Annotated in this window: 50 protein-coding genes, 1 pseudogene and 1 other annotated feature (1 of these 52 running past the window's edge); of the genes and pseudogenes, 36 read left to right on the top strand and 15 right to left on the bottom strand. The window is 41.5% G+C overall.

Annotation, left to right across the window (positions count from 1 at the left end):
- A protein-coding gene (locus tag ADH27_RS01275) for an ATP-binding cassette domain-containing protein (protein WP_006595336.1) crosses the window boundary here: on the bottom strand, positions 1 to 620 show its start. It extends 1,003 nt beyond the left edge of the window; only the first 620 of its 1,623 coding nucleotides appear in the window; its start codon is at positions 618 to 620; its stop codon lies beyond the left edge, outside the window.
- Between the two features lie 143 nt (positions 621 to 763).
- Positions 764 to 989: a binding site (T-box leader), on the top strand.
- Positions 990 to 1,040: 51 nt separating this feature from the next.
- Between ADH27_RS01275 and trpS the strand changes: the two genes are divergently transcribed.
- Together trpS and guaB are read left to right on the top strand one after the other, a co-directional pair.
- Complete coding sequence (gene trpS / locus ADH27_RS01270) at positions 1,041 to 2,066, top strand: tryptophan--tRNA ligase (RefSeq protein ID WP_048691007.1); 1,026 nt, start codon at positions 1,041 to 1,043, stop codon at positions 2,064 to 2,066.
- Between the two features lie 166 nt (positions 2,067 to 2,232).
- Entirely contained in the window at positions 2,233 to 3,714 is a 1,482-nt protein-coding gene (guaB, locus tag ADH27_RS01265) for an IMP dehydrogenase (RefSeq protein ID WP_048715125.1), read from the top strand.
- An 80-nt stretch (positions 3,715 to 3,794) separates the two neighbouring features.
- Here the strand turns inward: guaB and recF are convergent, their stop codons facing one another.
- Together recF and yaaA are read right to left on the bottom strand one after the other, a co-directional pair.
- Positions 3,795 to 4,883: a DNA replication/repair protein RecF gene (recF, locus tag ADH27_RS01260; RefSeq protein ID WP_048715102.1), complete on the bottom strand. Its 1,089-nt coding sequence runs from the start codon at positions 4,881 to 4,883 to the stop codon at positions 3,795 to 3,797.
- Between the two features lies 1 nt (position 4,884).
- Entirely contained in the window at positions 4,885 to 5,250 is a 366-nt protein-coding gene (gene yaaA, locus ADH27_RS01255) for a S4 domain-containing protein YaaA (RefSeq protein WP_048715100.1), read from the bottom strand.
- Positions 5,251 to 5,402: 152 nt separating this feature from the next.
- Between yaaA and yfmF the strand changes: the two genes are divergently transcribed.
- From yfmF to ADH27_RS01220, 7 genes are all read left to right on the top strand, one after another.
- On the top strand, positions 5,403 to 6,653 hold the full coding sequence (gene yfmF / locus ADH27_RS01250; RefSeq protein WP_048715098.1) for an EF-P 5-aminopentanol modification-associated protein YfmF: 1,251 nt from the start codon (positions 5,403 to 5,405) through the stop codon (positions 6,651 to 6,653).
- On the top strand, positions 6,650 to 7,936 hold the full coding sequence (gene yfmH / locus ADH27_RS01245; RefSeq protein WP_048715095.1) for an EF-P 5-aminopentanol modification-associated protein YfmH: 1,287 nt from the start codon (positions 6,650 to 6,652) through the stop codon (positions 7,934 to 7,936). The genes yfmF and yfmH overlap by 4 nt, the downstream gene beginning before the upstream one ends.
- A gap of 96 nt (positions 7,937 to 8,032) precedes the next feature.
- A complete protein-coding gene (gene pgsA, locus ADH27_RS01240; protein WP_048715093.1) occupies positions 8,033 to 8,572 on the top strand; it encodes a CDP-diacylglycerol--glycerol-3-phosphate 3-phosphatidyltransferase in 540 nt (179 codons plus the stop codon).
- On the top strand, positions 8,573 to 9,400 hold the full coding sequence (locus ADH27_RS01235) for an energy-coupling factor ABC transporter ATP-binding protein (RefSeq protein WP_006595344.1): 828 nt from the start codon (positions 8,573 to 8,575) through the stop codon (positions 9,398 to 9,400).
- Positions 9,385 to 10,227, top strand: a complete 843-nt coding sequence (locus ADH27_RS01230) for an energy-coupling factor ABC transporter ATP-binding protein (RefSeq protein WP_048690995.1) — start codon at positions 9,385 to 9,387, stop codon at positions 10,225 to 10,227. The genes ADH27_RS01235 and ADH27_RS01230 overlap by 16 nt, the downstream gene beginning before the upstream one ends.
- Positions 10,220 to 11,014: an energy-coupling factor transporter transmembrane component T family protein gene (locus ADH27_RS01225; RefSeq protein ID WP_048715092.1), complete on the top strand. Its 795-nt coding sequence runs from the start codon at positions 10,220 to 10,222 to the stop codon at positions 11,012 to 11,014. The genes ADH27_RS01230 and ADH27_RS01225 overlap by 8 nt, the downstream gene beginning before the upstream one ends.
- Positions 11,015 to 11,185: 171 nt before the next feature.
- A complete protein-coding gene (locus tag ADH27_RS01220; RefSeq protein WP_048715090.1) occupies positions 11,186 to 11,830 on the top strand; it encodes a LysM peptidoglycan-binding domain-containing protein in 645 nt (214 codons plus the stop codon).
- A gap of 159 nt (positions 11,831 to 11,989) precedes the next feature.
- Here the strand turns inward: ADH27_RS01220 and ADH27_RS01215 are convergent, their stop codons facing one another.
- Genes ADH27_RS01215 through sdaAB form a run of 3 tightly spaced genes read right to left on the bottom strand, consistent with a single transcriptional unit; the run spans position 11,990 to position 14,176 of the window.
- The gene (locus ADH27_RS01215; RefSeq protein WP_048715088.1) at positions 11,990 to 12,619 is read right to left on the bottom strand and encodes an HAD hydrolase-like protein; all 630 of its coding nucleotides are present in this window, start codon (positions 12,617 to 12,619) and stop codon (positions 11,990 to 11,992) included.
- Positions 12,620 to 12,622: 3 nt separating this feature from the next.
- Positions 12,623 to 13,495 carry an L-serine ammonia-lyase, iron-sulfur-dependent, subunit alpha gene (gene sdaAA / locus ADH27_RS01210; RefSeq protein WP_048715086.1) on the bottom strand — a complete coding sequence of 291 codons (873 nt, stop codon included), beginning with the start codon at positions 13,493 to 13,495 and terminating at the stop codon, positions 12,623 to 12,625.
- Between the two features lie 9 nt (positions 13,496 to 13,504).
- Positions 13,505 to 14,176, bottom strand: coding sequence for an L-serine ammonia-lyase, iron-sulfur-dependent subunit beta (gene sdaAB / locus ADH27_RS01205; protein ID WP_006595350.1), 672 nt, complete (start codon positions 14,174 to 14,176; stop codon positions 13,505 to 13,507).
- 230 nt (positions 14,177 to 14,406) lie between these two features.
- On the opposite strand from sdaAB, the gene ADH27_RS01200 reads away from it, so the two are divergent.
- The 12 genes and pseudogenes from ADH27_RS01200 to ADH27_RS01145 all read left to right on the top strand — a co-directional run bounded on the left by ADH27_RS01200 (position 14,407) and on the right by ADH27_RS01145 (position 28,758).
- Complete coding sequence (locus ADH27_RS01200) at positions 14,407 to 14,949, top strand: LysM peptidoglycan-binding domain-containing protein (protein WP_048715083.1); 543 nt, start codon at positions 14,407 to 14,409, stop codon at positions 14,947 to 14,949.
- A 204-nt stretch (positions 14,950 to 15,153) separates the two neighbouring features.
- Positions 15,154 to 16,275 carry a tRNA 2-thiouridine(34) synthase MnmA gene (gene mnmA, locus ADH27_RS01195; RefSeq protein ID WP_048715081.1) on the top strand — a complete coding sequence of 374 codons (1,122 nt, stop codon included), beginning with the start codon at positions 15,154 to 15,156 and terminating at the stop codon, positions 16,273 to 16,275.
- A gap of 40 nt (positions 16,276 to 16,315) precedes the next feature.
- Positions 16,316 to 16,915 (top strand): annotated as a pseudogene (locus ADH27_RS01190) (MarC family protein); the annotation flags it as partial.
- Positions 16,916 to 17,060: 145 nt separating this feature from the next.
- Entirely contained in the window at positions 17,061 to 17,516 is a 456-nt protein-coding gene (locus ADH27_RS01185; protein WP_048715078.1) for an NUDIX hydrolase, read from the top strand.
- Positions 17,517 to 17,524: 8 nt separating this feature from the next.
- Positions 17,525 to 19,438, top strand: coding sequence for a tRNA uridine-5-carboxymethylaminomethyl(34) synthesis enzyme MnmG (mnmG, locus tag ADH27_RS01180; RefSeq protein ID WP_048690979.1), 1,914 nt, complete (start codon positions 17,525 to 17,527; stop codon positions 19,436 to 19,438).
- Between the two features lie 210 nt (positions 19,439 to 19,648).
- Positions 19,649 to 21,628 carry a DHH family phosphoesterase gene (locus ADH27_RS01175; protein WP_152904092.1) on the top strand — a complete coding sequence of 660 codons (1,980 nt, stop codon included), beginning with the start codon at positions 19,649 to 19,651 and terminating at the stop codon, positions 21,626 to 21,628.
- Entirely contained in the window at positions 21,625 to 22,077 is a 453-nt protein-coding gene (gene rplI, locus ADH27_RS01170; protein WP_048715073.1) for a 50S ribosomal protein L9, read from the top strand. The genes ADH27_RS01175 and rplI overlap by 4 nt, the downstream gene beginning before the upstream one ends.
- A 24-nt stretch (positions 22,078 to 22,101) precedes the next feature.
- Positions 22,102 to 23,457, top strand: a complete 1,356-nt coding sequence (gene dnaB, locus ADH27_RS01165) for a replicative DNA helicase (RefSeq protein ID WP_048715071.1) — start codon at positions 22,102 to 22,104, stop codon at positions 23,455 to 23,457.
- A gap of 3 nt (positions 23,458 to 23,460) precedes the next feature.
- The gene (locus tag ADH27_RS01160; RefSeq protein ID WP_048715069.1) at positions 23,461 to 23,733 is read left to right on the top strand and encodes a Veg family protein; all 273 of its coding nucleotides are present in this window, start codon (positions 23,461 to 23,463) and stop codon (positions 23,731 to 23,733) included.
- Positions 23,734 to 24,321: 588 nt separating this feature from the next.
- Positions 24,322 to 24,933, top strand: coding sequence for a 30S ribosomal protein S4 (rpsD, locus tag ADH27_RS01155; RefSeq protein ID WP_003009175.1), 612 nt, complete (start codon positions 24,322 to 24,324; stop codon positions 24,931 to 24,933).
- A 282-nt stretch (positions 24,934 to 25,215) separates the two neighbouring features.
- Positions 25,216 to 27,369, top strand: coding sequence for a peptide cleavage/export ABC transporter ComA (comA, locus tag ADH27_RS01150; protein WP_048715067.1), 2,154 nt, complete (start codon positions 25,216 to 25,218; stop codon positions 27,367 to 27,369).
- Between the two features lie 27 nt (positions 27,370 to 27,396).
- Complete coding sequence (locus ADH27_RS01145) at positions 27,397 to 28,758, top strand: bacteriocin secretion accessory protein (protein ID WP_048715065.1); 1,362 nt, start codon at positions 27,397 to 27,399, stop codon at positions 28,756 to 28,758.
- Positions 28,759 to 28,794: 36 nt separating this feature from the next.
- Here ADH27_RS01145 and ADH27_RS01140 read toward each other — a convergent pair whose 3' ends face one another.
- On the bottom strand, positions 28,795 to 29,331 hold the full coding sequence (locus ADH27_RS01140; RefSeq protein ID WP_048715062.1) for a TetR/AcrR family transcriptional regulator: 537 nt from the start codon (positions 29,329 to 29,331) through the stop codon (positions 28,795 to 28,797).
- 135 nt (positions 29,332 to 29,466) lie between these two features.
- Between ADH27_RS01140 and ADH27_RS01135 the strand changes: the two genes are divergently transcribed.
- On the top strand, positions 29,467 to 32,262 hold the full coding sequence (locus ADH27_RS01135; RefSeq protein ID WP_048715060.1) for a YhgE/Pip domain-containing protein: 2,796 nt from the start codon (positions 29,467 to 29,469) through the stop codon (positions 32,260 to 32,262).
- Between the two features lie 65 nt (positions 32,263 to 32,327).
- Here the strand turns inward: ADH27_RS01135 and ADH27_RS01130 are convergent, their stop codons facing one another.
- Together ADH27_RS01130 and ADH27_RS01125 are read right to left on the bottom strand one after the other, a co-directional pair.
- The gene (locus ADH27_RS01130; protein ID WP_048715058.1) at positions 32,328 to 32,996 is read right to left on the bottom strand and encodes a DUF4947 domain-containing protein; all 669 of its coding nucleotides are present in this window, start codon (positions 32,994 to 32,996) and stop codon (positions 32,328 to 32,330) included.
- Between the two features lie 368 nt (positions 32,997 to 33,364).
- The gene (locus tag ADH27_RS01125; protein WP_193389709.1) at positions 33,365 to 34,615 is read right to left on the bottom strand and encodes a carbohydrate-binding domain-containing protein; all 1,251 of its coding nucleotides are present in this window, start codon (positions 34,613 to 34,615) and stop codon (positions 33,365 to 33,367) included.
- Between the two features lie 227 nt (positions 34,616 to 34,842).
- Between ADH27_RS01125 and ADH27_RS01120 the strand changes: the two genes are divergently transcribed.
- The 10 genes from ADH27_RS01120 (at position 34,843) to ADH27_RS01075 (ending at position 44,484) form a co-directional block, all read left to right on the top strand.
- Entirely contained in the window at positions 34,843 to 35,622 is a 780-nt protein-coding gene (locus ADH27_RS01120) for a polyphosphate polymerase domain-containing protein (protein ID WP_048715055.1), read from the top strand.
- Positions 35,615 to 36,298: a DUF4956 domain-containing protein gene (locus ADH27_RS01115; RefSeq protein WP_048715054.1), complete on the top strand. Its 684-nt coding sequence runs from the start codon at positions 35,615 to 35,617 to the stop codon at positions 36,296 to 36,298. The genes ADH27_RS01120 and ADH27_RS01115 overlap by 8 nt, the downstream gene beginning before the upstream one ends.
- Positions 36,299 to 36,777: 479 nt before the next feature.
- Positions 36,778 to 36,906, top strand: coding sequence for a teichoic acid D-Ala incorporation-associated protein DltX (locus ADH27_RS01110; RefSeq protein ID WP_006595368.1), 129 nt, complete (start codon positions 36,778 to 36,780; stop codon positions 36,904 to 36,906).
- A 14-nt stretch (positions 36,907 to 36,920) separates the two neighbouring features.
- On the top strand, positions 36,921 to 38,471 hold the full coding sequence (gene dltA / locus ADH27_RS01105) for a D-alanine--poly(phosphoribitol) ligase subunit DltA (RefSeq protein ID WP_048715052.1): 1,551 nt from the start codon (positions 36,921 to 36,923) through the stop codon (positions 38,469 to 38,471).
- Entirely contained in the window at positions 38,468 to 39,718 is a 1,251-nt protein-coding gene (gene dltB, locus ADH27_RS01100) for a D-alanyl-lipoteichoic acid biosynthesis protein DltB (RefSeq protein ID WP_048715050.1), read from the top strand. The genes dltA and dltB overlap by 4 nt, the downstream gene beginning before the upstream one ends.
- Positions 39,719 to 39,736: 18 nt before the next feature.
- Positions 39,737 to 39,976, top strand: coding sequence for a D-alanine--poly(phosphoribitol) ligase subunit DltC (dltC, locus tag ADH27_RS01095; RefSeq protein WP_006595371.1), 240 nt, complete (start codon positions 39,737 to 39,739; stop codon positions 39,974 to 39,976).
- A complete protein-coding gene (gene dltD / locus ADH27_RS01090; RefSeq protein ID WP_048715048.1) occupies positions 39,969 to 41,237 on the top strand; it encodes a D-alanyl-lipoteichoic acid biosynthesis protein DltD in 1,269 nt (422 codons plus the stop codon). Before dltC ends, dltD begins: the two co-directional genes overlap by 8 nt.
- Before the next feature lie 143 nt (positions 41,238 to 41,380).
- On the top strand, positions 41,381 to 41,617 hold the full coding sequence (locus ADH27_RS01085) for a hypothetical protein (RefSeq protein ID WP_193389710.1): 237 nt from the start codon (positions 41,381 to 41,383) through the stop codon (positions 41,615 to 41,617).
- Between the two features lie 100 nt (positions 41,618 to 41,717).
- Positions 41,718 to 43,472, top strand: coding sequence for an aspartate--tRNA ligase (gene aspS, locus ADH27_RS01080; RefSeq protein ID WP_048715044.1), 1,755 nt, complete (start codon positions 41,718 to 41,720; stop codon positions 43,470 to 43,472).
- A gap of 70 nt (positions 43,473 to 43,542) precedes the next feature.
- Positions 43,543 to 44,484, top strand: coding sequence for a YitT family protein (locus ADH27_RS01075; RefSeq protein ID WP_048715042.1), 942 nt, complete (start codon positions 43,543 to 43,545; stop codon positions 44,482 to 44,484).
- A gap of 34 nt (positions 44,485 to 44,518) precedes the next feature.
- Here ADH27_RS01075 and pulA read toward each other — a convergent pair whose 3' ends face one another.
- From pulA to ADH27_RS01045, 6 genes are all read right to left on the bottom strand, one after another.
- Positions 44,519 to 46,570, bottom strand: coding sequence for a type I pullulanase (gene pulA / locus ADH27_RS01070; RefSeq protein WP_048715040.1), 2,052 nt, complete (start codon positions 46,568 to 46,570; stop codon positions 44,519 to 44,521).
- Between the two features lie 8 nt (positions 46,571 to 46,578).
- Positions 46,579 to 47,562, bottom strand: coding sequence for a LacI family DNA-binding transcriptional regulator (locus tag ADH27_RS01065; RefSeq protein WP_048715038.1), 984 nt, complete (start codon positions 47,560 to 47,562; stop codon positions 46,579 to 46,581).
- Between the two features lie 11 nt (positions 47,563 to 47,573).
- On the bottom strand, positions 47,574 to 48,386 hold the full coding sequence (locus tag ADH27_RS01060; protein ID WP_048715036.1) for a maltodextrose utilization protein MalA: 813 nt from the start codon (positions 48,384 to 48,386) through the stop codon (positions 47,574 to 47,576).
- Between the two features lie 228 nt (positions 48,387 to 48,614).
- Positions 48,615 to 49,457: a sugar ABC transporter permease gene (locus ADH27_RS01055; RefSeq protein WP_006596980.1), complete on the bottom strand. Its 843-nt coding sequence runs from the start codon at positions 49,455 to 49,457 to the stop codon at positions 48,615 to 48,617.
- A 1-nt stretch (position 49,458) separates the two neighbouring features.
- On the bottom strand, positions 49,459 to 50,754 hold the full coding sequence (locus tag ADH27_RS01050) for a sugar ABC transporter permease (RefSeq protein WP_048715034.1): 1,296 nt from the start codon (positions 50,752 to 50,754) through the stop codon (positions 49,459 to 49,461).
- Between the two features lie 81 nt (positions 50,755 to 50,835).
- Positions 50,836 to 52,092, bottom strand: coding sequence for an extracellular solute-binding protein (locus tag ADH27_RS01045; RefSeq protein WP_048715031.1), 1,257 nt, complete (start codon positions 52,090 to 52,092; stop codon positions 50,836 to 50,838).
- A 472-nt stretch (positions 52,093 to 52,564) separates the two neighbouring features.
- Here ADH27_RS01045 and malQ point away from each other — a divergent pair, with 472 nt between their 5' ends.
- The 4 genes from malQ to nrdI all read left to right on the top strand — a co-directional run bounded on the left by malQ (position 52,565) and on the right by nrdI (position 57,605).
- Entirely contained in the window at positions 52,565 to 54,094 is a 1,530-nt protein-coding gene (malQ, locus tag ADH27_RS01040) for a 4-alpha-glucanotransferase (RefSeq protein ID WP_048715028.1), read from the top strand.
- 43 nt (positions 54,095 to 54,137) lie between these two features.
- A complete protein-coding gene (gene glgP / locus ADH27_RS01035) occupies positions 54,138 to 56,396 on the top strand; it encodes a glycogen/starch/alpha-glucan family phosphorylase (protein WP_048715026.1) in 2,259 nt (752 codons plus the stop codon).
- Between the two features lie 173 nt (positions 56,397 to 56,569).
- Positions 56,570 to 57,082, top strand: coding sequence for an ABC transporter permease (locus ADH27_RS01030; RefSeq protein WP_006595384.1), 513 nt, complete (start codon positions 56,570 to 56,572; stop codon positions 57,080 to 57,082).
- Positions 57,083 to 57,137: 55 nt separating this feature from the next.
- Positions 57,138 to 57,605, top strand: a complete 468-nt coding sequence (gene nrdI / locus ADH27_RS01025; protein ID WP_123160721.1) for a class Ib ribonucleoside-diphosphate reductase assembly flavoprotein NrdI — start codon at positions 57,138 to 57,140, stop codon at positions 57,603 to 57,605.
- Positions 57,606 to 57,671: the final 66 nt, after the last annotated feature.

Below are 57,671 nucleotides of genomic sequence, written 5' to 3'. Positions count from 1 at the left end.
ACGATAACGGTATTCTCGAAATCAATCAAGAAATCTTCTAACCAGGTAATGGATTGAATATCAAGACCGTTGGTTGGCTCGTCCAAAAGAAGGACGTCTGGCTTACCAAAGAGAGCTTTGGCTAGGAGGACTTTTACTTTATCCCCATTTGCCAGTTCACTCATATTTTGGTAGTGGAGCTCTTCTGGAATATTCAGATTTTGGAGGAGTTGTGAAGCTTCACTTTCTGCTTCCCAACCACCTAGTTCAGCGAATTCTCCTTCAAGTTCTGCTGCGCGGACACCGTCTTCATCTGAAAAATCTTCCTTCATATAGATAGCATCTTTTTCCTTCATGATGCTATAAAGTTTTTCATTTCCCATGATAACGACATCAATGGCACGCTCATCTTCGTAGTCAAAGTGATTTTGACGAAGAACAGAAAGACGTTCGTCTGGTCCAAGAGAAATATGACCAGTTGTCGGTTCAATATCCCCAGCTAAGATTTTTAAAAAGGTTGATTTTCCAGCACCATTGGCCCCAATCAAACCATAGGTATTTCCTTCTGTAAATTTGATGTTGACATCATCAAAAAGTTTACGATCACTAAAACGTAGTGAGACGTCTGTAACTGTTAACACGTATAGTTCTCCTCTTTTTCTGTCTATATAAGCCTATTTTACTAGAAAACGCTTGATTTTTCAATGAATACCCTTATGCATTGGAGGAAGTCATTTAGTCTGTAGAAAAGGGTGAAGAGCTTGACTTTCCTTTGATGTCATTATATAATGAAAAGCAATCAGAAGAGTAATTTGTATTCGTTTTTTAGAGAGCTTATGGTCGCTGAAAATAAGCAACGAAACAGAATGAAATGGACTGATGTTCAAATAGAATCTTAACCAATAGAGATTCGGCTAGCAGGCCTTATGTGCAGCTCATTTGTGATGAGTCAGAGAGAACAGCATATGCTGTTCTAAGTGAGGTGGCACCGTGTCTCAGACGCCCTCGCATAGTTTTTGCTATGCGTGGGCTTTTATTTTGTACTTCAGGGAGGAAGAAAAATGACCAAGCCGATTATTTTAACTGGAGATCGCCCGACTGGGAAGCTCCATATTGGACACTATGTCGGTTCGTTGAAGAATCGAGTTCTTATGCAAAATGAAGACAAGTACCAGATGTTTGTCTTTTTAGCCGATCAGCAAGCCCTAACGGATCATGCTAAAGATCCGCAAACCATTGTTGAGTCTATTGGAAATGTTGCTCTAGATTATTTAGCAGCTGGCTTAGATCCAAAGAAATCAACCATTTTTATTCAAAGTCAAATCCCTGAGCTAGCGGAATTGACCATGTATTACATGAATTTGGTCTCTGTTTCACGTTTGGAACGAAACCCAACCGTTAAGACAGAAATTGCCCAAAAAGGATTCGGAGAGTCTATTCCATCTGGTTTCTTGGTTTATCCTGTTTCCCAAGCTGCAGATATTACCGCTTTTAAAGCCAATCTCGTGCCTGTTGGAACTGACCAAAAGCCCATGATTGAGCAAACTCGTGAAATTGTTCGTTCCTTTAATCATGCGTATCATTGCGATGTCTTGGTTGAACCGGAAGGAATTTTCCCAGAAAATGAGGCCGCGGGTCGTTTGCCTGGCTTGGATGGGAATGCTAAGATGTCTAAATCTCTTGGAAATGGTATTTATTTAGCCGATGATATGGATACTTTGAAGAAAAAGGTCATGAGTATGTATACAGATCCTGAGCATATTCGTGTCGAAGATCCAGGAAAAATCGAAGGAAATATGGTTTTCCATTATTTAGATGTGTTTGGAAAAGAAGAAGACCAGGCGACCATTCAAGAAATGAAAGACCATTACCAACGGGGTGGTTTAGGAGATGTTAAAACCAAACGCTATTTGTTAGAGATTCTTGAAAGAGAGTTGGGACCTATTCGCGAACGACGGATTGAATTTGCTAAAGATATGGGACAAGTTTATGATATGCTTCAAAAAGGTAGTGAAGTAGCGCGTTCGGTTGCAGCAGAAACCCTTGATCAAGTCAAATCTGCTATGGGCTTAAACTATTTCAAGTAAGCTCTTGATATTGAGATGATTCAATAAAAAAATGATTCAAAAGAGGTTCCAACACCTCTTTTTGAAATATTGTACAAATGATTGACAAATTATCTTAGAATGGTATGATATTATCAATCAAAAAAGACGAGCTTGGCTCAAAAAGAAAGAAAAGAGGAAAATGGGAATGTCAAATTGGGACACTAAATTTTTGAAAAAAGGTTATACCTTCGATGATGTATTGCTCATTCCAGCTGAAAGTCATGTATTACCAAACGATGCAGATCTTCGTACAAAATTGTCGGATAACCTTGTGTTGAATATCCCAATCATCACAGCTGCGATGGATACAGTTACTGAAAGCCAGATGGCTATTGCCATTGCCCGTGCTGGAGGACTTGGGGTTATTCATAAAAATATGTCCATTGCCCAACAAGCAGATGAAGTTCGTAAAGTAAAACGCTCTGAAAACGGCGTTATCATTGACCCATTTTTCTTAACACCTGAACATACCATTGCTGAGGCAGACGAACTTATGGGACGTTACCGGATCAGTGGTGTACCTGTGGTTGAAACCTTGGAAAATCGTAAACTAGTAGGGATCTTGACCAACCGTGACCTACGCTTTATTTCTGATTATGATCAACCAATTTCCAACCATATGACCAGCGAGAATCTTGTGACTGCACCAGTTGGTACAGATTTAGAAACAGCTGAACGGATCCTTCAAGAACACCGTATTGAAAAATTACCATTGGTGGATGAAAATGGTCGTTTGTCAGGTTTGATTACCATTAAGGATATTGAAAAAGTTATTGAGTTTCCAAATGCAGCGAAAGACGAATTTGGTCGTCTTTTAGTAGCAGGTGCTGTCGGAGTTACATCTGACACTTTTGAGCGTGCGGAAGCATTGTTTGAAGCTGGTGCGGATGCTATTGTCATCGATACAGCCCATGGTCATTCTGCAGGTGTTCTTCGTAAAATCGCTGAAATTCGCGCTCATTTCCCAGATCGCACCTTGATTGCAGGTAATATTGCTACAGCTGAGGGAGCGCGTGCTCTCTATGATGCAGGTGTTGACGTGGTTAAGGTAGGGATTGGACCTGGTTCAATCTGTACAACTCGTGTGATTGCTGGTGTCGGAGTTCCTCAAGTTACAGCGATTTATGACGCAGCTGCTGTTGCGCGTGAATATGGAAAAACAATCATTGCTGACGGTGGGATCAAGTATTCTGGAGATATTGTAAAAGCTCTTGCTGCTGGTGGTCATGCAGTCATGCTTGGATCTATGTTTGCAGGAACAGATGAAGCACCAGGTGAAACTGAAATCTTCCAAGGACGTAAGTTCAAGACTTATCGTGGTATGGGATCTATTGCAGCAATGAAGAAAGGTTCAAGCGACCGCTACTTCCAAGGTTCTGTTAATGAAGCCAACAAATTGGTTCCAGAAGGAATCGAAGGTCGGGTTGCTTATAAGGGTTCAGCAGCCGATATCGTCTTCCAAATGATTGGTGGTATCCGTTCTGGTATGGGCTATGTTGGAGCTGCCAACCTTCAAGAATTGCATGAAAATGCACAATTTGTTGAAATGTCTGGGGCAGGGTTGAAAGAAAGCCACCCACACGATGTCCAAATTACCAATGAAGCACCAAACTACTCTGTTCAATAAAAAATAAAAGTGTGAAATCATAAGATTTCACACTTTTATTATGTCAAAAAGTTGTCAATAAAAATTGACAACCTTGTTAATTATTCGTCAACGTGACCTGAGTGAATATTAAAGATTTTTAAGTCTTCAGGCAAGTCTTTTAGGTGATCTAAGGTAGTAGTTGTGATAAATGTTTGGATGTCACGAGAGATAACTTCTAGTAAATGTAGTTGACGATTGTTGTCAAGTTCACTCATAACATCGTCTAAGAGTAAAATCGGCTTTTCATTCGTCAGTGATTCAATTAATGAAATCTCTGCTAATTTTAAGGAAAGAACAACACTGCGGTGCTGCCCTTGGCTACCAAAAGTCGCATTCATATCATTGATGTAAAAGCTAATGTCGTCTCGGTGAGGACCAACACTGGTTGTTTTTTTGATGAGATCTTTTGTCCGATTTTCTCGAAGCAAGGTAATAAAGGTTTGGCGAAGTGTCTTCTCATCTTGAAAAGGAATGGAGGAATCATACCGAATAGATAGTTTTTCAGTTTGATTCGAAATTTCAAAATGTTTCTCTTGCCCAAAGTCTTCTAATTTTTTAAGAAAATCTTTCCGATGGATGCAGACCCGGCTACCATAATCTGCTAATTGCTCATCCAAAACATCTAAAAAGGTTGGGTCTACGGTAGTTGCCGTTTTTAAGTAACTGTTTCGCTGCTTTAAAACATGATGATAGGCTGTTAAATCTGATAGATAGACGGGTTTCATCTGGCCTAAATCAATATCAATAAACTTGCGGCGAAGAGCGGGTGAGCCTTTAACAAGTTGTAAATCCTCTGGAGCAAAGAGAACTACATTCATGTTACCGATATAGGTTGATAACTTGCTTTGTTTTAAGTGGTTCACTTTAGTGACTCGTCCTTTTGAGGATAAGGAAATTTCTAAAGGGATTGAGCCGGTTTTTTTTTCTAAGATCCCTGAAACAGTAAATTGTTCCTCTTGAAAATGAATTAAATCTTTATCGGAACGGGTCCGATGGCTGCGGGTCAAGGCTAAAAAGTAGATGGATTCGAGGAGATTGGTTTTTCCTTGAGCATTTTGGCCTAAGAAAATATTCAAACCAGAGTGGAATTGAAGATCTACTTCTTTATAATTTCGAAATTTCTGAATGTGTATGGATTTAAGCCACATATTATGTTCCTGGGAAACGAACAGGCTTCCGCTTATTCTCTTCTTTTTTGGTTTTAGAATGTTTTTTCTGTTCTTGGTTTAATTTCTTCACCAATTGAGTAACACGTTCTTTTTCTATCTTGTCAGCTTGGTAGTCTTCAATTTCTTCTGGACTAGGTTGTGTTATCGTTATGATTTCCTTCTCACCAATCACTTCAATTGTATCTCCGACTCGTAACTTACGTCCTCTTCTGGTTTCCACTTTTCCATTGACCTCTACTTGATTTTCGTGTAAAAAGGCTTTGATGGCTCCACCGCTTTGGATGATTCCCAGTTCTTTAAAAAGGGCTTGTAGTGTGATAAATTCATCAAAAAGTTTATAGTTCATAGTTCACCTCAATGATAGTTATTATACCACAAAAGGATGAAAAACCTAAAATAGGGCGAGTCGGTGTAAACGATTTTTAATCTGTCTGGGAAAGATTTTACAGGGATTTCATGATATAATGAAGAGTAATATTTGTTAGAACGAGGATGACGATGGAATTAGTTACTGGTGTTCGAATCCATTTTATGAAATCAGAAAAATTTAAGACCAATGAGATTAAAGTGCGATTCTCTGCCCCCCTTTCTGAAGAAACAATAGCAGGACGGGTTCTAGCATCACGCATGATCGAAACAGCTAATCAACTTTATCCAACTTCCCAGCAATTTAGAGAGCAGTTGGCGAACTTGTATGGAGCCAATTTTTCTACTTCTGTTTCAAAACGCGGCCAAATGCACTACATTGATATTAATTTATCCTATGTCCGTGATGCTTTTTTGAGTAAGAAAAATGTCTTGACAGATCAGATGTTGGATTTATTAAAGGTATCTCTGAATGCTCCTCTTGCAGAAAATGGATGCTTTCATTCAGAAACTTTTTCAGTAGAGAAAAAAAATCTCGTTACAGAACTAGAAGCAGAAATTGAAAATCATTTTTATTATGCTCACCAACAATTGAATCGTTTGTTTTATGATCAAGCTGATATGAAACTAAGTAAGTATGGAAGTGTCCAGCAGATTCAGAATGAGGATGAAGGGTCAGCTTATCAAGCATTTCAAGAAATGCTTCAAACAAATCTGATTGACTTTTTCTTTATGGGTGATTTCAATGAACTAGCAGTCATTGAAAAGATTAGTGAATTTGGTTTACAACCTCGTAAATCTCATGTCGATCTATTTTATGCCCAATCTTTTTCAAATGTTGTCAGAGAAGGACTCGAGCAAAGAGATACTCATCAATCTATTTTAGAGTTAGGCTATCACTTTCCTGTGCAGTATGGAGCGAAAGAGCATTTTGCTTTAATTGTTTTAAATGGTTTACTGGGTGCTTTCTCTCACTCAAAATTGTTTACAGTCATACGAGAAAAAGAAGGATTGGCTTATACTATCTCTAGCCATTTTGATATTTTTTCTCATTTTATGCGTATCTATGCAGGGATCGATCGGAAAAATAGAACCCGGACGATGACTCTGATGAGTCGTCAAGTGAGTGACTTGAAGAGAGGTAAGTTTACAAGTGAAGAGCTGCGCTTGACAAAAGAAATGATTATAAATGCTGCAAAATTGTCGCAGGATCGACCTGGAACCTTGATTGAAAAAGCTTATTTACAATCCACTTTAGGAAAACAGTTCTTGTCAATTGATGATTGGATTCAAGCCATTCAACTGGTGACAAGAGAAGATATTATGGCTGTTGCCAAATCACTCAAATTACAAGCGGTCTATTTTATGGAAGGAAGAGAATGATAAAGAAAGATTTGGAGAAAATAGATTATCCAGCTGTTGGAGAATGTGTTTATCAGACAAGTCTCCAAAATGGATTGAAGTTATATTTAATTCCAAAAGCGGATTTTAATGAAAGCTATGCAATCATTTCTACTAAATTCGGTTCTGTTGACACAAGATTTACAGTAGATGGAGTAGAGGGAATAAAAGAATTTCCTGCAGGGATTGCACATTTTCTTGAACATAAATTATTTGAAGATCAAGATGGTCAAGATTATTTACAACATTTTGTAAAGCTGGGAGCTGAAAGCAATGCTTTTACTAGCTTTACACAAACCAGTTATCTTTTTTCGACTACTTCGAATGTCAATGAAAATCTGAGATTGTTACTGGAAATGACACAATCTCTTCATCTTTCAAAGGATTCTCTAAAGAAGGAACAATTGATTATTCAACAAGAAATCGAAATGTACCAAGATAGTCCTGACTACCAATTATTCTTTAGGGCGCTGGCAAATCTCTATCCTGGTACACCATTGGCCCAAGATATTGCTGGTACTGTATCTTCTCTCTCTCAAATTGATAAAGAGAGTTTACAGGATAATTTCGATTTGTTCTACCAACCATCCAATATGCATTTAGTGGTTGTTGGAAATTTTAATCTTGACAGTCTTGTTAACCTTGTTTCTGAATTCGAGATGAAGACCTCATCAAATCCTCTTCCTCGTATTTCACCCGTAGACTTGAATCCGGTTGTTCAAAATGAGACAAGTCGGATGGAAGTTGCTTCACCAAAATTAGCAATTGGTATTCGTGGAAGAAATCAGATTTCTCCTCTTTACCAGTATCGCTATAAGATTATCCTCAAATTATTGTTTGCAATGATGTTTGGGTGGACATCCAAGCGATTTCAGTCGCTTTATGAAGTTTGTAAACTTGACAACTCCTTGACACTAGAAATTGAAGTAGAGTCTTCCTTTCACTTTGTGATGTTAACGATGGACACTTCAGAACCTGTTAGTATATCCCATCAGTTCAGAACGGCCATTAAGAATTTTGAGAAAGATCCTGATGTGACCCAAGAGCATTTGGATACAATTAAAAGTGAAATGTTTGGTGATTTTTTACATGGTTTGAATTCTTTGGATTATATTGCTAGTCAATTTAATCCAATTGAGACGGGTGAAAACCTATTTGATCTTCCAAAAATTTTACAAAGTATTTCTTTACAAGATGTTGTAAAGGTTGGACGAGATTTTGTCAACTCTTGTGATATGACGGACTTTATCATTTTTCCTAAATAATCTGAAAAGAATGGAATAACGATTTTGTCGAATTAAATCGATGTCGGTTTTGTCAATTAGATGTAAACTATCATGTAAACTAGTAAGGAGACTAGAATGAAAAAAGAAAATATCCCAAATGCCTTAACACTGATTCGAATTGTGTTTATTCCTATTTTTATTTTGATGCTAATATTTGGCAAAGGTTATGGTTGGCATGTGGCAGCAGCAATCGTATTTGCAGTTGCAAGTATCACTGATTATTTAGACGGTTATCTGGCTCGTAAATGGAAAGTTGTTAGTAACTTTGGGAAATTTGCAGATCCTATGGCTGATAAGCTTCTTGTCATGTCTGCTTTTATCATGATGATTGAATTAAAGATGGTTCCGGCTTGGATAACTGCAGTTATTATTTGCCGTGAATTAGCCGTTACTGGTCTCCGCTTGTTATTGGTTGAAACAGGAGGAGTTGTTTTACCTGCAGCTATGCCTGGTAAAATTAAAACCTTCTCACAGATGTTTGCCATTATTTTCCTTCTCTTCCATTGGGATTTATTAGGTCAAATAACACTTTATATTGCGCTAATCTTTACAGTTTACTCTGGATATGAATACTTTAAAGGCAGTGCCTACCTCTTTAAAGATACCTTTAGATAAATGAATAATATTATAGAAGTTCGTAACCTTACATTTAAATACCAAAAAACAGATGAGAACCACCAGTTAAATGATATTTCGTTTCACGTGAAACATGGTGAATGGTTATCCATTATTGGACATAACGGAAGTGGCAAATCAACAGTAGTCCGTTTGATTGATGGCTTGTTGGAACCCGAATCTGGTCAAATCTATATTTCTGGAGATTTGTTAACTCCTGAAAATGTTTGGGATAAACGTAGTGAAATTGGCATGGTTTTTCAGAATCCGGATAACCAGTTTGTTGGAGCTACAGTAGAAGATGATGTGGCGTTTGGATTGGAGAACCAAGGAATTCCAAGAGATGAAATGGTGCAACGAGTAGACGAAGCTTTGAAGATGGTCCGCATGGATGAGTTCAAAGATCGCGAACCCGCTAGGTTGTCCGGTGGACAAAAGCAACGGGTGGCCATTGCCGGAATTATTGCTTTACGACCTAAAATCATCATTTTAGATGAAGCGACCAGCATGTTGGATCCTGAAGGGCGTCTAGAACTAATTCGTACGGTTCGAGAAGTTAAAGAACGATATGGGTTAACCGTTATTTCTATTACCCATGATTTAGAGGAAGTTTCCCTAAGTGATCGGGTTATTCTCTTTGAAAAAGGAAAAGCGACCTTGGATCTGACTCCAAGAGAACTCTTTTCTCGAGATGATCTAGATGAAATTGGATTAGAAGAACCTTTCGCTAATCGATTGCGTAGCATGTTACATCAAAAAGGTTTTCCAGTTGGAGAAACCTATCAGACTGAAGGAGAGCTAGAGAAACTATTATGGGAATTGCTTTAAAACAGCTTAGTTATACCTATCAAGAAGGTACTCCTTTTGAAGGAGCGGCTCTTTTTGATGTGAATATAGAAATCCCAAGCGGTTCTTATACAGCTCTAATTGGGCATACTGGAAGTGGAAAATCAACCATCCTCCAATTATTAAATGGTTTGCTTTTGCCCAGTCGAGGGGAAGTGCAAATGAATGATATGCGCATTAGTTCTGAGTCTTCTCAAAAAGAGCTAAAGGATCTTCGGAAAAAAGTGGGTCTCGTCTTTCAATTTCCAGAAAGTCAACTATTTGCTGAGACTGTTGTAAAAGATGTCGCATTTGGGCCTCAAAATTTTGGAGTAGACCAAGAATCAGCTGAGAGCATTGCTAAGGAAAAATTACGCTTAGTCGGTCTTTCTGAAGAGTTGTTTGAACGGAGTCCCTTTGAATTGTCTGGAGGGCAAATGAGACGGGTCGCTATTGCAGGCATTTTAGCGATGGAACCTGAAATTTTGGTCTTGGACGAGCCGACAGCTGGTTTGGATCCGTCAGGTAGACGGGAATTAATGAAGCTATTTGCGTCACTTCATCAAGCTGGGATGACCATCGTTCTTGTGAGTCATTCTATGGAAGATGTGGCAGAATACGCAAATCTTGTTTATGTTTTGGAAAAAGGACGAATGGTGAGGTCTGGGCATCCAAGGGATGTATTTCAGGATGTAGAAGGATTAGAAAACATACAATTAGGTGTACCGAAAGTGACGAAATTTGCTTGGCGCTTGCGCCAAAAAGGACTATCTTTGCCAACTTTACCAATCACTTTACAGGAGTTTAAGGAGTTAATTGGACATGAATAGCATGATTTTAGGACGATATGTACCAGGTAATTCCATTCTCCATCGTATGGATCCAAGGGCAAAGTTACTAGGACTTTTCTTACTAATTATTATTTTGTTTTGGGCCAATAATGTGATGACGAATGCCCTGTTGTTTTTGTTGGCCTTTGCGTTGATTTTGAGTGCCAAGATCCCCTTCCGCTTTTTTATTAATGGCCTGAAATCGATGGTCTTTATCATTGCTTTCACCACACTCTTTCAGTTGTTTGCGACGACTGGCGGTAAGACATTATTTCAATTTTATTTTTTGACTGTAACGGATAAAGGACTTGCTCAAGCTGGTGTGATCTTTTGTCGTTTTATTCTCATTGTTGTATTTTCAACGATTTTAACACTGACAACAACGCCCTTAAGCTTAGCAGATGCCGTAGAAAAGTTGTTAACTCCATTTAAAATCATCAAAGTTCCTGCTCATGAAATTGGACTCATGTTGTCTATGAGCCTTCGTTTTGTCCCCACTCTAATGGATGATACGATTCGCATTATGAATGCACAGAGAGCTAGAGGGGTTGATTTTGGAGAAGGGAATCTCCTTCAGAAGATCCGCTCTTTTATACCGATTTTAATTCCCTTGTTTGCATCAAGTTTTAAACGTGCAGATGCTCTTGCAATTGCCATGGAGGCAAGAGGTTATAAAAGTGGAGAGGGAAGAAGCCGATATAGGCAGTTAAAATGGCAAGTCTTAGATAGTGTAGCGATTCTGTCTGTAGTAGCAGTTGGTGCTATCATTTTTTGGTTGAAATATTAGAATACCACCACTACATATAGGGGAATTTTTCTAAAAAAATGAAGAAAAACGCTATTTATAGCGTTTTTTGCATGAAAAATACATGATTTTGTAACCTTTGTAACATAAATTATAACTAACTGTAACATTTAATGTGTAAGATAGTATTATGTTCGAAAGGAGAATGTATTGATGAACACAAAAAAAGTCCAATGGACATTAACTTCTATTATCTCAGCTCTTTCACTTTTTGTTTCTGGTGTGGTAGTGAATGCTGAAACATACGAAGTGAAAAATGGTGATACTTTATCAGAAATTGCGATTAAGAATAACACTACTATCGAAAAGCTTGTTGAATTGAATCAAATCAGCAATCAAGATTTGATCCACGCTGGTCAAATTATTGAGTTGGGTGAACGTTCAAATTCATTGATCAACAAAGTAAATACTGCCACAGTAAGTCAGGAACCTGGAGTCGAGGCTTCGACAAATCAAGTAGCGGCTTCAACAACAACTACTGCTAATGCTACTTATAATGCAGCACCTGTTGTTACGAATTCTGGAAATGGGATTGTACTTGCTAATGGGAATACTGCTGGAGAAACTGGATCCTATGCAGCGGCTCGAATGGCTGAAATGACAGGTGTTCCTGCATCAACTTGGGAAGCCATTATTGCCCGCGAATCAAATGGTCAAGTGAACGCAGCAAATCCATCTGGAGCTAGTGGTCTTTTCCAAACAATGCCAGGTTGGGGTTCAACTGCTACAGTTGATGATCAAATCCAAGCGGCTTATAATGCCTATTCAAACCAAGGACTTTCAGCTTGGGGATACTAAAAAAGAGGGGAGACCCTCTTTTTATTTTGTTTCATATATTGACGAGAACGTAAAGAGTTGTAAATAAGAATGACTTTATTAGTCAACTTTTGTGACAATTATCTTTGATTCTGACATGAAAAGATTAGTAAAAGAAGTTTACAAAATTGTAAACCTCTTTTATGAATTTAAATAAGCGAGTAACTCTAGAGGAGAGTCTAGGATGGTATCAGGCAATTGTTCTTTTAATTGTTCTAGAGGTGCAAACCCCCAACTGACTGCAATTGTGTGAATACCAATGGTTTTTCCCCCAATGATATCAAATTTAGTATCCCCAACAATGCAAGCTTCCTCTTTTGGAATTTGATGATCCACTAGTACACGCTGAATGATATCAGCTTTGTGCATGGATCCTGGGATAGAACCATAAATCCCTTCAAAGCAATCACTAATTCCTAGTGAATGGGCTATTTCGAGACTCACTTCCTGATTCTTAGAGGTGGTGATGAATAAGTGATAACCCAATTCCTTCAATTGTTGAAGGAGTTCTTTGATACCTGGGTAGAGATAGGTTTGTTGTTGGCCAGTTTCTTTGTAATAGGTGCGATAGATTTCTACAGCTTTTGTGACCAGTTCTTTTGGAAGATGGTTTGTAAATGTAACTTCGAGTGGAGGGCCCATAAAGGTTCGAATAGTCTCTTTATCAGGAGCAGGAACTCCTAGCACCTTGAAAGTGTGTAGAAAGGTGGTTTCAATTCCTTCGGAACTATCGACTAAAGTCCCATCCAAGTCGAAAAATATGTACTTCATAGGTTAGTCTCCAAATATTTCATGCTGTAGTCGTTTCCCAGTTGGAGTCGCTGCTAGACCACCTTCAGCCGTTTCTCTAAAGGCAGTTGGTAGGCTAGATCCAACTTGATACATGGCGTCAATGACCTCATCGACAGGGATTTTGGATTCAATTCCTGCTAGAGCCATATCCGCTGCAATATAGGCATAGCTTGCACCCATAGCATTTCGTTTGACACAAGGAACCTCTACCAGTCCTGCAACGGGATCACAAATTAAGCCTAACATATTTTTGATGACGAAACAAATGGCTTGGCTAGCTTGGTAAGGACTTCCCCCAGCAGCCAACGTCAAAGCAGCTGCACTCATGGCTGCCGCGGAACCCACTTCGGCTTGACAGCCTCCCTCGGCTCCTGAAATCGATGCATTGTTGGCAATAACCAGGCCAAAGGCTCCTGCGGCCAATAAGAACTCCAATTGTTGGTGCTCATCTAAATGGAGTTTCTCGATGGCTGAAGTAAGAACAGCAGGTAAGCAACCGGCTGATCCAGCAGTGGGAGTAGCACAGACTAAGCCCATTTTTGCATTGTGTTCGTTGACAGCGATAGCATTTTTGGCTGCGGTTAGGACAGTATAGTCGGAGAGGGCTTTTCCAGATCGAATATAGCGATCCAATTTTGCAGCATCTCCTCCGGTCAAGCCACTTCTAGAAAGTTGGTCATTGAGTCCAAGATGAACGGATTCTTTCATCACCTCAAGGTTTCGTGTCATAAGAGTCAGAACTTCTTCGCGCTCGCGACCAGTTAGTTCAAACTCAGTTGCAATCATTAATTCTGCGACATTTCCTTCATAGTGGAGGGTCGCTTGTTCAACTAGTTCGGTAATGGAATAAAACATGGGGTCTCCTTATTGAAAGAAATTCACATTGTGTAAATGGGGAATTTGACGGATTAACTCAATAGCTTCGTCACAATTACGAGAATCCACTTCAATAATCATAATAGCCTTTTCACCGGCTTTTTCACGGGTTACGTTCATTTGAGCGATATTGATATCATAGCGGGAAAGGGCTTCTGTCACATGGGCAATCATCCCAGGAACGTCTTGGTGAACAATAATAATAGTTGGGGTGTTCATGTTTAGAGAAATTGCAAAGCCATTTAACTCGGTAACTTGTATGTTTCCCCCACCAATGGAAATTCCTGTGACGGAGATGGTTTTGTGATCATTTTTCACCGTGATGGTCGTCGTATTTGGATGAGGAGCATTGCTCTCCTTTTGAATAGACCAGACGATTCGAATTCCTCTTTCATGGGCAATTTCAAGACTATTGGGAATTCTTGGATCATCTGTGTCCATACCCAAAATACCAGCTACAAGGGCCAAGTCTGTCCCGTGGCCGCGATAGGTTTTGGCAAAGGAATTAAACAACTGAAATTCAACTTCTGTTGGATCCTCTCCAAAAATAGAAGAGACAATTTTTCCAATACGAACAGCTCCAGCAGTGTGGCTACTGGAAGGTCCAATCATAACCGGTCCAATAATATCAAATACGGATTGGAATTTAAGCGAATTCATCAGTCAGCTCCTTAGGGTTTCTTTTCTTTCATTATAACAAATCTAGGGCATGTTTTCTTCTATTTAAGAGGGAAATTTTGTTTTAAACTTAAAAGATACTTAAAACTAGTTTATTTTAGGTGTTTTTTATTCTTGCTAACATATTATTGAAACATTTGACGTGATTTCATAAAGTTTTTGAAACATTTCTTCTGTAAGATAAAGAACATACAGAAAAGGAGTGTAAAACCATGAATAAAAAAATCTTTGTAAAACGTGTAATCGGACTGAGCTTATTATCAGGAATGTTTATTCCCGTCCTTGCCAGTGCAGAATCTTACACTGTAAAGTCAGGTGATACCTTATCAGCTATTGCTAAAAATAAGAATACAACGGTTGATGCGATTGCTCAGAAAAATAAGATTAGCAATGTTAACCTTATTACAGTTGGTCAAGTTCTAGAGATTGAAGATGACAAGGCAACAACTAATACTACAGAGCAAGCTAGCACTAGTAAAGCTAACACTGGACAAGCAACAACTACGGTATCTGCTTCAGATGGCTTAAGTGCCGAAGATGCAGCGGCTAAAGAATGGATTGCCCAGAAAGAATCAAGTGGCAGTTATACAGCACAAAATGGCAAATATTATGGTCGTTACCAGTTATCCCTTTCTTATTTAAACGGTGATTTATCCGAAGCAAATCAGGAAAAAGTAGCCAATCAATATGTTGTCAACCGCTATGGTTCATGGTCGGCAGCTAAAAACTTCTGGCTGGCCAATGGTTGGTATTAAAATAATTTAGAAGAGTTCTTTACTAGGACTCTATTTACTTTACGGACTTGTAAACATATTGATACAATAGCCAATAAGAAGGATGGCAAGATGCTTGTTTTCTACTATAAAGCGTGTTACAATTGATAATGCTCAAAACGACCTTCAATCGTTGAAGCAAACCACGACCTTCAATCGTGAGAAACGAAAAGATGGGAGAAATCTATGAGTGATAACTCGAAAACACGTGTTGTTGTTGGAATGAGTGGTGGTGTCGATTCATCTGTAACAGCTTTGTTGTTAAAACAACAGGGTTACGATGTCATTGGCATCTTCATGAAAAACTGGGACGACACAGATGAAAATGGCGTCTGTACAGCTACGGAAGATTACAAAGATGTAGCAGCAGTTGCAGATCAAATTGGCATACCTTACTATTCTGTCAACTTTGAGAAAGAATACTGGGATCGTGTCTTTGAATACTTTCTTGCAGAATACCGTGCAGGCCGGACACCAAATCCGGATGTCATGTGTAATAAAGAAATCAAATTTAAGGCCTTCTTAGATTATGCCATGACACTCGGTGCCGATTATGTAGCCACGGGTCACTATGCGCGTGTGGCGCGTGATGAGGATGGCATTGTTCATATGCTACGCGGTGTTGACAACGGGAAGGATCAAACTTATTTCCTTAGCCAGTTGTCACAAGAACAACTTCAAAAAACCATGTTCCCGTTGGGACATTTGGAAAAACCTGAGGTTCGCCGGTTGGCTGAAGAGGCTGGATTGGCAACGGCTAAAAAGAAAGATTCCACTGGGATCTGCTTTATTGGAGAAAAGAATTTCAAAGAGTTTCTAGGGAACTACCTCCCTGCCCAACCAGGCCGAATGATGACCGTAGATGGACGGGATATGGGTGAGCATGCCGGTTTGATGTATTATACGATCGGTCAGCGGGGTGGACTTGGAATCGGTGGCCAACAAGGTGGGGACAATGCTCCTTGGTTTGTCGTTGGTAAAGATCTGAGTCAAAATATTCTGTATGTCGGTCAAGGATTCTATCATGAAGCACTGATGTCAACAAGTTTACAAGCTAGTCAAGTTCACTTTACACGAGAGATGCCAGAAGAGTTTACATTGGAGTGTACAGCCAAGTTCCGCTATCGCCAGCCAGATTCCAAAGTGACTGTGCATGTCAAGGGTGACAAGGCAGAGGTAATTTTTGCAGAACCTCAACGGGCCATTACACCAGGTCAGGCTGTTGTCTTTTACGATGGTGAAGAGTGTCTCGGTGGTGGACTAATTGACAATGCTTATCGAGATGGTAAAGTTTGTCAGTATATCTAACTGGAGTTAAGGAGCTAAGTAAAAGCGATGAGTTCTCAATTTTTTTTATGCATTTATGGCATTTTTCGCTATAATGAACCCAATTTCAAATCTTCCTGCTTACATGGCTTTAGTAGCAGATGATAGTCAAAAAATTTCACGAAAAATTGCTTTTAGGAGTCTTTTGATTGCCTTTGTTATTGTAACTGTTTTTATCTTTTCAGGAGATTTCATTTTTAAAGTATTTGGAATTACAATTGTTTCTTTCAGAATTGCTGGTGGAATATTAGTGGCCGTTATCGGTTATCATATGATTAATGGTAATCATTCACCTAGCTATAAAGGAATGGAGCAGCAAGCAGTAAATTCAGATCCAATGTCTATTGCTATTTCTCCTCTTGCAATGCCACTTTTTGCAGGACCAGGTACAATTACAACTGCTTTAAGTCTGGCTAATGGAGGTTTGCAGAATCAACTGATGACCGTAGTTGCTTTTGCTCTACTATGTGTCATCACTTATCTCCTGTTAAGAAGTGCAAAACAAATTGCAGGCTTCTTGGGAGAAAATTTGATGAAAATTATAACAAAAATGATGGGACTTTTACTATTCTCGATAGGAATACAGATGATTATCGTCAGTGTGCAGACCTTGCTCAAATAGTGATTTGCATTGACAAAACGATTTGATTTGATAAAATAACTTTAACAATAGTCATGATGGTCAAAGCTCATGGATGTTGTAGGCTTTTTTGTCCTGCACTTCTCAGAGTTTTGACTATTTTTGTGTGATTTCGAAAGGAAGTAAAATGAGGCAACAGGATTTTCGGACGAAAATAGGTTCTACTGTTTTTGGTGTGAGAGCGACTGCTTTGATTGTAAAAGACAATCGCTTGTTCGTCATAGAAGATGAGGACGGTTTTTATACAATCGGAGGTGCTATTCAAGTGGATGAAGCTACTGAAGATGCCGTAGTTCGAGAAGTAAAAGAGGAACTTGGGGTCGCATCTAGAGCGCTTCAGTTAGCTTTCATTGTTGAAAATCGCTTTGAACAAGCTGAGGTCCACTATCATAACATTGAATTTCATTATTTGGTGGACTTACTGGAAGATGCACCGTTAACCATGCAAGAAGATGCGAAGCCATTACCTTGCCGGTGGCTTGCTTTAGATGATCTACATACTGTTAATCTGAAGCCGGCATTTTTAAAAACCGCCTTACCAGATTGGGACGGACAATTACGACACATCCATCTTAAAGAATAGGAGAAAAAATGACTTATAATTTTATAGAAGAATACGATATCATTGTAATCGGAGCGGGACATGCAGGAGTAGAAGCCTCCCTTGCTGCGAGCCGGATGGGGTGTAAAGTTCTACTTGCAACCATCAATATTGAAATGTTGGCATTTTTACCATGCAATCCCTCAATCGGTGGATCAGCAAAAGGGATTGTGGTCCGTGAGGTAGATGCTCTCGGTGGAGAGATGGCCAAGAATATTGACAAATCCTATATTCAGATGAAAATGTTGAATACAGGAAAGGGCCCAGCAGTTCGTGCGCTTCGTGCTCAAGCAGATAAAGAGCTCTATTCTAAGGAAATGCGTAAGACAGTTGAGAATCAAGAAAACTTGACCCTTCGCCAAACCATGATTGATGAAATTTTGGTAGAAGATGGGAAGGTTATTGGTGTTCGAACAGCGACCCACCAAGAATATGGGGCCAAGGCTGTCATTGTCACGACTGGAACGGCTTTACGTGGAGAAATCATCATTGGGGATCTCAAGTATTCATCAGGACCTAACCATAGCCTTGCTTCTATCAATTTGGCTGAAAATCTCAAAAATTTAGGACTAGAAATTGGACGGTTCAAAACGGGTACGCCACCACGTGTAAAGGCATCGTCAATCAATTATGAAGAAACGGAAATTCAACCAGGTGATGAGAATCCAAATCACTTTTCTTACAATTCGCGTGACGAGGATTATTTAAAGGATCAAATCCCTTGTTGGTTAACCTATACCAATAGTCAAAGCCACGAAATCATCAACAGCAATTTACACCGAGCTCCAATGTTTACAGGTGTTGTAAAGGGAGTTGGACCTCGCTATTGTCCATCTATTGAAGATAAGATTGTTCGCTTTGCGGATAAGGAACGCCACCAGCTATTCCTTGAGCCAGAAGGACGTAATACAGAAGAAGTCTATGTCCAAGGCTTGTCAACCAGTTTACCAGAAGATGTGCAAAGAGATCTTGTCCATTCTATTAAGGGATTGGAAAATGCTGAGATGATGCGAACCGGTTATGCGATTGAGTATGATATGGTCCTTCCACATCAATTGCGAGCAACACTAGAAACTAAGAAAATCTCAGGTCTCTTTACAGCAGGCCAAACCAACGGAACGTCTGGCTATGAGGAGGCCGCTGGCCAAGGAATTGTGGCAGGGATTAATGCTGCGCTGAAAATCCAAGGAAAACCCGAACTCATATTGAAACGGAGTGACGGTTATATTGGGGTCATGATCGATGACTTGGTGACCAAAGGAACAGTTGAGCCCTATCGACTGTTAACCAGTCGTGCTGAGTATCGTTTGATTCTTCGTCATGATAATGCAGATATGCGCTTGACAGAAATCGGTCGCGAGGTTGGTCTAGTTGATGACGAACGTTGGGCACGTTTTGAAACCAAGAAGTATCAGTTTGAAAATGAAATGAAGCGCCTTGACAGTATCAAGCTAAAACCTGTAAAGGAAACGAACGAGAAGGTGGCAGCGCTAGGCTTTAAACCATTGACAGATGCTGTCACGGCCAAAGAATTTTTGAGAAGACCAGAAGTATCGTATCAAGATGTTGTCAACTTTATCGGACCAGCTGCTGAAGAGCTAGATGATAAGATTATCGAGCTGATTGAAACAGAAATTAAGTACGAGGGTTATATCTCAAAAGCTTTAGATCAGGTTGAAAAAATGAAGCGGATGGAAGAAAAACGAATTCCTGCCAATATTGACTGGGATGATATTGACTCCATCGCAACAGAAGCTCGTCAAAAATTCAAATTGATTAATCCAGAAACGATTGGTCAAGCTAGCCGGATTTCAGGTGTCAACCCAGCTGACATTTCTATCTTGATGGTGTATCTTGAAGGCAAGAGTCGGAGTATTTCTAAGAATCAAGAAAAAGAATCCTAACTTATTAGGATGTAAATATGTGGAAGAAGTAGCCAAATAGCTACTTCTTTTCTCGTTTTACAGTATATTTACAATAGTGTAAATATACTTTACACTGTTTGACAAATGAGCGACCGGACCTTGATCGCTGTCAGCTTTTTCTTTGGCGGAAAGGCTTGACGGGCCTCGCTTTTTCTTATATTTTATGGTATAATGGCCCAACAGAGGTTTATGATGAAAAAATTTCGTATGACTCCTATCCATTATTGTATGGTAGGTTTGTTAGCATTTATTATATTAGCCATCAGTTCCAGATTATTGGGTGGTTCAATTGCAAATTTATTTGTGATTCTGTTGATTCTTTCCGGTGTCATCTATCTCTTTCTTCATCAATTAAAGCAAGTAGAATTGGATGAGCTAGAACAAATTCAATATGTCAATCATCAGGCTGAAAATGGGTTGGCATCGCTACTGGATAAAATGCCAGTTGGTGTAATCAAGGTAAACGGTGAAACCAATGAAGTTGAGTGGTTCAATCCTTATGCGGAGTTGATTTTCTCTACTGAGGATGGGCAATTCGATGTGGAATACCTGCAACAAGTGTTGGCGATTCCTTTTGAAGGGAAAGGCCATTATGCAACCATTGGAGATAAGAAATATTCTGTTTATCTAGATTCCCAGGCCAGTGTCGTTTATTTTTTTGATGCGTCTAGTGAGTATGAGGCCAACGTCGGTCTTGTAACGACTAGGCCGGTCATCGGGATTATGTCCGTAGACAACTATGATGATTTAGAAGATGTTGTGTCTGATTCAGATATCAGTAGTATCAATGGTTTTATTGCAAACTTTGTTGAAGAATTTTCGGAAAAATACCATATGTTTTACCGAAGAGTCGGGATGGATCGCTTTTATCTTTTTACCGACTATACCGTTCTTGAACAATTAATCGAATCCAAATTTTCTATTATTGACCAATTCCGTGAGGAAGCGAAAAATCGTGAATTACCCATTACGGTAAGTATGGGATTCTCATACGGAGATGGCAATCATGATGAAATTGGTAGAGTTGCTTTATCGAATCTAAACTTAGCTGAGGTTCGAGGGGGTGACCAAGCGGTTGTAAAAGAAAAAGAAGAAGGTAAGGATCCTATTTTCTTTGGAGGGGGGACAGCTTCTTCTATCAAGCGCACCCGTACACGTACTCGTGCGATGATGACAGCTATTTCTGAAAAAATTAAATCGGTTGATCAGGTATTTGTTGTTGGCCACAAAAAATTAGACATGGATGCTTTGGGGGCATCGATTGGGATGCAATTATTTGCAAACAATATCAACGAACGCTCTTATGCAGTTTATGATGATAGGTCTATGGCTCAGGATATCAAACGAGCGGTTGAAAAAATTCAATCAGATGGAGCGACTAAACTCGTAACGGTTTCAGATGCTCTACGGATGGTAACCGATCAATCCCTTTTGATTATGGTAGACCATTCGAAGACAGCTCTTACGCTTTCAAATGATTTGTATGAGAAGTTTCACCAAGTCATTGTCATTGACCACCATAGACGGGATGAAGATTTCCCTGAAAATGCCATGATCACTTATATTGAAAGTGGAGCAAGTAGTGCAAGTGAGTTGGTTACGGAATTGCTTCAGTTCCAGAATTCTAAGAAGAACCGCTTGAATAAGATACAAGCCAGTGTTTTGATGGCTGGAATTATGTTGGATACCAAGAATTTCTCTGTTCGCGTAACGAGCCGTACATTTGATGTAGCTAGTTATTTACGAAGCCGAGGCAGTGATAGTGTCCTCATCCAGGAAATTTCAGCAATTAACTTCGATGAGTACCGCGAAGTAAATGAATTGATTCTAAATGGTCAAATGGTCTTCCCACATATTATTGTGGCAACAGGCGCAGCAGATGTTCCTTATGGAACGGTTACCATTAGTAAAGCAGCCGATAGTATGTTGGCCATGTCTAAAATTGAGGCGACCTTTGTCATTGCTCTGAATGAACAAGGAAGCATTTCCATTTCAGCTCGAAGCAGAAGCAAAGTCAACGTGCAAAAAATTATGGAGCAAATGGGAGGCGGAGGCCACTTTAATTCGGCGGCTTCTCAATTGGAAGATGTAACCATCGATCAAGTTCGTACCCAATTGATTGACTGTATTCAAGAAGAGGTCCAAAAGGATAAGGAGGAAGAAGAATGAAAGTTATCTTTTTAGCAGATGTAAAAGGAAAAGGAAAAAAAGGGGAAATCAAAGAAGTCCCAACAGGTTATGCTCAAAACTTTTTGATCAAAAAGAATTTAGCCAAAGAAGCTAACGCCCAAGCGATTGGGGAGCTTCGTGGTAAGCAAAAATCTGAAGAAAAAGCCCATGCGGAATTAGTCGCAGAAGCGAAAAACATTCAAGCGAAATTAGCAGAAGAAACGACCGTTGTCCAATTTACAGAAAAAATTGGCCCTGATGGACGTACATTTGGTTCTATTACCAATAAAAAAATTGCAGAAGAACTACAAAAACAATTTGGAATCAAAATCGACAAGCGTCACATTCAAGTGGCTTCTCCAATTCGCTCTGTCGGCTTGATTGATGTGCCTGTTAAAATTTATCAGGATATTACAGGTATTATCCAAATTCGGGTAAACGAAGGTTAAGTAAATCGTTAGAAAGGAATGACTATGGCTGAGATAGAAGAATTAAGAACCCAGCCTCAAGATATCCAAGCAGAGCAATCTGTCTTAGGAGCCATCTTTATTGATGAGGGAAAACTGGTTTTTGTTCGTGAGTTTATTGAGCCAGCAGATTTCTTTAAATATGCCCATCGGTTAATTTTTAAGGCGATGATTGACCTTGCAGATAGGGGAGATGCTATTGATGCGACGACCGTTCGCAATATTTTAGATAGCCAAGGGGACTTGCAAAATATCGGTGGTCTCTCTTATCTAGCTGAAGTTATCAACTCTGTTCCGACCTCAGCCAATGCGGAATATTACGCAAAGATTGTTTCCGAAAAAGCAGTTCTAAGACGCTTGATTGCCCGTTTAACGGAGAGCATTAATCAAGCATATGATGGAGCGAGTCCGTCGGATGAGATTATTGCAGGCGCAGAAAAAGCCCTGATTGATGTTAGTGAAAATGCCAATCGAAGTGGTTTCAAGAATATCAAGGATATCCTAAATATCAACTTTGGAAGTCTTGAAACTCGCTCATTGCAGACAACGGATATTACGGGGATTGCAACAGGTTATCGAGATCTTGATCATATGACAACAGGTCTTCATGAAGAAGAGTTGATTATTCTTGCGGCTCGTCCAGCGGTTGGTAAGACTGCCTTTGCTCTAAATATTGCCCAGAATATCGGAACCAAGTTGGATAAAACAGTTGCTATTTTCTCGCTGGAAATGGGTGCTGAAAGTTTGGTGGACCGGATGTTGGCAGCAGAGGGCTTGATTGAGTCTCATTCTATTCGTACCGGTCAGTTGACAGATGATGAGTGGCGGAAGTATGCCATTGCCCAAGGAAATCTAGCCAATGCCAGCATTTATATAGATGATACTCCTGGTATTCGGATTACAGAAATTCGGTCTCGTTCTAGAAAGTTAGCACAAGAAACAGGTAATCTTGGCTTGATCCTTATCGACTACTTGCAGTTGATTACAGGGACTGGACGTGAAAACCGGCAACAGGAAGTCTCAGAAATCTCTCGTCAATTAAAAATTTTGGCAAAAGAATTGAAGGTCCCTGTGATTGCCCTTAGTCAGCTGTCTCGGGGAGTCGAACAAAGACAGGATAAGCGTCCGGTTCTATCAGATATCCGTGAATCAGGATCCATCGAGCAGGATGCAGATATTGTTGCCTTTCTATACCGTGATGATTATTATGAACGTGCAGGTGAGGAAGAAGAAGGCATGCCGAATAACAAGGTTGAAGTCATCATTGAAAAAAACCGTTCAGGAGCGCGTGGAACAGTGGAGTTAATCTTCCAGAAAGAATATAATAAGTTCTCCAGCATATCAAAGAGAGTAGAGGAATAATGAATGAGTGATGCATTTACAGATGTAGCAAAAATGAAAAAAATCAAAGAAGAAATCAAGGCTCATGAAGGTCAAATTGTTGAAATGACCTTGGAAAATGGTCGTAAACGTCAAAAAAATAAGTTTGGTCGATTAATTGAAGTTTATCCTTCTTTGTTTATTATTGAGTACACAAATGAAAACAGTTTACCTGGTGAACCAGCAGCAACCTATGTTGAATCGTATACTTACTCAGATATTTTAACTGAGAAAAATCTGATTCATTACTTAGACTAATGTAGCTAGGGTAAGCTACAACTTCCAACCGTCTCTTCTTGGAGATGGTTTTTTGATGACCTGAGCATATCATAGACACTAGTTGTGTAAATTGATTGACAAAGATGTCAATTTTGCAATCAAATCTGTCAATATTAGACAGGGAATCTTTTGAAGAGTCGTCTTATCTATATTCTTCATCCTGCTACATTAAAGGGACTTAGGAGGGTGTTAGAACAATCATGGTTGACAAGTTGTAAAAAAGGTGTAAAGATTCCTGTAAACAAGATAAAAATATTGGATAGGGATGAAAATACATGGCTATCCGCGTCAAAAATATGTGGTTTAGAAAGACCCTAGCTAGAAGGCCTCATTTTGCTTTTTATTTATAGAAAGAAATCAAAAAAATGAGAAAGCAACTTTACAAGGGCTGGTATTGGTGGTATAATAGAATTTGTGCGAAATGACAGCAGGACAAAATGAAGCTCGTCAACAGGAAGCCAGCTAGAAAAGTAACCTTTGCTGTTTGGGCGAAGGCTTTCTGAACGAATCAGGTTTGTCTAAAACGTTATTTCCTACAAAAATTATTTTTATAGGAGGACATTTCAAATGTCACGTTATACAGGACCATCTTGGAAACAATCTCGCCGTCTTGGCTTGTCACTTACAGGTACAGGTAAAGAATTGGCACGTCGTAACTACGTACCAGGTCAACACGGACCAAACAACCGTTCAAAATTGTCAGAATACGGTTTGCAATTAGCTGAAAAACAAAAACTTCGTTTCTCTTACGGACTTGGTGAAAAACAATTCCGTAACTTGTTCGTACAAGCTACTAAGATCAAAGAAGGAACTGTCGGTTTCAACTTCATGCTTCTTTTGGAACGTCGTTTGGATAACGTTGTTTACCGTCTTGGACTTGCGACTACTCGTCGTCAAGCTCGTCAATTCGTTAACCACGGTCACATCCTTGTTGACGGAAAACGCGTTGATATCCCTTCATACCGCGTAACTCCAGGTCAAGTGATCTCAGTTCGTGAAAAATCAGCTAAAGTTCCAGCTATCCTTGAAGCTGTTGAAGCAACTCTTGGACGTCCAGCATTCGTATCATTCGATGCTGAAAAATTAGAAGGTTCATTGACTCGCTTGCCAGAACGCGATGAAATCAACCCAGAAATCAACGAAGCACTTGTCGTTGAATTCTACAACAAAATGCTTTAATTTTAAGAAAAAACTTGCAGAAAGCCTACAACAGTGGGCTTTTTGTTTTGTCTTAAACCGTTGTTTTCTGGGTTTGTTCCCTTATTTGCTCCCTAAGTTTCCTTCATAGAAAGAAATGACCGTCTGTAAAATAGGCGGTTTTTCTTTTACAAAATAAATAACAACTCTCCTGAATTGGAGATTTTTGTGACCGAATACCTAAAATAATAAACCAAATAGCGATTTTTTCTTCTCAGATAGTCCTTTTTGTTAAGATGAAACAAACGATTGGAAAGGGTTCTTATGGGATTTAAGAAAAAACATTATCGCCAACAAGTTGATATGAGAGACTGCGGTGTTGCGGCTTTGGCCATGGTTTTTGGCTACTATGGCTCATACTATTCTTTAGCCAGTCTGCGGGAGAAGGCAAAAACGACTGCAGATGGAACGACCGCCTTAGGTCTGGTCAAGGTGGCTGAAGAGTTGGGATTTGAGACACGCGCCTTCCGAGCAGATCGCACACTTTTTGACTTGGAAGGAGTGACCTATCCATTGATTGTCCACGTGATCAAGGATGGGCGTCTCCCTCACTATTACGTAGTCTATAAAAAAGATAAAAAGTATCTTTACATAGCCGATCCAGATCCAAAGGTAAAGATGACCAAATTAACGATCGAAGAGTTTGAACAGGAATGGACAGGGATTGTTATCGCCTTGGCCCCGACTCCAGCCTATCAACCAAGTAAAGAAAAGAAAAATGGGCTTTTAGATTTTGTCCCTCTTTTGTTTAAACAGCGGCAATTGGTTCTGCATATTGTTCTTGCAACGTTATTGGTAACCCTCATCAATATTGTGGGTTCTTACTACCTACAATCGATTATTGATACCTATGTGCCTGATCAGATGAAGCAGACGCTGAGTGTGATTTCACTAGGGTTGATCGTGGTTTACATCTTACAGCAAGTCCTGACCTATGCGCAAGATTATTTGCTTCTAGTTCTAGGTCAACGATTGTCTATTGATGTCATTTTATCCTATATTAAGCATGTTTTTCAGTTGCCTATGAGTTTCTTTGCGACTCGACGGACAGGAGAAGTGGTGTCACGTTTTACAGATGCCAACCGCATTATCGATGCTCTGGCTAGTACACTGCTTTCAATCTTTTTGGATCTGTCTATTGTTTTGATTTTATCTGTAGTCCTGTTTAGCCAAAATGCTCACCTCTTTTTCTTGACTATTCTCTTGCTACCGATTTATGCGGTCATTATTTTTGCCTTTATGAAGCCTTTTGAGCGCTTAAATAATGAAACCATGGAAGCCAATAGTGTCTTGTCTTCTTCCATCATCGAAGATATCAATGGGATCGAAACTATCAAGTCTCTTACCAGTGAGCGTAGTCGCTATCAAAAGATTGACTCAGAATTTGTGGACTATCTCAAGAAGTCCTTTGCCATGAGTAAGGCGGAGAGTCTACAAAAGGGGCTCAAACACTTGGCCCAGTTGATTTTGAATGTCTTGGTCTTGTGGTTGGGAGCTCATTTGGTCATGAAGCAAGAATTGAGCTTGGGGCAGTTGATCACCTACAATACTCTCCTTGTTTATTTCACAGGACCTTTAGAGAACTTGATCAACCTCCAAACCAAACTTCAAGCAGCCCGAGTGGCCAATACCCGTCTGAATGAAGTCTATTTGATAGACTCTGAGTTCGCAGAGAAGAAGCCTCTTCAAGAGAGTGAGGCTCTCGATGGTGATCTGGTTTTTGAGGGAGTAGACTACAAATACGGTTTTGGAGCCAATGTTCTTACCGATATCAGTCTCACGATTAAAAAAGGGAGCAAGGTAAGTTTTGTTGGTATTTCAGGTTCTGGAAAAACCACGCTAGCAAAGATGATGGTGAATTTCTACCAACCCAATAAAGGGACGATTCGTCTGGGAGGTACGGATATCCAGCAAGTGGATAAGACCATGCTCCGCCAGCAAATCAATTATTTACCCCAGCAGCCCTATGTCTTTAATGGTACGATTTTAGAGAACTTGTTACTGGGAGCGCGGGAAGGAACTAGTCAGGAAGATATCTTGCGCGCTGTTAAAATCGCAGGAATTCGAGAAGACATTGAGCGTATGCCCCTCAATTACCAAACAGAATTGACTACGGATGGCATGGGAATCTCTGGTGGTCAACGGCAGCGGATTGCCTTGGCGCGTGCCTTATTAACGGACGCTCCGATTTTGATTTTGGATGAAGCGACCAGCAGCCTGGATATCTTGACGGAGAAGAAAATTGTGGACCGCTTGATGGCCTTAGACAAAACGATTATCTTTATCGCCCATCGGTTAACGATTGCAGAACGGTCTGAAAAAGTCTTCCTCATGGACCAAGGTCGTCTGAAAGAAGAAGGGAGCCATGAAGAACTGCTGAAAAAGAATGGCTATTACAGCCATTTGGTTACTTGTTAAGAGAGGACTAGGAGAAAAAAAGAAAGTATGATGAACGAAAAATATTTTGAAAGTGCAGAATTCTATCAGAAACGTTTCCATAATTTTGCTAGTTTATGGGTAGTCCCTTGTTTTCTTTTACTATTGTTTGTTGTAGGCTTCTCTGTCTTTGCCAAGAAGGAAGTGACCTTGTCTAGTCGTGGGACGATTGAAGCTACGCGCGTGGTGGACCAAATCCAGTCAACGAGTAATTCTCCCATTCAAGTCAACCATTTGAAGGAAAATAAAGAGATTAAGAAGGGAGAAATCTTGGTAGAATACCAAGGGGATCAGGAAAAGCAACAAGGGATGAGCTTAACGCAACAGCTCGACCTCTTAAAGAAACAGGAGGAACAATTAAAATTGTTGAAAACGAGCATTGAGACCGGGGAGAGCCAATTTACAGGAAATGAGCATTTTGGGTATGACCAGCTGTTTAAGGATTACCAGCAACAAATAGCGATTCTCCAAGCGCAAGCCCATCAACAAAATGCAACCATTGCTTCTCAAAATGCCAGTGCAAGTTCCAGTCAAGCAGAAATTGGCCAAGCTATCCAAGACCAAGAGAAGCGATTAACTGATTACCATAGTCTAAAATCAGCTCTACTAGAGGGAAGAAGTCTGGATGCGACTCATCCACTTTACTCTCTCTACCAGAGTTACGCTCAGCAACCACATGGAGAAGAAAACGCTCAAGCACAAGCTTCTTTTATCAGTCAGCTAGATAGTCAAATCCAGCAGTTAGAGGCGAGTATTTCTAATTATCGCATCCAATATGCGGGATCTGGAAGCCAACAAGCTTTTTCGACCAGCTTAGATAGTCAAATAGCCTCTCTGAAAGCTCAACAGCTGAGTAAAGTTGGACAAGATTTACTGCTTCTTTCTCAGCAAATTGCAGATCTAGACAGTAAGTTAAAAACACAAGAAAATCTTCTTCAGAAGACTCAGATTCTAGCCAAGGATGAAGGGGTGATTCATTTGAATGATGAAACAAAAGGAGCGAGTATTGTAGCGGAAGGTACTCCTTTGGCTCAAGTTTATCCACTCATTCAGAAAGAAAAAGAAGTCAAGATTGTTACCTATATTCCTTCAAAAGATATAGCCACGATTCATGTAGGTGATCGGATTCGCTTTAGCACACAGGGAAGTAAACAAAAACCAATTACGCTAGAGGCCCGTATTAGCTCAATTGCTTCAAGTGCCACTCGGACAGAACAGGGGAACTTTTTCAAAATAGAGGGAGTTCTTCGTCTCAAGGATCAGGAGGCCAAACTCCTACGATACGGTTTGGAAGGGAAGTGTGTCCTGATCACAGGAGAAAAATCTTACTTCAGTTTCTTTGTGGATCAATTTTTAGGAGCAGGGAACTAAAAAAACATAACATAAAAAGAGACCGAGGTCTCTTTTCTACTCCAGCATTTTTAATAGGAAGTCCGCCATTTGTTGGGGGCTTTCTTTTTGCCCACGCGCCACCCACATTTGACAGACTCCAAAGAAGGCATTGGTGAGGTAGACAGAACTATAGTCTCTTTCGACTTCTGTCAAAGATCGATGGCCATAACGCTCTTGCAAGCTATCGACGAGTAGAACTTGTAGCTTGTGTCGCAAGAAGGATTGAATTTCTTTTGTCCCATTCTCGGTTAGAAGGACTGCAAAGAGGGGCTCCTTGGTGAGAAATTCGAAAACTTCTGTAACAGCTTGGTGTTTATCATCTTGTTGTTTGTCGAAGATGTATTCCACTTTGTGGAAAAATTCCTGTTGGTAGCGCTCGATCATATCGTACTTATCGCGGTAGTGGGTATAGAAGCTACTCCGGCTGATACCAGCCTCTTTTGCCAATTGTACGGTTGAGATCTCATCAAAGGACTCCCTATGAAGCAGGTCAACCATGGCTTCCTGGATGATCCGTTTTGTTTTTATTCGCTTGTTGCTTTCGGTAACCATTCTAGTCTCCCTCTTTTATACACAAAATTATACACAGTGTCCAAAAATGATTTTTTAACTTGCGGTTTTTGAAAAGAACTGTATAATCAATTATATCAAAAAAATTAGACAATGTGTATAAAAAGGAGACAAAAAATGTTTAAGGAATGGAAAGCGATTTTTAGGAAACCGACCTTCATCGTTGTGATGATCGGGGTTGCCTTGATACCAGCTCTCTACAATGTGATCTTTCTATCCTCTATGTGGGATCCTTATGGCAAGGTTTCTGACCTGCCAGTAGCAGTTGTCAATCAAGACCAGCCAGCTCGTTATCAGGAAGAAGAATTGACAATCGGAAAAGACATGGTGTCCAATTTTGAGAAAAGTGACGCTCTGGATTTTCATATTGTCGATGAAAGAGCAGCTAAAGAGGGGCTGGAAAAGGGTGATTACTATATGGTGGTGACCTTGCCCAAAGATCTATCTGCTAAAGCTGCTTCTATCTTAACCAATCATCCGGAACAGATGACCATTGCCTACCAAACATCTAGTGGGCATAGCTTTATTGCTGGTAAGATGAGTGATTCAGCCATGATAAAAATCCAGCAAACCGTTGCTAGTAATGTCACCCAAACCTATACCAGCGCTCTTTTCGAAAAGATGGGAAGCTTGAAGGCAGGGATGGGAACAGCAGCGGAAGGAAGCCAGAAATTAGCGACCGGTGCTGGTCAGCTAAAAGAGGGTGGACAGACCCTGACAGACCATTTGACCACCTTGTCCAATTCGAGTCTGTCTTTTTCAAATGGGGCACAGACTCTTAGCACTGGTCTCTTGGCCTACACCAATGGAGTTGGCCAATTAGGAACTGGTCTTCATCAAATGCAGGAGAAAGTTCCCACCCTCGTATCGGGAGTTGGGCAACTTCATGATGGTTTTACTACCTTTAGTAGTGGACTGACGACCTATACATCTGGTGTTGGACAGCTGGGAGATGGTTTGAACCAAATGGCTAGTCAAACGCCACAGTTAGCCTCTGGAATTGGCCAATTGCATACAGGGATGACGACTCTCTCAACGGGACTGGATACCTACACAAAAGGAGTCAGTCAGTTGAATCTTGGTGCTAGTAATTTGACGGCTGGCCTAACAAGCTATAGCTCAGGGCTTGCTACTCTCAGTGGTGGAGCTAGTCAATTAAGCGGCCAATCGGAAACATTAAGAAATGGAGTGTCTCAGTTAGAGGCAGGCATTCAAACCTTATCCACCCAACTTACTCCATCACCAAATCAACAAGAGCAACTTGCCCAATTAACAGCAGGCCTCACCCAATTAAATGAAGCTATTCAGAACACGAGTGGGGATACCAGTCAACTCAGTACAGCTTTGGCAAGCATCGCCACCTCTGCTCAAGGGATTTCAGTAGCAGCACAGGCTGACCGTAATTCAGTACTAGCCAATCTTCAAGCTACTGCTGCCTATCAATCGATGACAGCTGAGCAACAGGCAGAAATGACGGCTGCTGTCTCTGCTACTTCAAGTACCACGGAGACTTCTGCTCAAGCGATTTTAACCACTGTTCAAGGCTTGCAAGAAAGCTTAACAACCGAGAGTTCCTTGGCCACAGTAAAAGAAAGTGCCAACCAGATCTTGCCAACAGCTTCGTCTACCTTGAATACTCTTTCAACTAGCTTGAGCTCCCTACAGACCGCAGTAACAGAGCAACTTCTCCCAGCTAGCCAAACCCTTAGCCAGGGAGTTCAACTCTATACGACAGGGGTGGATCAGTTAGCCGGCGGAGCTGGTCAGCTTACGGATAATAGCAGTAGCTTGATAGCAGGAGCTACTCAATTGAGTGCGGGGACAAGTCAGCTGGAGCAGAAATCTGGTGACTTGGTAATGGGAAGTAATCAACTAGCAGCAGGCTTGGGGGACCTAAATGGGAAAATGCCAACTCTGACTGCTGGAATGGCTCAATTAGCTTCAGGAGCCAACCAATTGACTAGTAAGTCTAGTGAATTAACAACAGGAGCAGGACTACTAGCTAATGGGATCGGTCAACTAAATGGTCAAACACCAGTTTTGGCTAGCGGTGTTGATCAACTGGTGTCAGGAGTCGATCAGTTATCGGATAAATCAGGTCAGTTACTATCAGGTTCTCAGCAATTGGCGGATGGTGCAACTAAAATAGCTGATGGATCTGGTCAATTAGCGACAGGAGGTCAGGTTCTTGTTGGAGGCTTGGGTGATCTCCAAACAGGTAGTCAGAATCTTAGTCAAGGCTTGAGTTCAGCTAAGGACCAACTAAATAGCGCTAGCACTGAAAAAGAAAATGCAAGCGTATTGTCAGATCCAATCACTCTTTCGAAGACAGACCATGACAATGTTTCAGTGAATGGAGTGGGGATGGCACCTTATATGATATCTGTTGCCCTTTTCGTCGCGGCTCTTTCTACCAATATGATTTTTGCAAAATTGCCATCTGGCCGTCATCCAGAAAGTCGTTGGGCTTGGCTTAAATCGAGATTGGAAGTGAACGGGATGATTGCGGTCTTAGCTGGTATCCTGGTCTACGGAGCTGTCCACCTGCTAGGAATGGCGGCAAACCATGAAAGCTTGACTCTCTTCCTCTGTGTGCTAGGAAGTGTGACCTTCATGTCCATGGTGACTGCCTTAACGACATGGAACAACAAGGTCGGAGCTTTTATCTCTTTGATTCTCTTGCTCCTTCAACTGGCTTCTAGTGCAGGGACTTATCCGCTTGCCCTCACCAATCGTTTCTTCCAAGCTATTCATCCGCTGTTGCCGATGAGTTATACCGTATCGGGACTAAGGGAAACCATTTCCTTATCTGGTCAGATAGGAGGACAAGTCACCTTCCTTACCCTAGTTTTGGGCTTGTGTATTGGCCTAGGAATGATAGCCTATCAACCTCAAAAAATGGAAGAAGACTAAGCTTCCTCTATCCATAGTTTCATGTGAAACAAAGCCCCCTTCTCAACAGAGAAGAGGGCTTTTTCTTAGTTAAAATAAAGCACTTCTGGATCTGGAGTAACATAGACAAGGTTGTCATCTTTAAAGACAAGTTGAACTTGTCCTTCTTTGTAGGTAAAGACTGTAAAAGTTTGCTCTAATTGAGACGTTTGAGCTAGATCGACTACACCAGCCCAAAAAGCATGGAGTTGCTCCTCTGTTAAAAGACCCTCTTGATAGAGATTAACAAGGTTTTCTTTTTCCTTTTCTGAAAAGGTCTCGAGCATATAATTTGAATCAACATGGGTTTTTTCAGGTTTTCCAAGAATTTTTTTGACTATTTTTGTTGTATAGCCTTCGAAATCAGGTGTATGCACTTTTAATCCACCGTCATATTTTTTATAGTAAACGACAGAATCGCCTGTTGCATAGATCTTGTCTGTTGGAGCTTCGCTAGCATTGGCAGGGAGCTCCTCCATTTTTTTGCTAGAGCTGGTTTCTGTCTCAGACTCTTTCTTCTCTTTTTTGGAAGAGCTAGCTTTAGATGATTTTTTTAATGATGAGGCTTCTTTTTCACTTTTCTCTTGTTTTTTAGAAGAGGTACGAGAGCTCGTTTCATCCGGTTTGAAATGTGATTCAAAATCAGACATACAGGCTGTCAAGAAGAAAAGACTCAAAAAGAGCGTTGCAAGGAGAGTGATTTTTTTAGACATCATGTAAATCCCTTTCTAATTATAGAGCGCTATTTCTTCTATTGTACACTATAAAAGCTTGGAAAGCACGAAAAAACAGGAGAGATCTTGTACGAAGTAGGTATTCATACAAGCTTTCTCTCCTGTAAGGGTCAGCTCCTTGTGATCTCATTTGAAGCGTGGAGGCTGGGATAAAAGTCCTAGCCTCTCAATTGTCTTTGGATTGTCGAGCAAGACGCAGTGGTTGAGTGGGCTCTACTACGCTGATTTCATCAGCTTTTAYAGCCCTACTCAACTGTGCGGAGGTGGGACGACGAAATCGAATTCTAACGAATTACCGATTTCTGTCCCACTCTCTCGTGTGCTTTAGTTAGTGGCCTTGAAAGAAGGGCTTAGCGTCCACCAGGCCCGCCAGGTCCACCGCCTTGAGGTCCGCCACCGCCTGGAGCCCCACCTCCTCCAGGCATGGAGTTGACAATTTCCGTTTGTTTTTCACCGTTGATATAGATGTCTCCGCCAGTGTAGGTGGCCGTTCCATCAAAGTCGAAGCCGGATTGCCCCGTCAAATTGATGGTTCCTCCAGCCACAGTGACGTTGCCGTTAGAGTCGATTGGATCGGTATCGCCTTGGCCAACTTCAACGTTGAGGGTTCCACCATTCATAGTGAAGAAAATTTCATCTTGGTTGGCATTGGCATTGGCCGCATTGACACCGTCATCGCTTGCGTAGATGGTGATATCCCCTCCGTTGATGGTAATCGATTTTCCTTCAAGCCCTTCGACAGACTCAGTTACCTTGTAGGTACCGCTATCGATGACCAGATCACCAGAAGCATGGATGCCATCGTCCCCAGCTGAAATGGTCATGGTATTGTCAGACAGATACATGGTTCCAACAGATGTATCTTCATCATTATCCACCTTGACTGCATCTTCATCTGCATCGATGGTCATTGTCGTACCGGTGATATTGAGTTCATCATTGACGTTGAAGGCATCTCCAACAGCCGTGATCTTATAGGTTCCACCTGTGATGTGGAGGGTATCATTGGCCTTGATCCCGTTGTTCTTCTTGGCATCAATGTTGAGCGTACCTGAACCATTGATGGTAAGGTCGCCTTTAGAGAAGATGACCGCATCGGCATCTTCATCATTGTTTGAACTTGAATCAGATAGGGTATTGGTCATGCCCTCTGCTAGAGTCAGGTAGACATGCCCTGCTTTTGTAGCAGAGATTGGCGCGTTGGTGTTGGTCATGGTAACGCCTTTTAAGACGATATGAACATCATCTGAGTCACCTGCTTCGACTTTGATTTGAACCCCATCGGATTCACCAGAGATGACATAGGTTCCGGCCTTCGAGATGGTCACGGTGGATCCAGAAACGGCTACGCCGTCCCCTGAAACAGTTGCAGAAGATCCAGACAGTTTTACAGTAGAGGCTGTACTTTCATCATAAGAAGTGTCCTTGTCCTTATCTGTAAAATAGTTGGAGCTATCTGTTTTACTATTTGAAGTAGAAGTTGCGGTTGTTTGGGCGGTATTGTTTGTTGTAGCTGATTGAGATGACGCTTGGGTACAAGCTGTCAGTAAGGTGAGGGTCGCGGCCCCCGTTAATAAGAATTTCCATTTGTTTGATTTCATGAGCTTTTCCTCTCGTTCCATTGATATGCTCCTAGTCTAAAGTTGCTAGCTGAAAGTTTTCTAAAGTTTTTCTGAAAGGAACCTTAACTTTAGTTTTCTTTAAGTTTGGCTTAATGAAAGCTTAAGAAAAGGCCACTAAACTAAGGAACAAGTAAAGCGACTTATGGCTTTGCAACAAAAAACGATAAAGAAAATGACAGCTTATTATAGAACAAAAGGAGAAAAACATGAAAAAAACGGTAGAGACAAGCTTCAAGCGGATTGAAACCAAATATGTGGTGAATAAAGAAGACTTGGATGATTTATTGAAAGATTTGAAGAAATATGTTGTTGAAGACGATTATCCCATCTCCACGATTTCGAATGTCTATTTTGATACCGAAGACTTTGATGTGATCCAAGATGCCCTTGCTAAACAGAACCGTCGTGAAAAGATCCGGATGCGGACCTATGTGGAGCATCCAACAGTGGAGAGTCCGGCTTTTCTAGAAGTAAAATCAAAGGATGCAGAAGGAATTGGTCATAAGTTCCGCCTGGTCTCGAACCCTTCCTCCATCACCCGCCTCATGACGGATGGACTAGTGGATCAGACCATTCAGGATCTGGATTTGGTGCAAGAAATCCAAGCTCTGCGCCAGCGCTATGATAACCGCCTACAGCCTCAGATGTACATCTATTACGATCGTTTGTCCTTAAAAGAAAAGAAGAGCATCCAAGGCTATCTTTACAATAAGATTCGGGTCACCCTGGATCAAAACTTGGTCTATCGTGATCAGCAGGTCAGTCTCCTTCGTGGGAAAGCTGGGGAGCCTTTATTAGAAGAAAATACCATCATTATGGAAATCAAGGCCCCAGGTGAAGAACCTCAGTGGCTGAAGGACATTCTGGATAAGTACGGGCTGGTCAAACAGAAATTTTCGAAATACAGTTGTGCCTACCATAAGTCACAAGGCTTAGATTATGCACCAACGCCAATTCAAGAAAGGACAGGTGCTGCCTATGTCTAATCTATTTGATTCTATTTTTAATAATGCTACAGCAACCGTAGATCCGGTGCGCCTGATGCTAGCCTTACTGGTCAGCCTGGTGCTCGGGATGGCACTGTCTTGGACCTACAAATACCGTACTCTCTATACGCGTGAATTTATCGTCAGTCTCACCTTGCTTCCCTGCATGATGACCCTGGTGATTTTCCTGGTGAATGGGAGTCTGGGGACCTCGATTGCAGTAGCAGGGACCTTTAGCTTGATTCGATTTCGGTCTGCTACCAGCGGCTCGAGAGAATTGATTGCGATTTTCCTAGCCATGATTATTGGTTTGGCAGCTGGCTCGGGTTACCTCTTATTAGCAGTTTTGTTTACGGCCTTTCTATTGGCTATCTGGCTCTTGCTGGAAACCAAGCAAAGTAAGACCGACCACCAACGGCGCCGTCACCTGACGATTGAGCTAGAAAATAAGTCTAGGATTGCGGAGAAAATCAGCCGTCTGCTGGATCGCAATTGTACAGAAGTCGACTTGATTTCGGTCAATACAAGCCAAAATGGGGAACAGCTTACCTTGGATTATGAAGTAGATCTGAGACCAGAAGTTGACGATTTTGCAATAACGACCCTCCTAACAGAAGAAATTTATCATTGCGATGTCTCCTTGACCAAGAAGGCTAAGAAAAGAAAGAATTTATAGAAGAGAGTGGGACAGAAATCGGTAATTCGTTAGAATTCGATTTCGTCGTCCCACCTTCGCACAGTTGAGTAGGGCTGTAAAAGCTGATGAAATCAGCGTAGTAGAGCCCACTCAACCACTGCGTTTTGCTCGACAATCCAAAGACAATTGGGAGGCTAGGACTTTTGTCCCAGCCTCTTTTTAGGCTTTTAAGAACTTTTTAAGGAAAAGTGGTATACTGTTTCTAAAAAATTGAAGGTTATCTCGAAGCGAAATCGTTAAGAGAATGAAAGAAATTTTCAAATCTGAGGACGGAATCATTTCTTTATAAAAGATGGAATGGCCCGTTGACTCGACCAGGAATGCAAACGATCCAAGCTCAGCACTCAATTGTCTCTTATGGTAACGTTTTCTAGTATTTTTTCCTTGTGTTTGGATTGCTATGACTGAACAAAAAATGGTAAAATAGTCAGTGAAAATCAAAATGAAGAGTGAAAAAGATGAAACATAAAACACTTTATAAATTTATAGGGCAAACAATTTTGTATTTCGCTATTTTCTTAGCCCTACTTTATTTCTTTAGTTACCTTGGTCAAGGTCAGGGTGGCTTTATCTACAATGAATTCTAAAGGAGATCCCTACCGTGTCAAACCAACCAATTACTGATATGATCGAGGCGATTGAACGCTACGCCCAACTGCAACCAGACTATCCTGTCTACAATGTTCTTGGAGAAGAGCATACCTATGGCCAATTGAAGGCAGACTCAGATAGTTTGGCAGCTCACATTGACCAAATGGGGCTTCCTGAAAAGTCACCTGTTGTGGTCTTTGGTGGCCAAGAGTATGAAATGTTGGCAACCTTTGTGGCCTTGACCAAATCTGGCCATGCTTATATCCCAATTGATAGCCATTCAGCTTTGGAGCGTGTGTCTGCCATCCTTGAAGTGGCTGAGCCAAGCCTGATCATTGCCATCAATGAGTTTCCAATCGAAAACCCAGCTGCTCCAATCATGTCTTTGGAGCAAGTGCGTGAAGCCTATGCGGCTCAGCATGCCTATGACTTGCAACATCCGGTCAAAGGGGATGATAACTACTATATCATCTTTACCTCAGGGACAACTGGGAAACCAAAAGGGGTGCAAATTTCGCATGATAACTTGCTCAGCTTTACTAACTGGATGATCACAGACAAGGAATTTGCGACGCCAGAGCGTCCGCAAATGTTGGCGCAACCACCCTATTCCTTTGACTTGTCTGTCATGTATTGGGCACCGACCTTGGCTCTTGGGGGAACGCTTTTTGCCCTTCCATCAGCTATCACTCAAGACTTCAAACAACTTTTTGCGACCATCTTTTCTCTTCCAATTGCGATCTGGACTTCGACACCATCTTTTGCAGATATGGCTATGCTGTCTGAAGATTTCAATGCTGAAAAGATGCCAGGCATCACCCATTTCTACTTTGATGGGGAAGAGTTGACCGTGAAAACCGCTCAGAAATTGCGCGAGCGTTTCCCAAATGCGCGGATCATCAATGCTTACGGGCCAACAGAAGCAACCGTTGCTTTGTCGGCAGTAGCAATCACAGATGAGATGTTAGCTACTTTGAAACGTCTGCCAATTGGTTACACGAAAGAAGATTCTCCAACCTTCATCATTGATGAGGAAGGCAATAAATTGCCAAATGGAGAGCAAGGGGAAATCATCGTGTCTGGACCAGCTGTTTCAAAGGGTTATATGAATAATCCAGAGAAAACAGCAGAAGCCTTCTTCGAATTTGAAGGTCTTCCAGCCTACCATACGGGAGATGTCGGAACCATGACAGATGAAGGCCTCCTTCTCTATGGTGGACGGATGGATTTCCAGATCAAGTTTAATGGTTACCGTATTGAGCTAGAAGATGTTTCTCAAAACTTGAACAAATCTCAGTACATTGACTCGGCTGTCGCAGTACCGCGCTACAACAAAGATCACAAGGTTCAAAATCTCTTGGCCTATGTCATCTTAAAAGATGGGGTCAAAGAACAATTTGAGCGAGAGATTGATATTACCAAAGCGATCAAGGAAGATTTGGAAAACATCATGATGTCTTATATGATGCCTTCAAAATTCCTCTACCGTGATAGCTTGCCGCTAACTCCAAACGGGAAAATCGACATCAAAGGGTTGATTAGCGAGGTTAACAACCGATGATCGAGTTTTTGAAACAGCTCCCTCATTTAGAACCCTATGGCACCCCGGTCTACTTTATTTATCTGATTGGGGCCTTATTGCCTATCTTTGTTGGTCTCTTCTTTAAGAAGCGTTTCCCAGTCTATGAAGCCTTGGTCAGCCTAGCCTTTATTGTTTTGATGTTGACAGGGACGGATTTGAAACAAATCTATGCGGTTCTTTTCTACCTCTTTTGGCAAATCCTTTGGGTCTACTCCTATAAATTCTATCGAAGCCAGCGTGATAACAAGTGGGTCTTTTATCTTCACTCTTTCTTGGTCGTTTTGCCCTTGGTTTTTGTGAAGGTGCAACCAGCCATAGATGGGACCCAGTCTTGGATGGGCTTCCTTGGGATCTCCTATCTGACCTTCCGAGCGGTAGGGATGATTATCGAGATGCGAGATGGGACCCTCAAAGAATTTAGCCTCTGGGAATTCTTGCGTTTCTTGCTCTTTATGCCGACTTTTTCAAGTGGGCCGATCGACCGCTTCAAACGCTTCAATGAAGATTACCTAACGATTCCAGATCGGGATGAGCTCCTCGATATGCTGGAACAGAGCGTCAAGTATATCATGCTTGGCTTTCTCTATAAGTTTATTCTAGCTCATATCTTTGGTCATCTCTTGCTAGGTCATGTCAAGACTTATGCCCTTCTTCAAGGGGGTGTCTTTAACCTAGGAACCTTAGGGGTGATGTATGTCTTTGGTTTGGACCTCTTCTTTGACTTTGCAGGCTATTCCATGTTTGCCCTTGCGGCGTCCAACTTGATGGGGATTAAGAGCCCAATCAACTTTAACCTCCCTTTCAAGTCGCGTGATTTAAAGGAATTTTGGAATCGTTGGCACATGAGCTTGTCTTTCTGGTTCCGTGACTTTGTCTTTATGCGTCTGGTCATGGTCTTGATGCGCAACAAGGTCTTTCAGAGTCGGATTACAACGTCAAACGTTGCCTATATCATCAACATGTTGGTCATGGGCTTCTGGCATGGAGTGACCTGGTATTATGTTGCTTATGGTCTTTTCCACGGTCTAGGTCTCGTGATCAATGATGCCTGGCTTCGGAAGAAGAAGACACTGAATAAAGAGCGCAAAGCAAAAGGACTTGAGCCACTGCCAGATAATCGCTGGATGCAGGCTCTTGGAATCTTTATTACCTTCAACACCGTTATGCTGTCCTTCCTGATCTTCTCAGGTTTCTTGGATCAGCAATGGTTTCCAAAAATGAAATAAGAAAAGGAAAAATGAAAAATGGATGTAAAATCACAAGTAATTGAAATTATTGACGAATTGTTTATGGAAGATGTCTCAGACATGATGGATGAGGATCTCTTTGATGCGGGTGTTCTTGATAGCATGGGAACCGTTGAGTTGATTGTTGAATTGGAAAACCGCTTCGATATTCGGGTTCCAGTATCTGAATTTGGTCGTGATGACTGGAATACTGCTAACAAAATCGTAGAAGGTGTCATGGAGCTTCAGAATGCTTAAACGATTGTGGCTGATTCTGGGTCCAGTCTTTTGCGCCATGGCTCTTGTCGCTACTCTTCTCTTTTTCTATCCGATTAACCACAAACATAATCTGACAGAGGAGAAAAAGGCCGCAGTGAGCTTGACGGCAGAAGGCTTTAAAAGTCGTGCCCGTAAGGAAGAAGCGCTCGGGGATCCCAACTATCGTTTTGTACCCTTCTTTGGTTCCAGCGAATGGTTGCGATTTGACATCGTCCACCCAGCAGTACTAGCAGAGAAGTATGATCGCTCTTATCGTCCGTATTTTCTAGGACAACGAGGGGCAGCGTCTTTGAACCAATATTTTGGGATGCAGCAAATTCTTCCTCAACTAGAAGGGAAAACGGCTGTTTATGTGGTATCGCCCCAGTGGTTTACGAAGGACGGTTATGATTCATCGGCCTTCCAGCAATACTTTAACAGTGATCAATTAACGAGCTTTTTGGCCAACCAAGAAGCTGGGCCAGCAAGCCAGTATGCGGCATCTCGTCTCTTGCAGCAGTACCCTAATGTTGCTATGCAGGGAGGAGTTCAGAAGCTAGCCAAAGGTCAAAATCTATCTAGTTTTGAAAAAGGTCTCAATCAGACCCTCATGCGCTTTGTTCGTCGGGAGGATGCCTTCTTTAGCACCTTCACGGCAATGAACAATAGCAACTATGAGAAGAAAGTTCTCTCTCGCTTAAACGACTTGCCAGATACATTTTCTTACGAAGCCTTGGAAGAGGTGGCGACGGCGGAAGCCAAAAAGAAAACCAATAATAATAAACTAGGCATTAGTAATAGTTTTTATACTCATCGTCTTGCGAGTAAGCTCAAGAAACTCAAAGGATTCCAAAAGAATGAATCCTATGAACAATCCCCAGAATACAATGATTTACAACTGGTCTTGGATCAGTTTGCTCAATCTAAAACCAATGTCATCTTTGTCATCCCTCCAGTGAACTCGAAATGGATGGCTTATACAGGTTTGAGTAAAGAAATGTATCAACGGACAGTTGAAAAAATCCGTTACCAACTAGAAAGTCAAGGCTTTACCCATATTGCTGATTTTTCTAAAGATGGTGATAAACCTTACTTTATGCAGGACACCATTCATATGGGCTGGAATGGATGGTTGGCCTTTGACAAAGCAGTTGATCCTTTTGTCTCCAACCCTCAACCGGCACCTGAATACAAGATTAACAATCGTTTCTTAAGTCAGGACTGGGCTAACTATAAAGGCCAGCCGGATCAATTTAAGTAAGATGCGAAGAGGTTGAGAATACCCAGTCTCAACCTTTTTCCTATGGTTTTGAAGAAACTTATCCCCATATTCACAGACTTATCCACAGACTTGTGGATAAGTCTGTCTACTAGAAAGAGAGGAGCTGGTAAACCATGAAAACAATGAAGAAAATAGCTGTTTATGCGATTCTTCAAGGAATCGTGGTCTTTCTCATTACGGGCCTCATCACCCAATTAATCAGAGGAGACTTCTTTTTCCGTAACTTGGCTCCAATATTTGGAGTCTTGGCAGCTATCATGCGTTTTGGAACAGCTAGTCTGATGAAAATCTTGGCCCCAACGCTATACGATGAAGAGACCAAAAAAGAGAAAGCTCCTACCGGGAAAGAAGCTGAATAAAAGAACTGTTTTTTCTGGAAAAATCTCTGGAAAAGCACTTATCTGACAGGCTTTATGGTAAAATAGAAGGAAGAATATTAGTTTGGAGAGTAAAAATACAATGAAACGTTCCATGTATGCTGGACGTGTTCGTGAGGAACACATTGGACAAGAACTGACCCTCAAAGGATGGGTAAGTCGACGCCGTGATTTGGGTGGCTTGATCTTTATTGATTTGCGGGACCGTGAAGGGATTATGCAATTGGTCATCAATCCAGAGACGGTCAGTTCGGAAGTAATGGCAACGGCCGAGAGCCTTCGTAGCGAGTATGTGATCGAAGTGACAGGTCAAGTTGCTGCCAGACAGCAAGCTAATGATAAAATTGCAACAGGTCAGGTTGAAATGCATGTTTCTTCCTTGACTGTCCTCAATACTGCAAAAACCACACCATTTGAGATCAAGGACGGCATTGAAGCCAACGACGATACCCGTCTACGCTATCGATATTTGGACTTGCGTCGTCCAGAGATGTTGGAAAACTTGAAATTGCGTGCCAAGGTAACCCACTCTATTCGGAACTACTTGGATGAGCTGGAATTTATTGATGTGGAGACACCTTTCCTTTCTAAGTCAACTCCAGAAGGGGCGCGTGACTATCTCGTTCCATCTCGTGTCAACAAGGGTCACTTCTATGCCTTGCCTCAAAGTCCTCAAATCACGAAACAATTGTTGATGAATGCAGGCTTTGACCGCTATTATCAAATCGTCAAATGTTTCCGTGACGAAGATTTACGTGGAGACCGTCAACCTGAGTTTACACAGGTCGATTTAGAAACTTCCTTCCTGACAGAGCAAGAAATTCAAGACATTACCGAAGGTTTAATCGCGCGTGTCATGAAAGAAACCAAGGGAATTGAAGTGCCCCTTCCTTTCCCACGGATGAAGTACGATGATGCGATGGCTCTTTACGGTTCTGACAAACCAGATACTCGTTTCGAGATGCTCTTGACAGACTTGACAGAAGTTGTAAAGGGTGTAGACTTCAAGGTCTTCTCAGAAGCTCCAGCAGTGAAAGCCATTGTGGTCAAAGGAGCAGCAGACAACTACTCACGTAAAGATATCGATAAGATGACCGAAGTAGCCAAACAATATGGGGCTAAAGGTCTTGCATGGGTCAAGGTGGCTGACGGTGCTTTAAACGGTCCAGTGGCTAAGTTCTTGACAGATGTGACAACAGAGTTGACAAGCGTTTTACAATTAGAAGAGAAGGACTTGGTCCTCTTTGTAGCGGATACACTGGAAGTAGCCAATGCAACCCTAGGTGCTCTTCGTTGTAGAATTGCCAAGGAATTAGACCTTATTGACAACAGTCAATTCAACTTCCTTTGGGTTGTAGATTGGCCAATGTTTGAGTGGTCTGAAGAAGAAGGCCGTTACATGAGTGCCCACCATCCCTTTACACTTCCGCAAGCAGATACAGCTCATGAATTAGAGGGCGATCTTGCCAAGGTACGTGCTATTGCCTATGACATTGTGCTCAATGGTTACGAACTTGGCGGAGGAAGTCTCCGGATCAACCAAAAAGAATTGCAAGAACGGATGTTTACGGCTCTCGGTTTCTCAAAAGAAGATGCGACAGAGCAATTTGGTTTCTTGCTAGAAGCTATGGATTATGGTTTCCCTCCACATGGTGGATTGGCTCTTGGTTTGGACCGTTTTGTCATGTTGTTAGCTGGTGAGGAGAATATCCGTGAAGTGATTGCCTTCCCTAAGAACAATAAGGCAACAGATCCAATGACCCAAGCTCCTTCTACAGTAGCCACCAAACAACTGGAAGAGTTGAGTCTACAAGTAGAAGTCAAAACTGAGGAGTAAGAATAAAAGCGGAAAATCAGCAGAAGTAGCTTCTGTGATTTTCCCTTTATTTATAAATTGAGAGATAGTCATGAAAAAAACTCGCTTAGGTAAAATCTTACGTTATTATGTGAGAAGAATTGCTTATAATTTTAAATTATTACGGGTCTTGAAAAGTATTTCCCGCGAAAAGTATGATGAAAAGATTTCAGCCTCATTGGTCTATGGATTTTTATCTGCGATTGCTGTGAACTTCTTTTTCCAGCCGGGACGTGTGTATTCGAGTGGCGCGACAGGTTTAGCACAGATTGTTTCTGCTCTTAGTGATCGATTTTTGGGCTTTACCATTCCTGTTTCCTTGTCATTTTATGCCATTAATCTACCCTTAATGATCATCGCCTGGTATCAAATTGGCCATAAGTTTACCATTTTCACCTTTATCACGGTGTCCATGAGTTCCTTCTTTATCCAATTTGTCCCAGTAGTTACGCTCACCAATGACCCTATCATGAATGCCTTGTTTGGGGGTGTGGTTATGGGGACAGGGATTGGTTTTGCCCTTCGGAATAATATCTCCAGTGGGGGAACCGATATTGTCAGTTTGACCATTCGAAAGCGAACGGGCAAGAACGTCGGGAAAATATCTCTCATCGTCAATGGGACCATCATGTTGATTGCCGGGATGACCTTTGGTTGGAAGTACGCTCTCTATTCGATGATTACGATTTTTGTTTCTAGTAGGGTGACAGATGCTGTCTTTACCAAGCAGAAACGGATGCAGGCTATGATTGTCACCAGCCATCCTGAGGAGATTATTGAGAAAATTCATAAACGTTTGCATCGTGGTGCCACCATTATCCACAATGCGGAAGGAACCTACAATCATCAGGAAAAAGCAGTCTTGCTCACCGTTATTACACGAGCAGAGTTTAATGAGTTTAAACTTCTCATGAAAAAGGCTGATCCTCAAGCTTTTATTACTATATCCGAAAACGTTCATATTATTGGACGCTTTGTCGAAGTGGAAGATTAAAAAATTCCTGCAAGAACTTCTTGCAGGAATTTTTTTATGCTTGTTCTACTAAGATCCAACCATGGGCTGGAACGGTAAATTCTTCTTGAGAAAGCTCTTGCTCTCTCCCATACACATGAGGGTAAGCAATCGCTAATTTTGCAGATTGTTTGAGACGATAAGTCCATTCTTGATCCCCAAGGTTGACCAAAATAAGCAACTTACGCCCATCTTTCTCGATGCTGTATGAGAAGGTGTTCACCGAAGTCCAAGTAACTTGACAATAGTCTCGAATGGCCTGGGCATTCACAAGGCGGAGGAGCTCTTCCTTTTTACGATAGGCAATCAATTCGCGCAGGAACTGAATGTCTGTCTCGTAAGACATAGAGGAAAGCCAATCTAGCTGGTTTAGGCTATCTGGCAGATTATAGGTGTTTTCTTCTAGGCCCTTGCTGCGATAGAACTCTTGACCAGCATGTAGGAAGGGAACTCCTTGAGCTAAGAGAACCAAATGCAAGCCAAGACGTGCTTTAGTATGACGAAGTTCTGGTGAAATGGTAGGATCTTCCACTTTGAGATAATCATAGAAGGTCGCATTGTCATGGCACTCTACATAGTTAATCGCCTGTTGAGGACGAACAAAGTGAGGAGCTCCTTTACATCCGATATTAGCTGTCAAGACATTAGCAAGATCATTGGCCTGATAAGGACTGTCTACTCGCCCTTCATTTAAGATACTACGTTTAATGGTATCACGGAAATTGTCACTAAAGAAACCATAAGGACGGAGTTGCTCTGCGTTATATTGATGAGCGAGGAGATCTGGCTCCAGTCCAGTATCCATCTTCCAACCCTCCCCATAGAGGTAAATATTGGGATAAATAGCTGTTAATTCTTCTTGAATTTCCATCATGGTTTGACGATCGAGGATTCCCATGAGGTCAAAGCGGAAGCCATCAAAGCCGTAGAGTTGGACCCACTGTTTGACAGATTGTTTGATGTAGTTGCGAACCATAGCCCGTTCACTGGCTACATCGTTGCCACAGAAGGTCCCGTTGGTTCGCTGCCGGTTTTGGTCATAACGGTAGAAATAGCCAGGGACAATCCGCTCAAAGGCAAAGTCATCAGATAAGTAGACATGGTTATAAACCACATCCATGATGAGACTGATATCTGCCTTATGATAGGCATCAATCACCTGTTGCAACTCCAGAATCCGTTGGTAAGGATCATTTGCTTGGGTACTAAAACTTCCTTCAGGAACATTGTATTGCACAGGGTCATAGCCCCAATTGTAGCCAGAAGTAGGGCTGCTTTCATCCACGCTTCCGAAATCATAGAGGGGCAAGAGCTGAATATGAGTAATGCCCAGGGATTTCAAATAGTCAAAGCCAAAGGACTGTTCTCCATGCTTAGGAGATTCTAAGAGGGCTGGGAAGGTTCCAGGATGATGGAAACCAGCTTCTTTTTGCATGGAGAAATCCCGGACACTCAGTTCATAAATAATGGCCTCAGTCGGATCCAATTGCGTCGTTGCTCTCTGAATGGGGCGTTCAATCTTGTGTCGGTCGATGACATAGCTAGCTCCTGAATTGGCTTCAGAAGAAAGAGCATAAGGATCATGAACGATATGGGTTACACCGTTGACTTGATGTTGGTAGTAGTAAGAGGCTTTTTCCCAATCTCCCTCAAGTTCTAGACGCCAAACTCCTTTTTCTGTCCGCTCCATCGGGTAGGTAGTTTGGTTGATCAAGAGCTCAACCTCTTGAGAAATGGGAGCCCAGAAGGCAAAGGTCGTTTTTTCTTTTGAGTAATGAGCTCCTAAATCCTCTCCATCATAAGCATATAGCTGATCAAAGATCGGTTGACGGACAATATCCCGGTATTGAAGGAGACAGGTTTCTCCCTTAGCGTTGGAGAGGGTATAGCTTTGACTTAAGTCGATAGGAAGGGGGCTTCGAAGAGTTTTTTCTTCCTCTGTCGGTAGAAGTTCGATCGTTTTCGAACCAGACGTCAATGTAAAAGGAAGAGAGGCCATTACGCTCTCTCCTCCTTCCATGCGAATCAGGTCTTGGTCGTCTAAATAAGCTGCAAAGTGAGTGATCATAGGTTCTCCTAAAGTTCAATAATCGAGTGTTCAATGAGCTGTCTGTAGCAAACAGTTTTATTTTCCTTGTTGTCCTTAATAATTTGAAGTAAGGTTCTGACAGATTCGCGTCCCAATTCGACCGTATTGATATCAATATAGGCGTCAATTGGAATCCGTGGCTGAATAGAGTCGAAAGAAATAATTGGAAGATCGACTTGTTTGTCGCTCAGGTATCTCCGAACCCCTTCGGCAACTAGGATATCCGTTGTCATGAGTGCTTCCAGTTCTTCAAAAGGCAGGGTATCCATGATTTGGTAAGAATTTTCTTCCAGCAAGAAACCAAAGGAGAACTTGACCAATTCCTCACGGAGAGGAATCTGGTGACTGGCAAGAGCTTCTTGGTAGCCCTTGTAGCGGTCTTGAGAAACGGCCAATTCCTTATTTCCTCCAAGGAAGGCAATATGTTTGTATCCCTTGTTGATGAAATATTCGGTCGCATCAAAGGCGGCCTTAACATTGTCGTTATCGACTAAGGATACAAAAGGAGAAGTTGCTTTTCCCAAAATCAAGAAAGGAAATTTATCTTGAATACAGAAGTCAACCAGAGGATCATTTAATTTGGAATAGAGGAAGATGAGCCCATCTACCCGCTTACCATAGATCATCTGTTTGAGTTGATCGAGGCGGTGGGTTTCATTAGCCCCTGTACAAATCTGAATGGCATAGCCATAATCAGAAGCAACTTGACTAATCCCACGGAGGACCGTAGGGAAGAAGGGGTTTTGGAAGAACACATCACTCTCATCAGGCAAGACAAGGGCAATCACCTGACTGGACTGGCTCACTAAGCTACGAGCATTGAGGTTTGGATGGTAATCTAGTTCTTTCATGGCAGAACGAACCCGTTCTTTAGTGGCTTCACTGATGGTAGATTTATTTTGAATCACTCGTGTAACGGTAGATGGTGCAACGCCAGCAAGTTTGGCGACATCTTTGATAGTGACACGCATATAGGACCTCCCTAAGGTTTGTAATCTGGATCCCGGAAATGAGTCTTATAGAAGGCAAGCGCGAGGAACAAGACAAATAGGATATTTTGGATCAAGATGGTTGTCGTAAAGACTTGGTGGAATACTAAACTGATCAGGACGCTCGCAAGAATAGGCAATCCAAGACAGTTGAGAGTGAAGTTGAAGCATTCTTTGAAGGTCTTGAGAGAGAAGAGACGTGACTTCCGTGTCAAGAAGAGGAAGAAGGAAGCTCCAAATACTAAAATGGCAAAATTCACAGCAGATAAGAAACCTGAGAAGAGGACGAGAAAGAGGCTAACAGCCAATCGATTGGCCTGGAACCAATCTTTGGAAATGGCCTTAGTGAGTTCCTTTTTGTCCTGGATGCTCTCTTGATTGATGGCTTGGTAAGGAATCGTAGCTAGTTCTTTCTTTTCTTTACTTACAATCAATTGGTTTTTATCGAAATAAAGAGTTAATTTTTCTCCTAATTGAGTTCCTTCGTGATGGCCTAAGATAACATGACCAGTCTCATTTTTATGAACTCCAAAATGACTGTTATAGACTAGTTCTTGCTGATTTATCTGTATGTTTTCTTTAAAATCCTTCATAACATCGTCTGTTAAGGGATCAAAGACATCACTAACGAAGGTGGTTAAGGGGTAGGTCTGTAGTTCCGCATTTTGAACGGCAACAGGAATGAGGGTCAAGGATAGAAGAAAGAGTGAGGTAAAGATCATTTGGAACCAATTAAGTTGTTTGCGGTTGGCAAATGCTTTTCTTACCTGAAAAAGGCTGGAAAAATAGTTAAATGGATAGGGCATGAAGAGACCTTTCTAATCTCCGGGATGGATTTCCCTTGTATGGAGAGCATAACATGATTTTATCCTTAACCAAAGATGGGAGAGAAACTGGTAGCAAATCAATCAACTTGCTACCCTTGTCCCACTCCCATCCTTTCCTTAAAGATAAAATTAATGTGACTGGGAGAAAAGCACGAGAGAGGATCTCGTCCTTTTCATCATTGCTGGAAGGTTTTAGAAAAGTTTATTTTATCCTTTATCTCCACCAGCTGTCAAGCCTGAAACAAAGTTCTTTTGAAGGAAGAAGAACAGTACACAGATTGGGACTGCAATCAGAATCGCACCTGCCGCAAAGAAGGCAATCTTTTGATTTTTTTGGTCGCTGATAAAGGTTTGAAGACCAACAGCTACCGTGTAATTGATTTCATCGCGAAGCAAGAATTTAGACAAGATGTAGTCTCCAAAAGGTCCCATGAAGGCCCAAAGAGCTTGGACCGCAATCATTGGGCGAACCAATGGAAGGACGATTTGCCAGAAGCGACGGAAGTGTCCAGCACCATCCAATTTTGCAGATTCATCAAGTGAAATTGGGACTGTATCGAAGTAACCCTTCATCAACCAAGCGTTCATTGGGATTCCCCCACCGACATAGAGGAAGATGAGGAACCAGCTGTGGTTCAAGGCATTCAACATCAAGGCCATAACGAAGAAGGCAGTCAAAGCAGCCATGGTAGGGACCATTTGGATAATCAAGAAGAAGACCAAACTTTGCTTACGAGCCAAGAAGTTATAGCGGCTGTAAGCATATCCTGCCAATGTAATGATGGATGTTTGAGCAACCATGGTAATAATGGCGATGATCAAGGTATTGAGGTACCAAGTACCATATAGGGTATCCGTAAAGAGTTTTTGGAAGTTATCGAAGCTGAGACTGCCACTGAAATCAAGCGTAAAGGCACTGACGTTACCCGTTTTGAAGGCTGAAAGAACCGTAATCAACAAGGGATAGATGATGATGATGGAAAGGACAACCAAGTAGAGGTAAGTCAAGAAATGATTAAGGCGGCGTTTAAATTGAACTGAATTTTTCATTTTACACATCCTCCATATCAAATGCGTGCAGTTTCTTGAAGGCAATCATCGAGATTGAGATGACAATCAGAGAGATAATCAACGTAACTGCAGCAGCCATTGAGTATTGAGGTGATGAGTTCGTTGTCAATTTATAAATCCAAGAAATCAAGATATCAGTCGAACCAGCATTTCCTCCAACAGATCCAGGTCCACCATCGTTAAAGAGGTAGATAATGGAGAAATTGTTAAAGTTGAAGGTGTATTGGCTGATGAGCGTTGGTGCCGCAACCGCCAAAATCATTGGGAAGGTAATGTTGCGGAATTTTTGCCAAGCGTTGGCCCCATCAATATAGGCTGCTTCGTAAAGATCGTTTGGAATAGATTGCAAGATTCCGAGTGTCAAGACGTAAATGTAAGGGAAGCCGAGCCAACCTTGCATCATAATCAAAGCAATCTTCGTCCAAGTAGGATCCGTTTTCCAAGGAATGAGAACCCCATCCAAGAATGGGAAAATCTTCGCAAAGAGCGGAAGAACTTGCGCATTGATGGCCCCAATACTATCGTTGAACATGTTTGAGAAGGTCAAGATCGTAATGAAGGCAGGAACCGCCCAAGGAAGAAGGAAGATAACACCGAAGATGCGTTTTCCTTTAATGAATGGTTGATTAGCAATAATAGCCGTTAGGATACCAAGAACGATTTGAAGAGTAGAAGCTGCCAAGGCCCAGATCAAGGTCCAGCCCAATACAGATGTAAAGGCAGAACGGAAGGTACTCAAAGTCCACATGTTGGTGAAGTTTTGAAGTCCGATCCAATCAAGGAGCGTAAAGCGAGCTGTATGCTTAAAGTCGTAGTTGGTAAAGGCAATCATCAAGGTAACCAAAACAGGGAAGATGATTGCAAAGGTCATGGCAATATAAGAAGGGATGATCAAGAGATAGGGGAAGCCATTTTCATAGATAGCATTCACCATCTCTTTTAGGGTCTTCGGCACTCGAATACCGTTATTAATCCGCTTAGCTACAGTACCCGCATCTTTGATATTCAGAGCGTAGAACATCAAATAAACGACGGTGATAATTAAGTGGAAGGCACCACGAATCAAGATAAAAAGAGAATTATCTTTTCCACGGACAGTACCGAGAGTAACGAGTTTAGACAATTCTTCCAAACCAATACCGAAAAAGTAAGCGAGAAAGACAAGTGTTACACCAAGGAAGATGTATCCTTTTGCTTTCTGTTTGTTATAGATTTGTCCCAAGCCAGGAATGAGGGATAACCACATTGCCTTTTTTGGATTTTGTTGTATTTCCATATCGACTCCTTATAAGTGAGCGACCAGAGGCCACATCACAGCGAAAGGCTGGGAAAGATTCCCAGCCCCTTGGGAACTGTATTACTTGCCACCGAATTTTTGTTCGATAGTTTCTTTGATTAATTTCACAGCACCGTCAGCAGCATCTTTAGCAGATTTCTTACCACTTACAGCGTCGAAGAGCATAGTTGCAGCTGGATCCCATACAGTACTCATTTCAGAGATGTTTGGCATTGGTTGTGCATTTTCAAACTGTTTAACAACGGCAGTTGTCAATTCATCGTTTTTACCAACAGCGTATTCACGAGCTTCTGTGTTAGCTGGCACTTCGTTAGTCTTATCGTAGAAGGCTTTTTGTTGATCAGTTGAAGTCAAGAAATCAACAAATTTTTGAGCTGCTTCAGGGTTGTTAGCACCTGCAGGGATAACCCAAGCTTTACCACCACCGAAGGCAGAGTATGCTTTTCCGTTTGGAAGGGTAGGGATAGTTGCTACACCATAGTTTACTTTTGCTTCTTTCAATGAAGATGCTTTCCATGGTCCATCGATGATGGCAGCTGTCTTACCTTCTTGGAATTGAGTTTGGATGAAGTTTGCAGCACCTTTAGTGTCTTGCAATCCTTTAGGCCATTTAGCGTACCAAGTTTTCGCGTATTCGATACCGTCGATAGCACCTTGGTTGTTCAAACCAATGTCTTTTGGATCTGTACCATTTTTACCGAAGACATATCCACCGTTACCTGAAAGGAGTCCGTATGCATAGTAGAAGTTTGTCCAGTCAGCAAGGAAGGCAGTATTTTTACCATCTTCACCAGCGAAGTCATATTTGCTATCTTTTGCTAATTCTTCAAGTTCACCAAACGTTTTTGGAGCTTCTTGCAAGAGGTCTTTGTTGTAGTAAAGAACCAATGTTTCGATAACTGCTGGGGCTCCGTATACTTTACCACCGTTTGTTACAAGTGATTCAGTTGTTTTGTCAGTCTTGCTGTCTTTGTTCAATGCGACTTCAGCCAATTGACCATCGTTACCAAGACCACCTACACGGTCGTATGGTGCCATCATAACGTCTGGAGCTTTACCAGATTGGTTGTCAAGAGACAATTTGTCCAAACCACCAAGAGCGTCACCAGTCTTGATGTTTACTTTTGTGCCACTTTCTTTTTCAAAAGCTTTCGCAGCTTCTTCCATATAAGATTTGTAACCATTATCGACGTAGACGGTCAACTCGTTTTTAGCAGAAGAAGAATCTTCTTTTTTGCCTCCACAAGCTACCAAAAGAAGTGATGCGAATCCAACTGTACCAAGTACAGCAGCGCTTCGAAGAATTGTGCGTTTCATGATTTATTCCTCCTAAAGAATAAAAATAAGATTATTAGTTGAAAACGTTTTAGACAAACGTTTTCCTTAACACGAATAGTATATCACAGGGAGAAAACGTTTGCAAGCTCTTTGTGCAAAAAATTTTAAAATTTTTTTATCTTCTATTATATACACATAAATAGTTGACAAGAAAATGAGAAAGGGATAAACTAGGCATGGGGTTAACCTGCAGAAAAAATCATAAAAGTTTAGGAAACCTCTTGCATAAACCACAGGAATACTTTATAATGGACAAGTAACGCAAACGTTTTCCTTAAACGTTGCATAAAGATGATCTAGGGTCATTTATAAATAGGTTAAATTCAGCTCTATGTCTGATGACTGCCCTTCTTCTGTTCTTTCTGAGAGTTGGAGTGGGAACAGAACAGTGTAGAAGGTTGGTCTATTTTTCTTTGAAACAAAAAATATTAAACTAAAGGTGGTACCCTCAATGAAAAAACGCCAAAGTGGTGTCTTGATGCACATTTCATCCTTGCCTGGGAAGTATGGAATCGGTTCGTTTGGCCAAGCAGCCTATGATTTTGTGGATTTCCTCGTTCGTACCAAGCAACGGTATTGGCAAATTTTGCCTCTCGGAACAACAAGCTACGGGGATTCTCCCTATCAATCCTTCTCGGCTTTTGCAGGGAATACCCACTTTATTGACTTCGATCTCTTGATCGAGCAAGGGGTCTTGGATGCATCTGATGTCGAGGGTGTTGATTTTGGTCAAGACCCAACAGAAGTAGACTATGCGAAGATTTTCGAACAACGTCGTCCTCTTCTAGAAAAAGCGGTTAAAGCTTTTATCGAAAACGGTGATTGGGATGACTTCAGCCGTTTTGCTGAAGAGAATGCAGCTTGGTTGGAATTATTTGCTGAATACATGGCTATTAAAGAGCACTTTGAATTAAAAGCATGGACAGAGTGGCCAGACGCTGCGATTCGTGCACGTCAACCGGAAGCCCTTGCATCCTACCGCGCTCAATTGGAAGATAAATTGACTTACCATCGTGTAACTCAATTCTTCTTCTTCCAACAATGGTTGGCCTTGAAAGCTTATGCCAACGACCACCACATTGAAATTGTGGGAGATATGCCAATCTATGTAGCGGAAGATTCAAGCGACATGTGGGCTAATCCTCATCTCTTCAAAACAGATGAAAACGGAAAAGCAACTTGCATTGCAGGATGCCCGCCAGATGAGTTCTCAGCAACTGGTCAACTTTGGGGGAACCCAATCTATGACTGGGAAGCAATGGACAAAGATGGCTACCAATGGTGGATTGAACGCTTGCGTGAAAGCTTCAAGATCTATGACATCGTTCGGATCGACCACTTCCGTGGTTTCGAATCATACTGGGAAATCCCTGCTGGTTCTGAAACTGCAGCACCAGGTAAATGGGTCAAAGGTCCTGGCTACAAACTCTTTGCAGCCGTGAAGGAAGAACTCGGTGATTTGAACATCATCGCTGAGGACCTTGGCTTTATGACGGATGAAGTTATTGAGCTTCGCGAACGTACTGGCTTCCCAGGAATGAAGATTCTTCAATTTGCCTTCAATCCTGACGATGAAAGTATCGATAGCCCTCACTTGGCACCAAACAACTCTGTGATGTACACTGGAACACATGATAACAACACAGTTCTTGGATGGTACCGCAATGAAATCGACGATCCAACTCGTGAGTACCTTGCTCGTTATACCAACCGGAAAGAGTACGAATCTGTACCGCATGCTATGCTTCGTACCGTCTTTGCTTCTGTCAGCTTCATGGCGATTGCTACGATGCAAGACTTGCTTGAGTTGGATGGTTCAGCTCGGATGAACTTCCCATCAACTCTTGGTGGTAACTGGTCATGGCGGATGACAGCGGATCAATTGACTCCAGCTGTTGAGCAAGAATTGCTTGATTTCACAACGATCTATCGTCGTGAAAACAAAGACTTGAAAAAAGAAGTTAAGAAAGCAGAAAAATAATCTTTCCCTATTAAAATTGTTGAAACAAAGGAGACTTTAAACCATGGAATCATTACAAAAATATGTGATTGATCATCATCAAAAAACAATTGCAGAATGTTCAAACGAAGAATTGTACATTGCTTTGCTTAATTACACCAAGCAGGCAAGTGCCCAAAAGAAATTAAATACTGGTAAGAAAAAAGTTTACTATATCTCAGCTGAGTTCTTGATTGGTAAACTCTTGTCGAACAACTTGATCAACTTGGGTCTGTACGATGACGTCAAAAAAGAATTGACTGACGCTGGCAAAGACTTGATCGAAGTCGAAGAAGTGGAATTGGAACCATCACTTGGTAACGGTGGTTTGGGACGCTTGGCAGCCTGCTTTATCGACTCTATCTCAAGCCTTGGTTTGACAGGGGATGGGGTTGGTTTGAATTACCACTTTGGTTTGTTCCAACAAGTTCTTAAAAACAACCAACAAGAAACGATTCCAAATGCGTGGTTGACTGACCAAAGCTGGCTCGTTCGTTCAAGCCGTAGCTACCAAGTGCCATTTGCACACTTTACATTGACTTCTACGCTTTATGATATCGATGTACCTGGTTACAAGATCGAAACCAAGAACCGCTTGCGCTTGTTTGACTTGGATTCAGTTGATTCATCCATCATTGAAGATGGTATCAACTTTGACAAGACAGATATCGCTCGCAACTTGACTCTTTTCCTTTACCCAGATGATAGTAACCGTCAAGGTGAATTGCTCCGTATCTTCCAACAATACTTCATGGTTTCAAACGGTGCACAATTGATCCTCGACGAAGCGATCGAAAAAGGAAGCAACTTGCATGACCTTGCTGACTATGCAGTTGTACAAATCAATGATACTCACCCATCTATGGTCATTCCTGAGTTGATCCGTCTCTTGACTGAACGCGGTATCGAAATGGATGAAGCCATCTCTATCGTTCGTAGCATGACGGCTTACACTAACCACACAATCCTTGCGGAAGCCCTTGAAAAATGGCCACTTGAATTCTTGCAAGAAGTGGTTCCTCACTTGGTACCAATCATTGAAGAATTGGACCGTCGTGTTCGTGCTGAACACAAAGATCCAGCTGTTCAAATCATTGATGAACACGATCGTGTCCACATGGCCCACATGGATATCCACTATGGATACAGTGTAAACGGGGTTGCAGCTCTTCACACTGAAATCTTGAAGAACTCAGAGTTGAAGGCCTTCTACGACCTTTACCCAGAAAAATTCAACAACAAAACAAACGGAATTACCTTCCGTCGTTGGCTCATGCATGCCAACCCAAGCTTGTCTCACTACTTGGATGAGATCCTTGGACGTGACTGGCACCATGATGCTTCTAAGTTGGAAGACCTTCTCTCATACGAAGATAAAGCTGCTGTCAAAGAAAAATTGGAAAACATCAAAGCCCACAACAAACGTAAATTGGCTCGTCACTTGAAAGATCACCAAGGTGTGGAAATCAATCCAAATTCTATCTTTGATATCCAAATCAAACGTCTTCACGAGTACAAACGTCAACAAATGAACGCTTTGTATGTCATCCACAAATACTTGGACATCAAGGCTGGTAATATCCCTGCTCGTCCAATCACAGTCTTCTTTGGTGGTAAAGCAGCTCCTGCCTACACCATCGCTCAAGATATCATCCACTTGATCCTTTGCTTGTCAGAAGTCATTGAAAACGACCCAGCAGTAGCTCCACACTTGCAAGTAGTGATGGTTGAAAACTACAACGTGACTGCAGCAAGCTTCTTGATCCCAGCATGTGACATCTCAGAACAAATCTCACTTGCTTCTAAAGAAGCTTCAGGTACTGGTAACATGAAATTCATGTTGAACGGAGCTTTGACTCTTGGTACTATGGACGGGGCAAACGTGGAAATCGCTGAGTTGGTTGGCGACGAAAACATCTACATCTTCGGTGAAGATTCAGAAACTGTTATCGACCTTTACGCGAAATCTGCATACAAATCAAGTGAATTCTACGCACGTGAAGCTATCAAACCATTGGTTGACTTCATCGTGAGCGACGCTGTTCTTGCAGTTGGTAACCAAGAACGTTTGGAACGCCTTCACAATGAGTTGATCAACAAAGACTGGTTCATGACCCTTCTCGACTTGGAAGACTACATCAAAGTCAAAGAGCAAATGTTGGCTGACTACGAAGACCGTGACGCATGGTTGGATAAAGTCATCGTCAACATTGCCAAAGCAGGATTCTTCTCATCTGACCGTACCATCGCTCAGTACAACGAAGATATCTGGCACTTGAACTAATTTGTTTTCGACATTCTAGAAGCAATATACTTAGAAAGAAGAGCTCCTTTTGAATCATATCCTGATTTAGAGGGAGCTTTTTTAGAACAGGATCGCTGGGAAAATCTAAACTTGCGCTTCCCTAAGGTTCACGTTATAATAAATACTATGGATATTAGAAACGAGGAAATACAATGAAGAAAAATCCAATTTATATGTATGTCTTGCTAGCTCTATCAGCGATGGGAACTCTATTAACTGCTCAGTCCTTCTTTGGATTGGCTAAAGTGGAGCTCACAGATGAAATGGCAGCTTCTTTGAACTTAACCACTGCTCTTGAACGGGAAGAATACAAAGCCTTCCTTGAGAAATTAATCGTAGCCTTACGCGGACCGATTGCTTGGTTGTTGCTATCTCTTTTGATTGGGGGCTTGATTGCAGTTGCCTATTTCTTCCTGTCTAAAAAGGATATTGTTAAGGCGACCTATGCCTATATGGGACAGATTGGTGCCTTTGTCTTAATGAGCTTGCATAATTTCTTGTCTTATCGTTCTTCTATGTCTGTGATCACGTCAGACAAATTGCGGACCTTGTTACAGGCTTCTAGCTTATATGCACTTGTCTTGAGTGTGGTTGTAGCCCTTGTTTACTTGGGAATCCTCCTCTACAAATTGAAAAATAGACCAGCTAGCGACCTTCAAGCTTAGATCATAGCATTAAAAAACTCCTCAAGTCTGGAACAAAGAAGAGGAGCTGGTCTGATTGGAGAAAAAAATGAAAGTATGTTTTGTCTATATCAGTTTAAGTGGCAATACTGAAAGTTTTGTTCGTCGTCTCAGTGATTATCTATGGGAGCAGTACCCCGACTTGGTCATTGAAAAAATCCATGTCAAAGACCTAGTCAAAGAAGGGAAGCCCTTCTTTGAAGTTGATACACCTTTTATCGCCTTTTTGCCGACCTACCTAGAAGGAGGAAATGGTGTTGATAATGGAGATGTGGAAATTTTAACGACCGATGTAGCAGACTTTATCGCCTATGGAGACAATGCCACTAAATGCTTGGGAGTTGTAGGATCAGGAAATCGCAACTTCAACAATCAATATTGCCTAACGGCCAAGCAGTACAGCCAACGCTTTGGTTTCCCTATGCTAGCAGACTTTGAGATGCGAGGAATGCTAGGGGATATCAAAAAAGTAGCGGCCATTGTAGAAGATTTGTATCGTCTTTAAAACAAAAGAGGCTGGGACAAAAGTCCTAGCCTCTCAATTGTCTTTGGATTATCGAGCAAGACGCAG

Source organism: Streptococcus sp. 343_SSPC (assembly GCF_001072385.1).
Lineage (GTDB): Bacteria > Bacillota > Bacilli > Lactobacillales > Streptococcaceae > Streptococcus.
Note: the sequence above shows the minus strand (reverse complement) of the source record. Positions and strands in the feature narration are given on the sequence as shown.

Excerpts from the sequence above, each read along its gene's own strand:
- recF (WP_048715102.1), bottom strand. The coding sequence starts at position 4,883 with ATGTGGCTTAAATCCATACACATTCAGAAATTTCGAAATTATAAAGAA.
- ADH27_RS01135 (WP_048715060.1), top strand. The coding sequence starts at position 29,467 with ATGTTTAAGGAATGGAAAGCGATTTTTAGGAAACCGACCTTCATCGTT.
- malQ (WP_048715028.1), top strand. The coding sequence starts at position 52,565 with ATGAAAAAACGCCAAAGTGGTGTCTTGATGCACATTTCATCCTTGCCT.
- mnmG (WP_048690979.1), top strand. The coding sequence starts at position 17,525 with ATGACTTATAATTTTATAGAAGAATACGATATCATTGTAATCGGAGCG.
- ADH27_RS01075 (WP_048715042.1), top strand. The coding sequence starts at position 43,543 with ATGAAAAAAACTCGCTTAGGTAAAATCTTACGTTATTATGTGAGAAGA.
- aspS (WP_048715044.1), top strand. The coding sequence starts at position 41,718 with ATGAAACGTTCCATGTATGCTGGACGTGTTCGTGAGGAACACATTGGA.
- pgsA (WP_048715093.1), top strand. The coding sequence starts at position 8,033 with ATGAAAAAAGAAAATATCCCAAATGCCTTAACACTGATTCGAATTGTG.
- ADH27_RS01130 (WP_048715058.1), bottom strand. The coding sequence starts at position 32,996 with ATGATGTCTAAAAAAATCACTCTCCTTGCAACGCTCTTTTTGAGTCTT.
- dltD (WP_048715048.1), top strand. The coding sequence starts at position 39,969 with ATGCTTAAACGATTGTGGCTGATTCTGGGTCCAGTCTTTTGCGCCATG.
- sdaAB (WP_006595350.1), bottom strand. The coding sequence starts at position 14,176 with ATGAATTCGCTTAAATTCCAATCCGTATTTGATATTATTGGACCGGTT.
- rpsD (WP_003009175.1), top strand. The coding sequence starts at position 24,322 with ATGTCACGTTATACAGGACCATCTTGGAAACAATCTCGCCGTCTTGGC.
- ADH27_RS01055 (WP_006596980.1), bottom strand. The coding sequence starts at position 49,457 with ATGAAAAATTCAGTTCAATTTAAACGCCGCCTTAATCATTTCTTGACT.
- ADH27_RS01125 (WP_193389709.1), bottom strand. The coding sequence starts at position 34,615 with ATGAAATCAAACAAATGGAAATTCTTATTAACGGGGGCCGCGACCCTC.
- ADH27_RS01065 (WP_048715038.1), bottom strand. The coding sequence starts at position 47,562 with ATGCGTGTCACTATCAAAGATGTCGCCAAACTTGCTGGCGTTGCACCA.
- sdaAA (WP_048715086.1), bottom strand. The coding sequence starts at position 13,495 with ATGTTTTATTCCATTACCGAACTAGTTGAACAAGCGACCCTCCACTAT.
- ADH27_RS01140 (WP_048715062.1), bottom strand. The coding sequence starts at position 29,331 with ATGGTTACCGAAAGCAACAAGCGAATAAAAACAAAACGGATCATCCAG.
- ADH27_RS01185 (WP_048715078.1), top strand. The coding sequence starts at position 17,061 with ATGAGGCAACAGGATTTTCGGACGAAAATAGGTTCTACTGTTTTTGGT.
- rplI (WP_048715073.1), top strand. The coding sequence starts at position 21,625 with ATGAAAGTTATCTTTTTAGCAGATGTAAAAGGAAAAGGAAAAAAAGGG.
- ADH27_RS01085 (WP_193389710.1), top strand. The coding sequence starts at position 41,381 with ATGAAGAAAATAGCTGTTTATGCGATTCTTCAAGGAATCGTGGTCTTT.
- ADH27_RS01230 (WP_048690995.1), top strand. The coding sequence starts at position 9,385 with ATGGGAATTGCTTTAAAACAGCTTAGTTATACCTATCAAGAAGGTACT.
- ADH27_RS01045 (WP_048715031.1), bottom strand. The coding sequence starts at position 52,092 with ATGAAACGCACAATTCTTCGAAGCGCTGCTGTACTTGGTACAGTTGGA.
- ADH27_RS01235 (WP_006595344.1), top strand. The coding sequence starts at position 8,573 with ATGAATAATATTATAGAAGTTCGTAACCTTACATTTAAATACCAAAAA.
- trpS (WP_048691007.1), top strand. The coding sequence starts at position 1,041 with ATGACCAAGCCGATTATTTTAACTGGAGATCGCCCGACTGGGAAGCTC.
- ADH27_RS01220 (WP_048715090.1), top strand. The coding sequence starts at position 11,186 with ATGAACACAAAAAAAGTCCAATGGACATTAACTTCTATTATCTCAGCT.
- yfmH (WP_048715095.1), top strand. The coding sequence starts at position 6,650 with ATGATAAAGAAAGATTTGGAGAAAATAGATTATCCAGCTGTTGGAGAA.
- ADH27_RS01030 (WP_006595384.1), top strand. The coding sequence starts at position 56,570 with ATGAAGAAAAATCCAATTTATATGTATGTCTTGCTAGCTCTATCAGCG.
- ADH27_RS01215 (WP_048715088.1), bottom strand. The coding sequence starts at position 12,619 with ATGAAGTACATATTTTTCGACTTGGATGGGACTTTAGTCGATAGTTCC.
- dltB (WP_048715050.1), top strand. The coding sequence starts at position 38,468 with ATGATCGAGTTTTTGAAACAGCTCCCTCATTTAGAACCCTATGGCACC.
- dnaB (WP_048715071.1), top strand. The coding sequence starts at position 22,102 with ATGGCTGAGATAGAAGAATTAAGAACCCAGCCTCAAGATATCCAAGCA.
- yfmF (WP_048715098.1), top strand. The coding sequence starts at position 5,403 with ATGGAATTAGTTACTGGTGTTCGAATCCATTTTATGAAATCAGAAAAA.
- ADH27_RS01050 (WP_048715034.1), bottom strand. The coding sequence starts at position 50,754 with ATGGAAATACAACAAAATCCAAAAAAGGCAATGTGGTTATCCCTCATT.
- ADH27_RS01160 (WP_048715069.1), top strand. The coding sequence starts at position 23,461 with ATGAGTGATGCATTTACAGATGTAGCAAAAATGAAAAAAATCAAAGAA.
- dltC (WP_006595371.1), top strand. The coding sequence starts at position 39,737 with ATGGATGTAAAATCACAAGTAATTGAAATTATTGACGAATTGTTTATG.
- glgP (WP_048715026.1), top strand. The coding sequence starts at position 54,138 with ATGGAATCATTACAAAAATATGTGATTGATCATCATCAAAAAACAATT.
- guaB (WP_048715125.1), top strand. The coding sequence starts at position 2,233 with ATGTCAAATTGGGACACTAAATTTTTGAAAAAAGGTTATACCTTCGAT.
- comA (WP_048715067.1), top strand. The coding sequence starts at position 25,216 with ATGGGATTTAAGAAAAAACATTATCGCCAACAAGTTGATATGAGAGAC.
- pulA (WP_048715040.1), bottom strand. The coding sequence starts at position 46,570 with ATGATCACTCACTTTGCAGCTTATTTAGACGACCAAGACCTGATTCGC.
- mnmA (WP_048715081.1), top strand. The coding sequence starts at position 15,154 with ATGAGTGATAACTCGAAAACACGTGTTGTTGTTGGAATGAGTGGTGGT.
- yaaA (WP_048715100.1), bottom strand. The coding sequence starts at position 5,250 with ATGAACTATAAACTTTTTGATGAATTTATCACACTACAAGCCCTTTTT.
- ADH27_RS01115 (WP_048715054.1), top strand. The coding sequence starts at position 35,615 with ATGTCTAATCTATTTGATTCTATTTTTAATAATGCTACAGCAACCGTA.
- ADH27_RS01120 (WP_048715055.1), top strand. The coding sequence starts at position 34,843 with ATGAAAAAAACGGTAGAGACAAGCTTCAAGCGGATTGAAACCAAATAT.
- ADH27_RS01110 (WP_006595368.1), top strand. The coding sequence starts at position 36,778 with ATGAAACATAAAACACTTTATAAATTTATAGGGCAAACAATTTTGTAT.
- ADH27_RS01200 (WP_048715083.1), top strand. The coding sequence starts at position 14,407 with ATGAATAAAAAAATCTTTGTAAAACGTGTAATCGGACTGAGCTTATTA.
- ADH27_RS01060 (WP_048715036.1), bottom strand. The coding sequence starts at position 48,386 with ATGCCCTATCCATTTAACTATTTTTCCAGCCTTTTTCAGGTAAGAAAA.
- ADH27_RS01225 (WP_048715092.1), top strand. The coding sequence starts at position 10,220 with ATGAATAGCATGATTTTAGGACGATATGTACCAGGTAATTCCATTCTC.
- ADH27_RS01145 (WP_048715065.1), top strand. The coding sequence starts at position 27,397 with ATGATGAACGAAAAATATTTTGAAAGTGCAGAATTCTATCAGAAACGT.
- ADH27_RS01175 (WP_152904092.1), top strand. The coding sequence starts at position 19,649 with ATGATGAAAAAATTTCGTATGACTCCTATCCATTATTGTATGGTAGGT.